At 34.4% G+C, this 47729-nt stretch carries 34 protein-coding genes, 2 tRNA genes and 3 rRNA genes (1 of these 39 running past the window's edge); 15 read left to right on the top strand and 24 right to left on the bottom strand.

What is annotated here, in order from left to right; all coding sequences use genetic code 11:
* The first annotated feature begins 247 nt into the window (after positions 1–247).
* The 5 genes from AB3G39_RS14005 to rrf all read left to right on the top strand — a co-directional run bounded on the left by AB3G39_RS14005 (position 248) and on the right by rrf (position 5471).
* Positions 248–1761 (top strand): 16S ribosomal RNA (locus AB3G39_RS14005).
* A 127-nt stretch (positions 1762–1888) separates the two neighbouring features.
* Positions 1889–1962, top strand: a tRNA-Ile gene (locus AB3G39_RS14000).
* A gap of 92 nt (positions 1963–2054) precedes the next feature.
* Positions 2055–2128, top strand: a tRNA-Ala gene (locus tag AB3G39_RS13995).
* 184 nt (positions 2129–2312) lie between these two features.
* Positions 2313–5198: ribosomal RNA gene (locus AB3G39_RS13990) — 23S ribosomal RNA — on the top strand.
* A 163-nt stretch (positions 5199–5361) separates the two neighbouring features.
* Positions 5362–5471: ribosomal RNA gene (gene rrf, locus AB3G39_RS13985) — 5S ribosomal RNA — on the top strand.
* Together the 16S, 23S and 5S rRNA genes with 2 tRNA genes alongside form the textbook arrangement of a ribosomal RNA operon.
* A gap of 154 nt (positions 5472–5625) precedes the next feature.
* Here rrf and AB3G39_RS13980 read toward each other — a convergent pair.
* A complete protein-coding gene (locus AB3G39_RS13980) occupies positions 5626–6402 on the bottom strand; it encodes a methyltransferase domain-containing protein (RefSeq protein ID WP_369769442.1) in 777 nt (258 codons plus the stop codon).
* A gap of 191 nt (positions 6403–6593) precedes the next feature.
* On the opposite strand from AB3G39_RS13980, the gene pafA reads away from it, so the two are divergent.
* Positions 6594–8207 carry an alkaline phosphatase PafA gene (pafA, locus tag AB3G39_RS13975; protein WP_367768216.1) on the top strand — a complete coding sequence of 538 codons (1614 nt, stop codon included), beginning with the start codon at positions 6594–6596 and terminating at the stop codon, positions 8205–8207.
* 59 nt (positions 8208–8266) lie between these two features.
* Here pafA and lysA read toward each other — a convergent pair whose 3' ends face one another.
* The 3 genes from lysA to gltB all read right to left on the bottom strand — a co-directional run bounded on the left by lysA (position 8267) and on the right by gltB (position 15772).
* The gene (lysA, locus tag AB3G39_RS13970; protein WP_369754073.1) at positions 8267–9490 is read right to left on the bottom strand and encodes a diaminopimelate decarboxylase; all 1224 of its coding nucleotides are present in this window, start codon (positions 9488–9490) and stop codon (positions 8267–8269) included.
* A 304-nt stretch (positions 9491–9794) separates the two neighbouring features.
* Positions 9795–11249 (bottom strand): glutamate synthase subunit beta, encoded by a 1455-nt coding sequence (locus tag AB3G39_RS13965; protein ID WP_367768222.1) that lies wholly within the window; start codon positions 11247–11249, stop codon positions 9795–9797.
* Positions 11250–11251: 2 nt separating this feature from the next.
* Positions 11252–15772: a glutamate synthase large subunit gene (gene gltB / locus AB3G39_RS13960; RefSeq protein ID WP_369765501.1), complete on the bottom strand. Its 4521-nt coding sequence runs from the start codon at positions 15770–15772 to the stop codon at positions 11252–11254.
* Between the two features lie 421 nt (positions 15773–16193).
* On the opposite strand from gltB, the gene sucC reads away from it, so the two are divergent.
* Positions 16194–17387 carry an ADP-forming succinate--CoA ligase subunit beta gene (gene sucC, locus AB3G39_RS13955; RefSeq protein WP_367768227.1) on the top strand — a complete coding sequence of 398 codons (1194 nt, stop codon included), beginning with the start codon at positions 16194–16196 and terminating at the stop codon, positions 17385–17387.
* An 85-nt stretch (positions 17388–17472) separates the two neighbouring features.
* On the opposite strand, the gene AB3G39_RS13950 is transcribed toward sucC, so the two are convergent.
* The 4 genes from AB3G39_RS13950 to AB3G39_RS13935 all read right to left on the bottom strand — a co-directional run bounded on the left by AB3G39_RS13950 (position 17473) and on the right by AB3G39_RS13935 (position 20929).
* A complete protein-coding gene (locus AB3G39_RS13950; protein ID WP_369754074.1) occupies positions 17473–17937 on the bottom strand; it encodes a DUF1456 family protein in 465 nt (154 codons plus the stop codon).
* 64 nt (positions 17938–18001) lie between these two features.
* Positions 18002–19027 carry an aminotransferase class I/II-fold pyridoxal phosphate-dependent enzyme gene (locus AB3G39_RS13945; protein WP_367768230.1) on the bottom strand — a complete coding sequence of 342 codons (1026 nt, stop codon included), beginning with the start codon at positions 19025–19027 and terminating at the stop codon, positions 18002–18004.
* A 3-nt stretch (positions 19028–19030) separates the two neighbouring features.
* Positions 19031–20044, bottom strand: coding sequence for a dipeptide epimerase (locus AB3G39_RS13940; protein ID WP_369753368.1), 1014 nt, complete (start codon positions 20042–20044; stop codon positions 19031–19033).
* 60 nt (positions 20045–20104) lie between these two features.
* Positions 20105–20929 (bottom strand): alpha/beta hydrolase, encoded by an 825-nt coding sequence (locus AB3G39_RS13935; RefSeq protein ID WP_369753369.1) that lies wholly within the window; start codon positions 20927–20929, stop codon positions 20105–20107.
* Positions 20930–20966: 37 nt separating this feature from the next.
* Here AB3G39_RS13935 and AB3G39_RS13930 point away from each other — a divergent pair, with 37 nt between their 5' ends.
* Positions 20967–21371 carry an excinuclease ABC subunit B gene (locus AB3G39_RS13930; protein WP_367751796.1) on the top strand — a complete coding sequence of 135 codons (405 nt, stop codon included), beginning with the start codon at positions 20967–20969 and terminating at the stop codon, positions 21369–21371.
* Here AB3G39_RS13930 and uvrB read toward each other — a convergent pair.
* The 11 genes from uvrB to trmD form a co-directional block, all read right to left on the bottom strand.
* Positions 21365–23356, bottom strand: a complete 1992-nt coding sequence (gene uvrB / locus AB3G39_RS13925) for an excinuclease ABC subunit UvrB (RefSeq protein WP_369765500.1) — start codon at positions 23354–23356, stop codon at positions 21365–21367. The two genes, AB3G39_RS13930 and uvrB, sit on opposite strands and share 7 nt — an antisense overlap.
* Before the next feature lie 127 nt (positions 23357–23483).
* Positions 23484–26825, bottom strand: coding sequence for a TonB-dependent receptor domain-containing protein (locus AB3G39_RS13920; protein WP_367768238.1), 3342 nt, complete (start codon positions 26823–26825; stop codon positions 23484–23486).
* 160 nt (positions 26826–26985) lie between these two features.
* Entirely contained in the window at positions 26986–28101 is a 1116-nt protein-coding gene (locus tag AB3G39_RS13915; RefSeq protein ID WP_369765499.1) for a FecR family protein, read from the bottom strand.
* Between the two features lie 84 nt (positions 28102–28185).
* The gene (locus tag AB3G39_RS13910) at positions 28186–28797 is read right to left on the bottom strand and encodes an RNA polymerase sigma factor (protein WP_369765498.1); all 612 of its coding nucleotides are present in this window, start codon (positions 28795–28797) and stop codon (positions 28186–28188) included.
* Between the two features lie 451 nt (positions 28798–29248).
* Positions 29249–30193 (bottom strand): 23S rRNA (adenine(1618)-N(6))-methyltransferase RlmF, encoded by a 945-nt coding sequence (gene rlmF / locus AB3G39_RS13905; protein ID WP_369765497.1) that lies wholly within the window; start codon positions 30191–30193, stop codon positions 29249–29251.
* A 115-nt stretch (positions 30194–30308) separates the two neighbouring features.
* Complete coding sequence (locus AB3G39_RS13900; protein WP_369765496.1) at positions 30309–30971, bottom strand: thiamine diphosphokinase; 663 nt, start codon at positions 30969–30971, stop codon at positions 30309–30311.
* A gap of 127 nt (positions 30972–31098) precedes the next feature.
* Positions 31099–31920 (bottom strand): DUF4249 domain-containing protein, encoded by an 822-nt coding sequence (locus AB3G39_RS13895; protein ID WP_369765495.1) that lies wholly within the window; start codon positions 31918–31920, stop codon positions 31099–31101.
* Between the two features lie 4 nt (positions 31921–31924).
* Positions 31925–34306, bottom strand: coding sequence for a carboxypeptidase-like regulatory domain-containing protein (locus tag AB3G39_RS13890; protein ID WP_369765494.1), 2382 nt, complete (start codon positions 34304–34306; stop codon positions 31925–31927).
* 134 nt (positions 34307–34440) lie between these two features.
* The gene (locus AB3G39_RS13885) at positions 34441–36663 is read right to left on the bottom strand and encodes an NADP-dependent isocitrate dehydrogenase (protein WP_367768256.1); all 2223 of its coding nucleotides are present in this window, start codon (positions 36661–36663) and stop codon (positions 34441–34443) included.
* A 249-nt stretch (positions 36664–36912) separates the two neighbouring features.
* Positions 36913–37263 (bottom strand): 50S ribosomal protein L19, encoded by a 351-nt coding sequence (rplS, locus tag AB3G39_RS13880; RefSeq protein ID WP_367751816.1) that lies wholly within the window; start codon positions 37261–37263, stop codon positions 36913–36915.
* A 169-nt stretch (positions 37264–37432) separates the two neighbouring features.
* Positions 37433–38113 carry a tRNA (guanosine(37)-N1)-methyltransferase TrmD gene (trmD, locus tag AB3G39_RS13875; RefSeq protein WP_367768259.1) on the bottom strand — a complete coding sequence of 227 codons (681 nt, stop codon included), beginning with the start codon at positions 38111–38113 and terminating at the stop codon, positions 37433–37435.
* Between the two features lie 338 nt (positions 38114–38451).
* On the opposite strand from trmD, the gene AB3G39_RS13870 reads away from it, so the two are divergent.
* The 4 genes from AB3G39_RS13870 to AB3G39_RS13855 all read left to right on the top strand — a co-directional run bounded on the left by AB3G39_RS13870 (position 38452) and on the right by AB3G39_RS13855 (position 41475).
* Positions 38452–38856: a cytochrome c gene (locus tag AB3G39_RS13870; RefSeq protein ID WP_369765493.1), complete on the top strand. Its 405-nt coding sequence runs from the start codon at positions 38452–38454 to the stop codon at positions 38854–38856.
* A 17-nt stretch (positions 38857–38873) separates the two neighbouring features.
* Entirely contained in the window at positions 38874–40010 is a 1137-nt protein-coding gene (locus AB3G39_RS13865) for a hypothetical protein (RefSeq protein ID WP_369769441.1), read from the top strand.
* A gap of 24 nt (positions 40011–40034) precedes the next feature.
* The gene (locus AB3G39_RS13860; protein WP_367768267.1) at positions 40035–40364 is read left to right on the top strand and encodes a hypothetical protein; all 330 of its coding nucleotides are present in this window, start codon (positions 40035–40037) and stop codon (positions 40362–40364) included.
* 178 nt (positions 40365–40542) lie between these two features.
* A complete protein-coding gene (locus AB3G39_RS13855; RefSeq protein WP_367768270.1) occupies positions 40543–41475 on the top strand; it encodes a peptidylprolyl isomerase in 933 nt (310 codons plus the stop codon).
* An 83-nt stretch (positions 41476–41558) separates the two neighbouring features.
* On the opposite strand, the gene AB3G39_RS13850 is transcribed toward AB3G39_RS13855, so the two are convergent.
* Positions 41559–42125, bottom strand: a complete 567-nt coding sequence (locus tag AB3G39_RS13850; protein WP_367768273.1) for a thioredoxin family protein — start codon at positions 42123–42125, stop codon at positions 41559–41561.
* A 111-nt stretch (positions 42126–42236) separates the two neighbouring features.
* Here AB3G39_RS13850 and AB3G39_RS13845 point away from each other — a divergent pair, with 111 nt between their 5' ends.
* The 3 genes from AB3G39_RS13845 to AB3G39_RS13835 all read left to right on the top strand — a co-directional run bounded on the left by AB3G39_RS13845 (position 42237) and on the right by AB3G39_RS13835 (position 43898).
* Positions 42237–42578: a tRNA-binding protein gene (locus AB3G39_RS13845; protein ID WP_369765492.1), complete on the top strand. Its 342-nt coding sequence runs from the start codon at positions 42237–42239 to the stop codon at positions 42576–42578.
* Between the two features lie 407 nt (positions 42579–42985).
* Positions 42986–43351, top strand: coding sequence for a four-helix bundle copper-binding protein (locus AB3G39_RS13840; protein WP_369765491.1), 366 nt, complete (start codon positions 42986–42988; stop codon positions 43349–43351).
* 79 nt (positions 43352–43430) lie between these two features.
* Positions 43431–43898 carry a YbhB/YbcL family Raf kinase inhibitor-like protein gene (locus AB3G39_RS13835; protein WP_367768281.1) on the top strand — a complete coding sequence of 156 codons (468 nt, stop codon included), beginning with the start codon at positions 43431–43433 and terminating at the stop codon, positions 43896–43898.
* A gap of 51 nt (positions 43899–43949) precedes the next feature.
* On the opposite strand, the gene AB3G39_RS13830 is transcribed toward AB3G39_RS13835, so the two are convergent.
* The 4 genes from AB3G39_RS13830 to AB3G39_RS13815 all read right to left on the bottom strand — a co-directional run.
* Positions 43950–44627 carry a GNAT family N-acetyltransferase gene (locus AB3G39_RS13830; RefSeq protein ID WP_369753381.1) on the bottom strand — a complete coding sequence of 226 codons (678 nt, stop codon included), beginning with the start codon at positions 44625–44627 and terminating at the stop codon, positions 43950–43952.
* A gap of 116 nt (positions 44628–44743) precedes the next feature.
* Entirely contained in the window at positions 44744–45565 is an 822-nt protein-coding gene (locus AB3G39_RS13825; protein ID WP_369765490.1) for a sulfurtransferase, read from the bottom strand.
* The gene (locus tag AB3G39_RS13820) at positions 45566–45931 is read right to left on the bottom strand and encodes a DoxX family protein (protein ID WP_367768289.1); all 366 of its coding nucleotides are present in this window, start codon (positions 45929–45931) and stop codon (positions 45566–45568) included.
* A gap of 56 nt (positions 45932–45987) precedes the next feature.
* Positions 45988–47729, bottom strand: the 3' portion of a protein-coding gene (locus AB3G39_RS13815) for a cation-translocating P-type ATPase (RefSeq protein ID WP_367768293.1). 769 nt of this gene lie beyond the right edge of the window; only the last 1742 of its 2511 coding nucleotides appear in the window; its start codon lies off the right edge, out of view — the gene reads right to left on this strand; it ends in the stop codon at positions 45988–45990.

Genomic DNA, 47729 nt, shown 5'->3' with positions numbered 1-47729 from the left:
GTTTCAAAAAAGCTTGTGAGGTTTAAAAGTAATATCTACTTTTGCACCCGCTTGGAGAAATACGTTAAGTGTTGCTACGAGTGAAAAACAAGATAAGACACGTTCCTAGACATATTGAATTGACAGCCGTTTTAAGAGAGATCTTAAGACAAAAGAATAAAGAGTAATAGAATCGAGAGATTTGAAAAAACCACTAGACCTTCAGTCAAAAATAAATAGAGAATCATTTATGGTTCTTGCATAATATACGATGAAGAGTTTGATCCTGGCTCAGGATGAACGCTAGCGGCAGGCTTAACACATGCAAGTCGAGGGGTATAGTTCTTCGGAATTAGAGACCGGCGCACGGGTGCGTAACGCGTATGCAATCTACCTTTCACAGAGGGATAGCCCAGAGAAATTTGGATTAATACCTCATAGTATAATTGAGTGGCATCATTTAATTATTAAAGATTTATCGGTGAAAGATGAGCATGCGTCCCATTAGCTAGTTGGTATGGTAACGGCATACCAAGGCTACGATGGGTAGGGGTCCTGAGAGGGAGATCCCCCACACTGGTACTGAGACACGGACCAGACTCCTACGGGAGGCAGCAGTGAGGAATATTGGACAATGGGCGCAAGCCTGATCCAGCCATGCCGCGTGCAGGATGACGGTCCTATGGATTGTAAACTGCTTTTATACGAGAAGAAACAACTCTACGTGTAGAGTCTTGACGGTATCGTAAGAATAAGGATCGGCTAACTCCGTGCCAGCAGCCGCGGTAATACGGAGGATCCAAGCGTTATCCGGAATCATTGGGTTTAAAGGGTCCGTAGGCGGTTTAGTAAGTCAGTGGTGAAAGCCCATCGCTCAACGGTGGAACGGCCATTGATACTGCTAGACTTGAATTATTAGGAAGTAACTAGAATATGTAGTGTAGCGGTGAAATGCTTAGAGATTACATGGAATACCAATTGCGAAGGCAGGTTACTACTAATATATTGACGCTGATGGACGAAAGCGTGGGTAGCGAACAGGATTAGATACCCTGGTAGTCCACGCCGTAAACGATGGATACTAGCTGTTGGGAGCAATCTCAGTGGCTAAGCGAAAGTGATAAGTATCCCACCTGGGGAGTACGAACGCAAGTTTGAAACTCAAAGGAATTGACGGGGGCCCGCACAAGCGGTGGAGCATGTGGTTTAATTCGATGATACGCGAGGAACCTTACCAAGGCTTAAATGTAGATTGACCGGTTTGGAAACAGACTTTTCGCAAGACAATTTACAAGGTGCTGCATGGTTGTCGTCAGCTCGTGCCGTGAGGTGTCAGGTTAAGTCCTATAACGAGCGCAACCCCTGTTGTTAGTTGCCAGCGAGTCATGTCGGGAACTCTAACGAGACTGCCAGTGCAAACTGTGAGGAAGGTGGGGATGACGTCAAATCATCACGGCCCTTACGCCTTGGGCTACACACGTGCTACAATGGCCGGTACAGAGAGCAGCCACTGGGCGACCAGGAGCGAATCTACAAAACCGGTCACAGTTCGGATCGGAGTCTGCAACTCGACTCCGTGAAGCTGGAATCGCTAGTAATCGGATATCAGCCATGATCCGGTGAATACGTTCCCGGGCCTTGTACACACCGCCCGTCAAGCCATGGAAGCTGGGGGTGCCTGAAGTCGGTGACCGCAAGGAGCTGCCTAGGGTAAAACTGGTAACTAGGGCTAAGTCGTAACAAGGTAGCCGTACCGGAAGGTGCGGCTGGAACACCTCCTTTCTAGAGCCTTAGTGTTAGTTGATTAATCAACACGGTAGGGAAAGAGACGAAAAGAGAAAGTGGAAACAAAGATTGAGAATTTATTACTCTTGCTGTTAGTTCAAATAATACCATTTAAGAATAAGAGTGTCTCGTAGCTCAGCTGGTTAGAGTACTACACTGATAATGTAGGGGTCGACAGTTCGAGTCTGTCCGAGACAACTATTTATACTTAAATAAAAAGAAGAAATCTGGAGTTGAGAAATCATGAATCATAGATTCATAATTGATAATTCACAATTCATAAATAGATTGGGGGATTAGCTCAGCTGGCTAGAGCGCCTGCCTTGCACGCAGGAGGTCAACGGTTCGACTCCGTTATTCTCCACAAATCAAAAGTTGATACGTTGATTTGTTAAATCGGTTAAACGATTAAACGAAAAAACGATTAAACTAGCGATAAAAGTTCATTGACATATTGAGATAAGAAAAATATAAAAAGTAGAAAGCGTTTTTTACTATTTATAGTAGAAAACAAACAAAAACGGTCTTAATTAAATTTAAGATTGGTACAATAAGCAAAATAAGGGCGTATGGGGGATGCCTTGGCTCTCAGAGGCGATGAAAGGCGTGATAAGCTGCGAAAAGCTACGGGGACGGGCACACACCGATTGATCCGTAGATACCTGAATGGGGCAACCCACTAGATTGAAGATCTAGTACACCGATAGGTGGGCAAACCCGCTGAACTGAAACATCTAAGTAGGCGGAGGAGAAGAAAACAAAAGTGATTCCGTAAGTAGTGGCGAGCGAACGCGGATTAGCCCAAACCAATGTTGTTACGGCAATGTTGGGGTTGTAGGACCACGATATTCAATGTAAAACGAACTAGAATCTACTGGAAAGTAGAACCAAAGAGGGTGATAGTCCTGTATAGGTAAGTGATATAATTGATAGTGGTATCCTGAGTAGGGCGGGACACGAGAAATCCTGTCTGAATTTGGCGGGACCATCCGCTAAGGCTAAATACTCCTGAGAGACCGATAGTGAACCAGTACCGTGAGGGAAAGGTGAAAAGAACCGTGAATAACGGAGTGAAATAGATCCTGAAACCATACGCTTACAAGCGGTCGGAGCCCCTTCGTGGGGTGACGGCGTGCCTTTTGCATAATGAGCCTACGAGTTAACGTTGCTGGCAAGGATAAGTGGTTAAGCCACGGATCCGTAGCGAAAGCGAGTCTGAATAGGGCGCTTTAGTCAGTAGTGTTAGACGCGAAACCGTGTGATCTACCCATGGACAGGTTGAAGCTGTGGTAACACATAGTGGAGGACCGAACCCGTTGACGTTGAAAAGTCTTGGGATGATCTGTGGGTAGGGGTGAAAGGCCAATCAAACTCGGAAATAGCTCGTACTCCCCGAAATGCATTTAGGTGCAGCGTTAGTTATAAAGTTATATAGAGGTAGAGCTACTGATTGGATGCGGGGGCTTCACCGCCTACCAATTCCTGACAAACTCCGAATGCTATATAATGTTCACTAACAGTGAGGGCTTGGGTGCTAAGGTCCAAGTCCGAGAGGGAAAGAACCCAGACCATCAGCTAAGGTCCCCAAATATATACTAAGTTGAAAGAACGAGGTTTGTCTGCATAGACAGCTAGGATGTTGGCTTGGAAGCAGCCATTCATTTAAAGAGTGCGTAACAGCTCACTAGTCGAGCGGACGAGCATGGATAATAATCGGGCATAAGTATATTACCGAAGCTATGGATTTACAATTTATTGTAAGTGGTAGGGGAGCATTCTCACAGGGTAGAAGGTGTATCGTAAGGTATGCTGGACCGGTGAGAAAAGAAAATGTAGGCATAAGTAACGATAATGCGGGCGAGAAACCCGCACACCGAAAGACTAAGGTTTCCACAGCTATGCTAATCAGCTGTGGGTTAGTCGGGACCTAAGGCGAACCCGAAAGGGACAGTCGATGGACAACGGGTTAATATTCCCGTACTACTGTTAACTGTGATGGGGTGACGGAGTGATGAAAGTGCCGCGAACTGACGGAATAGTTCGTTGAAGTACCTACCTATAAGACCCGCAGGCAAATCCACGGGTTTTGGGGAAATACGATAGTACTCGGCGTCTTCGGACAAAGAGATAGTGCACCTAAGGGCTTCCAAGAAAAACCTCTAAACTTCAGGTTAATAGTACCCGTACCGCAAACCGACACAGGTAGTCGAGATGAGAATTCTAAGGTGCTCGAGAGATTCATGGCTAAGGAATTAGGCAAAATAGACCCGTAACTTCGGGAGAAGGGTCGCCAGCAGCAATGCTGGCCGCAGTGAAGAGGTCCAGGCGACTGTTTATCAAAAACACAGGGCTCTGCAAAATCGTAAGATGAAGTATAGGGCCTGACACCTGCCCGGTGCTGGAAGGTTAAGTGGAGATGTTATGGGTAACCAGAAGCATTGAAATGAAGCCCCAGTAAACGGCGGCCGTAACTATAACGGTCCTAAGGTAGCGAAATTCCTTGTCGGGTAAGTTCCGACCTGCACGAATGGTGTAACGATCTGGACACTGTCTCAGCCATGAGCTCGGTGAAATTGTAGTAACGGTGAAGATGCCGTTTACCCGCAGTGGGACGAAAAGACCCTGTGCACCTTTACTATAGCTTAGTATTGACCTTGGATAAATGATGTGTAGGATAGGTTGGAGACTGTGAAGTGGCGTCGCTAGGCGTTGTGGAGTCATTGTTGAAATACAACCCTTTGTTTATCTGAGGCCTAACCCCGTTTTGCGGGGGACATTGCTTGGTGGGTAGTTTGACTGGGGTGGTCGCCTCCAAAAGAGTAACGGAGGCTTCTAAAGGTTCCCTCAGTACGCTTGGTAACCGTGCGTAGAGTGCAATGGCATAAGGGAGCTTGACTGAGAGACATACAGGTCGATCAGGTACGAAAGTAGAGCATAGTGATCCGGTGGTTCCGCATGGAAGGGCCATCGCTCAAAGGATAAAAGGTACGCCGGGGATAACAGGCTGATCTCCCCCAAGAGCTCATATCGACGGGGGGGTTTGGCACCTCGATGTCGGCTCGTCACATCCTGGGGCTGGAGAAGGTCCCAAGGGTTGGGCTGTTCGCCCATTAAAGTGGCACGCGAGCTGGGTTCAGAACGTCGTGAGACAGTTCGGTCTCTATCTACTGTGGGCGCAAGAAATTTGAGTGGATCTGATTCTAGTACGAGAGGACCGAATTGGACAAACCTCTAGTGTATCTGTTGTCACGCCAGTGGCATGGCAGAGTAGCTACGTTTGGAAGGGATAAGCGCTGAAAGCATATAAGCGCGAAACCCACCACAAGATGAGATTTCTTTTAAGGATCGTGGGAGATGACCACGTTGATAGGCTATAGATGTAAAGGCAGTAATGTCATAGTCGAGTAGTACTAATAATCCGTAAGCTTATGTACACCTTTCCAGCCTCGCAAGAGGCTGGGGAAACTTTCTAATTCCTAGATTCGTTCAGGAACTAATATTTTTTTCTTTATCTCAGTATGTTAAGATATTGTTCAATAGATTTTTATCATAAGATAAACAATCATTGAAAAATTGCCCAAAGCAATTATAACTTCTTAAGGTGGTTATTGCGGCGGGGCTCACCTCTTCCCATCCCGAACAGAGTAGTTAAGCCCGCCTGCGCAGATGGTACTGCAGTTATGTGGGAGAGTATGTCGTCGCCTTTCTTTAAAAACCCTATTCATTTATTTGGATAGGGTTTTTTTGTGCGCAAAAAAATCGATTTTTCTTCAAGGAATGGGTATTAGAGAAGAAATGGCAATCCTAATGATTTAATCGAAGGGGTTTTTATTCCGTTTTTAAAGTAACTGCATATTTTATTTATTTTTTAATTCTTACTTGCATCGCATAATCATAAGTATCAAGGGAATTGAATGATATTTTTTCGGTTTCAACAAAAGATAAATAGTTCCGTATTTTTTCTTCCGTAAAACGCTGAGACCAGAAACCTTCTTTTGTAGCGGTAAAACTATCTTTAGCATCTGTGATTATTGTCATTCCCATTTTTTTATAGGAATGTTCTTGTTTAAGTCTAGTTTTATCATTGTCAATGTAGCATGCACCTATTACTATTTCCCCTCCAGAGCGCAACAACTTGTATAAATTTGAAAATATAATTTCGAATTTTTCATTTTTTGTTAGATCCAGCCGCCTCTCTAAGGGGTTATACCTTTCAAAAGAAAAATTGCTAGGGTAAAAATTGCCAGCTGTGAACCATGTGATAATAATTAAATCATATTTTTTCTTCCATTTATCTAAGTTGATGGCGTCTTCAAGATAGATCGCTACTTTATCATCAATTTTTAATTCTTTTGCTGTCTGTCTTGACAGTATTACACAGGCTTCGGCATTATCTGTGCCGTCATATGAACCCACCATTTTCCACATTTCAGGAATTCCACTAAGATGCTTTGCTATTCTGCCATTTCCAATTCCGATATCAAGAATAGACAAAGGTGTTTTCTTTCTTTGATACAATTCTGTAATGACCTTTTTAAGTTCTACAAATTCTGCCCATTGTGCTTGAATTAATTCTTCTGACAAGTAATTTTTATCCCAAGATTTCTGAAAAATTTCTTTGTTATCATACATTTCCATTATTTGTGTTTTTAGAAGATAATTCACAATTTAAATTTAAACCATTTTGGATAGTGTGTAGAAATAATTGGATTGTTTTATAATTAAATATAATCATAAAAGTTATTATTATATTAATTCTTTCTCTTATTTGTTTCATATTTTCGGTTTCTGAAATCTATAATGTATTTTTGTTGTTATAAAATTTTATTATGAAGAAAATATTTTTGTTTTTGGCTGTTATTATCATGTCAAATTTACAAGCACAGGAGAGACCTAAATTGGTAGTAGGTATTGTTGTTGATCAAATGAAAATGGAATATTTATATCGTTTTTCGAATGATTTTTCAAATGATGGTTTCAAAAGATTAATGGGAAATGGATATACTTTTCAAAATATGCATTATAATTATATGCCCACTTATACTGCTCCTGGGCATGCCTCAATTTATACAGGTACAACTCCGGCAATTCATGGTATTGTAAGTAATGAGTGGTTTAGTAGAAAATTGGGTAAAGAGATGTATTGCACAGATGATGCAAGTGTGAACACTGTAGGGGATGGAACTAAAGAAGAAGGTGAGATGTCTCCTAAAAATCTTTTAACGACTACAATTACTGATGAGTTGAGAATGGGTACTAATTTTAAAGGTAAGGTAATCGGTTTGAGTCTTAAAGATCGTGGTGCTATATTACCTGCTGGTCATTTTGCAAATTGGGCTTTTTGGTACAGTAAAACAGGTTCTTTTATTTCTAGTTCTTTTTATGGTGAAAAATTACCTGATTGGGTTCAAAAATTCAATGATGAAAAGCATTATATGTCATATATCAATAAAGGATGGGATTTATTGAAACCAAAAGCTACTTATGATGAAAGTTTAGAGGATAATAATCCTTATGAAGGGAAGTTATATAATAGTGTGGCTCCCGTTTTTCCTTATAATTTAAAGGATATGTATGCTAAAAATGATGCTGGTGTATTGCGATCTACTCCCTTTGGAAATAATTTATTGGCAGAATTTGCAATGAAAGCTATTGAAAAAGAGGAATTAGGGAAAGATAATATTACTGATTTCCTTACAGTTAGTTTTTCTTCAACAGATTATGTAGGTCATTTATTAGGGCCAAGATCAATGGAACTACAAGATACTTATTTGCGATTAGATCAAACAATTGCTGAGTTTTTGAATTATTTAGATAAAACAGTTGGAAAAGATAATTACTTATTGTTTTTGACTGCTGATCATGCAGGTGCTGAAAATGTAAACTATCTTAAAGATCATAAATACAATGTAAGCAGTATAAGTCCTAAAGATATTAGAAATAATTTAAAGGATTTTTCTGTGAAAACTTTTGGAACGGACTTAGTTTTAAATTATTCAAATTTCAATTTATTTTTTAATGAAGAAATTATTAAAACTAAAAACCTTGATTTAAGTGTAGTAAAAGAGGCTTTTAAAGAATTTTTAATGACTCAGGATTATGTCAAAAGAGTGTATACTGAAGATGAAATTTTAAATTCAACAGGTAATGATTATTTCTTGAACTTTATCGCTAAGGGATATGATGTAACTCAAAATGGCGATTTAGTTATTTTAGATAAACCTGGTTATATCGAGTACCTTGGAACAGGAACTTCTCATGGAACTACTTATACTTATGATACTCACGTTCCCGCTATTTTTTACGGTTGGCATATTAAAAAGGGAGAATCATTTGATAAAAAAGTCATTACTCAAATTGCGCCCACAATCGCGCAGAAGATTAAGGTTTCTTTTCCGAATGGAACTGAAGCAAATGTTCTTGAGGAAGTTTTAAAGGACTAGGTTATGATAGAAACGAAAAAAGGTGTATTTGAAAATACACCTTTTTTTTGATTTTATTTTTAAACAGTAGCTTCTACTGGTAATGGAATTTGATTTTTTAATAAGTCTTCAAATGTTTCATGAGCACGTATTAAGTGACCTTGGCCATTCATCCATAATACTTCAGCTGGTTTGTATCGTGAATTATAATTGGATGCCATTGAATAACAATAAGCACCTGCATTTCTAAAACTTAATATGTCACCTTCTTTTATTTCAGGGATTCTTCTATTGCTTGCAAAAGTATCTGTTTCGCAAATATATCCTACAACGGAATAGAAACGTTCTTTTCCTTTTGGATTTGATATATTGTCAATATGATGTTGAGATCCGTATAACATTGGACGTATTAAATGGTTGAATCCACTATCAACTCCAGCAAATACGGTTGATGTTGTTTGTTTGATTACATTTACTTTTACTAAAAAAGACCCAGCTTCACTCACTAGAAATTTACCTGGTTCGAATATTAATGTCAATTCTTTTCCATACTCTGTACAGAAAGCATTGAATCTTTTAGTTAATTTCTTTCCTAATTCTTCAATATCTGTTTCGATATCGTCTTTTTTGTAAGGCACTTTGAATCCGCTTCCAAAATCTAAGAACTCTAAGTTTTTGAAGTTTTTTGCTGCATCAAATAAAATTTCGGCAGCGTATAAGAATACTTCAATATCTAAAATATCTGAACCAGTATGCATGTGAATACCAACAATGTTCATTTTAGTATTTTCAACAATACGAACTAAATGTGGTAATTGATGAACAGATATTCCGAATTTGCTATCAATATGACCTACTGAAATATTAGCATTTCCACCTGCCATTACGTGAGGATTGATTCGGATACAAACAGGAACATTTGGGTGTTTAGCACCGAATTGCTCCAATATAGATAAGTTATCAATATTGATTTGAACTCCTAAAGCATGTACTTCTTCAATTTCCTCAAGAGATACACCGTTTGGAGTATAAAATATTTTTTCTGGATCATATCCTGCATGAAGTCCTAATTGTACTTCTTGAATTGATACGGTATCAAGTCCCGATCCCATTTCTTTTAATAGTTGTAAAATAGCAACATTAGATAATGCTTTCATTGCATAATTGATGCGTAACTTCTCAACTTTAGAAAATGCTTTTGTTAATCTGTTGTATTGTGATTTTATTTTATCGGCATCATAAACGTATAATGGACTGCCAAATTGTTCTGCTAGCTGAAGTAAGTCTTTTGATTGCATTGTTATATTATTTTTAGCAAATTTATTATTCTTTATTTGTTCTCACAAGCGATTTTACAAATTCTAACAAATTGTAACAAAAAGTTACAAAATAAACAATATTGCTATTTATTTGTGTTATTTTAATTTTTCGGGTGAGGGATGGTAGCGTATAGCCCACAGTCGCTGTAGTTTTTACGAAAGCGACGAGGACTTGAAGCGTACAGCCCGACCATACAGTAACGATAGTGGATGTATGGACACCTCCTAAAACTAAAAAATGACTGCCCAAAAATAGATTTGGCAGTCATTTTATATTGTTTATTTGAAATTACAAACTTGGTAAATCTCCAGTACCTTTAGTAGGTAAGTTGGTAGACCCCATCAAGTAGAAGTCCACTTCACGTGCCGCTTCGCGACCTTCTGATATTGCCCAAACAATTAACGATTGTCCGCGACGCATATCTCCAGCAGTGAAAATATTAGGTACATTAGTTTGATAGTTAGTTGCTTTGTAATTACTTCTCATATCTGTTTCTAGCCCTAATTGCTCGCTTAAAGTTTTTTCAGGACCAGTAAATCCTAAAGCAAGTAATGCTAAATCACAAGGCCAAGTTTTTTCGGATCCTTCTTTTTCAATTAATTCTGGTCTTTGTCCTGGAGTTATTTTCCAAGCCACTTCAACAGTTTTTAATCCAACTAATTCACCTTTATCATTTGCGATAAATTCTTTAGTGTTTATTAACCAGTTTCTATCACATCCTTCTTCATGTGAAGATGAAGTTTTAAGTTGCAAAGGCCAAAATGGCCAAGGTGTAGTCTCGCTTCTTCCTACTGGAGGTTTTGGCATGATTTCAAAATTAGTAACCGATTTTGCACCGTGTCTGTTTGAAGTTCCAACACAGTCAGAACCAGTATCTCCACCACCAATCACGATAACATCTTTACCAGTAGCTTTGATTTGGTCAGCGATTTCCTCACCGTAAAGTACTTTAGTTTGTTGCGTTAAAAAATCCATTGCTTGAACGACTCCTTTTGTTTCAATTCCTTTTGTAGGCAAGCTTCTTCTTTCAGTAGCACCACCACATAAAACAATTGAATCAAATTCATTTAATTGATCAACGCTATAATTTACGCCAACATTTACGTTAGTTTTAAAAGTGATTCCTTCAAGTTCTAGAATTTTCACACGTCTGTCGATAATTCCTTTTTCTAATTTAAAATTTGGAATTCCATAACGTAATAAACCACCTATTGCATTGTCTCTTTCGAAAACAGTTACTGTGTGTCCAGCACGATTTAATTGTTGTGCTGCTGCTAATCCGGCTGGCCCAGACCCAATTACGGCTACTGTTTTTCCAGTTCTTGTTGCAGGAGTTTGTGGTTTTATCCATCCTTCAGCGAAACCTCTTTCGATAATGTTTTTCTCAATATTTTCAATAGCAACTGGCTCTTCAATAATTCCTAATACACATGATTTTTCACATGGAGCAGGGCATAAGCGACCTGTGAATTCTGGAAAGTTATTGGTAGATTGTAAAATCTCCAAGGCACTTTGCCATTCTTCTTGGTGCACCATGTCGTTAAAATCTGGAATTAAATTTCCTAATGGACATGAACTATGGCAAAATGGGATTCCGCAATCCATACATCTTGAACCTTGCTCTTTTATCTTTTCTTTTGATAACGGAATAGTAAATTCATTATAATTTACTACACGTTCTTGTACTGCTATATTACTTTCGTCTGTTCTATCGTATTCTTTAAATCCGCCTATCTTTCCCATAACTATGCTGTTGCTATTAGTTCTTCAATTTTCTTTTCTTCTGCTAATCGTTGTAATGCTATTTTATAATCTCTAGGCATTACTTTGATAAAGTGTTTTTGTTGGTTGTCCCAGTCTTCCAAAATTCTTTTTGCTAATGGACTATTGGTATACATGGAATGGTTTTTAATTAAACGTTTCAGTTTGCTTAAATCCTCATCTTCTAATGTTTCTAAGGCAACCATTTCCATATTGCATAAGCCATTTTCAAATTGTTTTTGCTCGTCAAAAACATAGGCAACACCACCACTCATTCCAGCAGCAAAATTTCTTCCTGTTCTTCCTAGCACAGCAACTGTACCTCCAGTCATGTATTCACAACCATGATCTCCAATTCCTTCAACAACTGCTGTTGCTCCAGAATTTCTAACGCAGAAACGTTCCCCTGCCATACCATTGATGTATGCTTCACCAGTTATAGCACCATAAAGGGCTACGTTACCGATGATGATGTTTTCCTCCGGTTTAAATGTAGCTGTAGGGGGTACTTTGATAATTAATTTACCTCCAGAAAGTCCTTTTCCTAAGTAGTCATTGCAGTTTCCATGAATTTTAAATGATAATCCATTGGTTGCAAATGCACCAAAACTTTGACCTGCAGAACCGGTGAAATCTACTAATATTGTGTCTTCAGGTAAACCTTGTGCACCATAAATTTTTGAAATTTCATTACTTAAAATTGCTCCAACAGAACGGTCCGTATTTTTGATATCAAAAGTAACTCTTGTTTTTTCTTTTCTATAAATAGAAGGAATAGCCGCTTTTATGATTTCAAAATCAAGTACATTATCAAGTCCGTGATCTTGAGTTGTTGTATTGTGATTAGGTACTGTCTTCGCTTTTTCTGGTTTGTATAAAATAGTAGATAGATCTAATCCGTTTGCTTTATAATGCTTAATTGCTTTATTAACATTCAGTTTTTGTGATTGTCCTACCATTTCTTTCAAGGTTCTGAAACCTAATTGAGCCATGATTTCTCTTAACTCTTCAGCAATGAAATACATGAAGTTAATGATATGCTCAGGTGTTCCCTTGAAATTTTTTCTTAATTCAGGATCTTGAGTAGCAATACCTACTGGGCAGGTATTTAAATGACAAGCTCTCATCATGATACAACCTGATGCAACTAGTGGTGCTGTAGCAAAACCAAATTCTTCTGCTCCAAGCAATGCTGCAATAGCGACATCACGTCCTGTTTTCAATTGTCCATCACATTCTAATACGACACGACTTCTTAAGTCATTTAAGATTAAAGTTTGTTGCGCTTCGGCTAAACCAAGTTCCCAAGGAATACCAGTATGTTGTAATGAAGTTAATGGAGCGGCTCCAGTTCCTCCATCGTATCCAGAAATTAAAATGACATCAGCTTTTGCTTTAGCAACTCCGGCTGCGATTGTTCCAACACCAACTTCAGATACTAATTTTACGTTTACACGTGCATCACGATTTGCATTTTTTAAATCGAATATTAATTGAGATAAATCTTCAATAGAGTAAATATCGTGATGTGGAGGAGGAGAAATTAATCCAACATAAGGAGTTGAATTTCTAACTTTAGCAATCCAAGGCACTACTTTTTCACCAGGTAATTGACCACCTTCGCCAGGTTTAGCACCTTGAGCCATTTTAATTTGAATCTCTTTGGCACTTGTCAAATAATTGATAGATACTCCAAAACGACCAGAAGCAACTTGCTTAATAGCACTGTTTTTAGAATCTCCATTTAATTCTTTTTGGAAACGTTTTGGATCTTCTCCACCTTCTCCAGAATTACTTTTTCCACCAATTCTATTCATGGCAATTGCCAAGTTTTCATGGGCTTCCTGGCTAATAGATCCATAAGACATCGCTCCAGTTTTGAATTTTTTTACAATTTCAGTCCAAGGTTCTACTTCATCAATAGAAATTGGATCTAAATTATTAAATTCAAATAAACCTCTAATAGTCATTAAATTTGAGCTTTGCTCGTTGACCATTGTAGAATATTCTTTATAACTTTCTGGACTGTTTAAACGTACTGCTTGCTGTAATTTAGCAATTGTAGTTGGATTGAACATGTGTTTTTCACCTGTTCTTCTCCATCTATATATTCCACCAATTTCTAAAGGTAATAAACTTGCAATTTTAGAATTTGGGAATGCTTTTTGGTGTCTTTTTTTAACTTCTTTTTCAATTTCATTTAACCCAATCCCTTCAATTCTAGAAGGAGTGTATGGGAAATATTTTGTAGAAAAGGTTTTATTAAGACCTAATATTTCAAAAATTTGGGCAGCTCTATACGAATGTAAAGTAGAGATACCAATTTTATTCATGATTTTCAAAATACCTTTAGCAATCGCTTTGTTGTAGTTTGAAATTGCGTAATCCGCTTTTACATTAGTAATAAAGCCTTTGTCAACTTGGTCACGTATAATTTCATTTACTAAATATGGATTGATAGCGCTTGCTCCATAACCAAATAATAAGGCGAAATGATGTGGTTCACGTGGTTCGGCAGATTCAATGATAATTCCAAATTTTGAACGAACTTGTAATTTATTCAATGAATGATGAATATAAGAACATGCTAATAGCATAGGTATTGGTGCCATTTTTTCAGTAACACCTCTATCAGAAAGTATGATTATATTATGTCCTTCGCTAACTGCTTTATAAGTTGCCTGAACACATTTTTCTAATGCACGCTCTAAACCATTAACTCCTTTTTCTATTTTGTATAGAGTAGAAATAGAAGCAGATTTAAAATCGGCATGGTCAATATTTTTTATTTTATCTAAATCCTCTTTAGAGATAACTGGATTTTGGATTTTTAATTTTTTACATTGTTTAGCTTCAATATCAAAAATATTATAATCACCGCCAATAGCTAAACTAATATCTGTAATTATTTCTTCACGAATACCATCCAAAGGTGGATTAGTAACTTGAGCAAATAATTGTTTAAAATAGTTGTATAATAGTTGTGGTTGTTCTGATAATACAGCCAATGGAGTATCATTACCCATTGAGCTAATTGCCTCAGCTCCATTAGCACCCATTGGGGTTATAATGGTTTTTACATCTTCTATTGAGTATCCAAATAAACGTAATCTCGTTTCAAAGTCAATATTCTCTGTCGGAGTTTCATTATTAGTATAAGGAACTTTAGCTAATGGAAGAAGATTTTCATTCAACCATTGTCTATAGGGACGTTTAGTAACAACTGCATTTTTTATCTCATCATCTTCAATGATACGACCTTCATTCATGTCCACAAGGAACATTTTTCCTGGCTCCAAACGACCGTGTTGAACAACATCTTCAGGATTTATATCAAGAACTCCAATTTCTGAAGCCATAATTACAAAACCAGTTTTTGTTAATGTATATCGAGAAGGACGAAGTCCATTTCTATCCAATAATGCACCAATCACATTTCCATCTGTAAATGGAATAGAAGCAGGACCATCCCATGGTTCCATGATACAAGAGTTGTATTCATAGAATGCTTTCTTTTCATCCGACATGGTTTGGTGTTTTTCCCAAGCTTCAGGAACTACCATCATCATTGCTTCTGGAAGTGTACGTCCAGTCATCAATAACAATTCTACAACCATATCCATAGAAGCTGAATCTGATTTTCCTTCTAATATAATAGGGAACATTTTTTTAATATCTTCTCCAAAAACCTCACTTTTCATCAATTCTTCACGAGCACGCATTCTACTTACGTTTCCACGAAGTGTATTGATTTCACCATTATGACACATGTATCTAAACGGTTGTGCTAATTCCCAAGAAGGGAATGTATTGGTAGAAAATCGCTGGTGTACTAATGCTAAACGTGTTACTAAATCAGTATCCGTTAAGTCCGTGTAATATCTACTGATATCTTCGGGCATTAATAATCCTTTATATATTATTGTTGTCGTTGATAAACTAGAGAAGTAAAACATGTGACTTTCTGAAGTTTTTGATTTCAGAATTAAATGTTCTCCTATTTTTCTGGCAGCAAATAATTTAGCATTGAATTGTTGTTCGGTCAATTCTAAACCATTTTTACCTATAAATACTTGTTTAACTGTAGGTTCTTTTTCGGCTGCGATTTGTCCTAGATTTGTAACATCAACAGGAACATCTCTCCAACCTAAAATTTTTAAATTTTGATCTTGTACCGTTTTTTCAAAAGTATCCATGCAAAATTTAGCTTGGTTTTTCTTTTTTGGTAAAAAAACCATTCCTACTGCATACTCTCTTGTTGCTGGGATTTCAAAGTCACATACTTTTTTAAAAAAATCATGAGGAATATCAAAAAGAATTCCTGCTCCATCTCCAGTTCTTCCGTCAGCACTTACAGCACCACGATGCTCTAATTTAATTAGAATATCAAGTGCCTTATGAATGATATCGTTAGATTTTATTCCGTTTAAATTACAAATAAATCCCGCGCCACAGTTGTCGTGTTCAAATTCAGGCAAATAAAGGCCTTGTTCTTTAACTTTCATGCTTTATAATTTTTTTCTACAAAAATAAAGATTTCATTGAATATAATGTATCCAAAACAAGCAATGCGTCTTATTTTTATAGTAATAATAGAAAAACGTTTAATTAATAATAATAATGGTGTTTAAGTACCTGTGTATTGTTAATTCGTCAATAGCGTTTGTTTTGAATTGTATTAGATAGGCAATTATTGTAGTTCTTATCAAATTTACAAATTATATTTCAAACGTTATAGCAATACCTTTCGCTTGTTTTTTATTTTTAATTTATGCGCTAATTATGTTTGTTTCTCTTGTTGTATTTTTTTGTGTAACATTTTTGAAATTTTAAATAGGAAAAAGATTTCTCTGTTTAGATGAATTTTGCTATTTTTGTGCCACTTATATTCTGAAATAACTTCAGGATCCAGACAAATTCTATATTATGAACATACACGAATATCAAGGAAAAGAGATTTTAGCTAGCTACGGAGTTCGCATTCAACGCGGAATCGTTGCTAATAGTCCAGTAGAAGCTGTTGCTGCTGCTAAACAATTAACTACTGAAACGGGAACGAGTTGGTATGTTGTAAAAGCACAAGTTCATGCAGGTGGACGTGGAAAAGGTGGTGGAGTTAAGCTTGCTAAAAATTTACAACAAGTTGAAGAAATTTCAGAACAAATTATTGGAATGCAATTAGTAACACCTCAAACATCTGCTGAAGGTAAAAAAGTGCATAAAGTTTTAATCGCTGAAGATGTTTATTATCCTGGTGAATCTGAAACTTCTGAGTTTTATGTTTCTGTTTTGTTGAATAGAGCGACTGGTCGTAACATGATTATGTATTCTACTGAAGGTGGAATGGATATTGAAGAAGTTGCTGAGCATACTCCACATTTAATTTTTACTGAAGAAGTTGATCCTTCTGTTGGATTACAAGGTTTTCAAGCAAGAAGAATTGCTTTTAATTTAGGTCTTTCTGGAAATGCTTTCAAAGAAATGGTGAAATTCATTGACTCTTTATATAATGCATATATTGGTTCTGATGCTTCAATGTTTGAAATCAATCCAGTTTTGAAAACATCTGATAATAAAATAATGGCTGTTGATGCTAAAGTAAATATCGATGATAATGCTTTATACAGACAAAAGAAATATGCTGACATGCGTGATATCCGTGAGGAGAATCCAATCGAAGTAGAAGCTAAAGAAGTAGGATTAAATTATGTTGATCTTGATGGTACAGTAGGATGTATGGTTAACGGAGCTGGATTAGCAATGGCAACTATGGATTTAATTAAGTATGCTGGTTTTGAACCTGCAAACTTTCTTGACGTAGGTGGAACTGCTGATGCAAAACGTGTTGAAACTGCTTTCCGTATTATCTTAAAAGATCCAAACGTAAAAGCAATTTTGATTAATATTTTTGGAGGTATTGTTCGTTGTGACCGTGTGGCACAAGGAGTTGTTGATGCTTACAAAAACATGGGTGATGCAATTAAAGTACCAATCATTGTTCGTTTACAAGGTACTAATGCAGCTATTGCAAAAGAATTAATTGATAATTCAGGAATGCCAATTTTATCTGCTGTTGAATTTCAAGAAGCAGCTGATCAAGTTAAAGCAGCACTTTCTTAAATAGAAAAAAGAGTATATATCAAAAAATCCTAAGTGAAAGCTTAGGATTTTTTTGTTATAATTATAAAGAGTGATTTGTCTTTATTTATGATTTTTTGTTCTTTCCGAAATTGTATTTTACTTTTTCTACGACCTGTACTTTTGCATTTCCTTTTGGATATTGTTTTTTGGAAGGTTTTTTAGCTGCGCTAGTTTTTGATGGCGCTTCATCACCTCTAGACTTTTCTTCGTCTCTTGGTTTAGCCTTGAATTCCTTTCTTTCTTTAGTTGCGTCCTTAACAGGAATTTGCGCTTTGTGTTTTGCTAAAACATCATTTGGATTTTTTGGATTTTCTTTTGTTCCGCGTAAATGTATAACTAATCCGTTTAGAAAATTACGCAATACTTGATCGCCACATTCCATATAGTTCTCGTGTTTTTCGTCACGGAAAAATGCACCTAATTCTGATTTAGTAATTCTAAAGTCTACCAATTCTAAAATTTCAACTATTTGGTCGTCACGTAGCATTAAGGCAACACGTAATTTTTTAAAGATATCGTTATTTGTCATCATATTCTATTTTTTTACAAAGGTACGTTTTAAAACGAATTGCGCATCAATTTTAATTTGAGAATTAGAATTGGTTTAAAACTTCAATTATTTTATCTAGATCTTCTTTTTTGTGGTTTGCAGTAATTACAATTCGATTCAAATCTTTAATTTCCGATGCATATTTGAAATTAGCAATTATTATTTTATTTTCTATTAAAATGGGATTAATTGCATCATTTTCGAGGTAAATTAAAGGGTAATCACCGTTAAAATTGAACGCTTCGTTTTTATTCAAGTTTTTTTTAAGGTACGATAAGTTGTCTTTTAGTTTTTGATGTTGTTTGATGTATATTTTTTCAGCATTAGCTATTGTTTGGACAAATGCTGGATTCATTCCTGCACTAGAAACAAAACTGTCGTTTTTTCTTATTTGTTGAATAAATTCAGCATCACTAGCAATTACGCCTCCTGTTAATCCAAAGGCTTTTCCTAAAGAGGATAACATAATTTTTCGCTTAACATTTGGATGGGCTATAGATGAAAAAATACCACAACCATTAGTTCCCAAAATACCAAGAGAATGGGATTCGTCTAGCACTAAAGTAATCTCTTTATTAGCGGGTATAAAATTTAGAAATGAAAAATCAATTGGTTCTGTATTAAAAGAAGGAACAGCATCAGTAAGAATTGTAATTCTTTCTTTTAAATTGTCTAATAGTCTTGGATTCATTTCGTTTTGAACGAAAAACGGAATACTATTTGCACTTTTTATTGCAGTATGTATGTTGGGATAATGAAAAAATTGATCTGTTTGAGATTGCAATACATCAATAGTAATTTTACCTGCTAACATGCCCGAAGAAACAGTAATTGTTGCTTCGGCTTTGATAAATCTAGCTAGAAATTTTTCGCCTTTTTCGTATGCAGTTAATTTTACATTTGCACTTCTTGAGCTGCCATATGCAGTTCCCCATTGTAAAATATTACTGATAAGTATTTTTTGAAATTTTTTATTTGTTGGTAACCCCAAGTAGGCAGTTCCTCCAAAATATAAATAATTTTCATTTTCAACTTTAAGGATTCTATTAGGAAACGAATTAACTTTCATTTTTTATTGTTTTAAAATAACTCCGGTACCATTAAGTTTAGAATAACTAATTTCACCCTCTTTTATAGTAACACCATCTGCAATGTCTTCTGCCAGGAGTAAGGCACCATCCATGTCTACATAATCTAATTGTGGTAATAAATGAGCAATGGCTGAAATTCCTACTGATGATTCAGTCATGCAACCCACCATTGTTTTTAACCCTAATTTTTTTGCTTGCTCGATCATCCTTTTTCCAGGAGTTAACCCACCGCATTTTACAAGTTTAATATTCACCCCATGAAAATGATTGTAACATTTAGCAACATCTTCTTCTATAATGCAGCTTTCATCTGCAATTATTGGTAAAACCGAATATTTGAAAACTTCTTTATGTGCGTCCCAATTGTCTGCTTTCATAGGTTGTTCTAGAAATTCTACACCTAATTTTTTTAATTCAACTGCGTTGTTGATGGTTTCTTCAATTCCCCAACCACAATTTGCATCTATTCTAAAAATGGCATCTGTATGTTTTCTAAGTTCTTTTACTATGGCAATATCTTCGTGTGTTCCTAATTTTATTTTATAAATAGGCCATGGAAGTTCTTTCATTTTTGAGACCATTTTGTCTATTGATGCAATTCCAATTGTATAGTCGGTTAATGGATTGTTTTCAATTGTGTAGTTCCAATATTCATATAGTTTTTTTCCTTTTTTACGAGCGTATAAATCAGTATATGCCATATCTAAAGCGCATAAAGCGAACATATTTTCTTTTAAATAGGGGTGCATCATTTGCCAAAATTCTTCTGGTGTTTGATTTTCAGATTCTTCGATAATGGGACGAATTTTATTTAAATCGGCAATCATCATTGGAACTGTAATGTTATAATATGGATTTGAAGTTGCTTCTCCGTAGCCAGAAAATCCTTCGCTTTCTAATTCAACAATTAAAGAGGGTTGTACATCAATGGATTCTCTTGATATTGTAAATGTATGTTTTAGTTTTAGGATGTATTCTTTTACTATTAATTTCATTTATTTTGGATTTAATACTTTAAAAGTAATGTAATTATATTAAAATTTCACACAAAAGCTTTAGTAACCAAGCCATAGTAATGCTTTTATAAAACCATCACGCCATAATTTTTCATTGTGTTGTCCCCCTTTAACTATTTTTTTTTCATTTAAATGGAGGCAATAACATCTATTTGTATTTAGTAAATATTCCATTCTGTTGAGATCAGAAACCATCTCTTCACTTTCATTATCACCACAAAGAAAGTAGATTTTGGAGTTTATTTTTTTTGAATTTTCGGTAAGACTATATATGTCTTTACTAAACCAAAATGAAGGGGAAAAAACACCCGCTTTTCCAAATACTTTTGGGTATTTTAAAACTGCATAATAGGAGGTAAGACCACCTAAAGAGCTTCCCATAATAATTGTATTTCTAAATTTCGTTTTGGTCCTATAAGTGCTGTCTACTTTTGGTTTCAAAGTTTCAACAATAAACTTTAGATAGGCATCCGCATTTCCTCCTCCATATTTTTCATTTTTATAGGGAGTCAATTCATCGATTCGTTTTTCATTACCATGTTCAATTCCAATAACAATTATTTGGGCATTAATACTATCTAATTTTTCGTCCACATTCCATTCTCCTGCATAAGATGTTTTGGAGTCAAATAGATTTTGAGCATCATGCATATATAAAACAGAAAATTTTTTATTAGTGTCGTAATAATCCTTTGGAAGATAGACCCATATTTTTTTTGTTGTATTTAATTGTGGTGCATTAATGGTAAAAGTAGACACTTGTTTTGTCGCTGTACTTTGTTGTGCAAATAAACCTATAGATGTTAAAAAAAATAGGAATAATAGATTAAATTGTTGAATCACTGTTTGGTCTTTGTTTTTCATTTTAAAAACGATATTTTAGCTAAAAAAAATTATATTAATGGATACTTACGAAGAAAAAAAGAGCTTACTTTTAGATATGATTACTTTTTCTACTGAGAATGGTGTTTTACCTAAAAAAGACTATGACTTTTTATTTGTTATTGCGAATGCTTTAGATTTAGAAAAAGGTGATTTTAATAATTTATTCCTTTTAGAATTACCTAAAATGGCTGCTAAAACAGGATTTAGACGTATGCAGCAGTTTTATCGTTTAGCATTTTTAATGCATAAAGGACGTATTTTAAATGCAAATGAGTCTAATACGATTCATCAAATTTCTATTAGCATGGGAATAAATCCGGATGCTACAAAACGAGTACTTAAAAAGATGGAAAAATCACCTAATACTGTTATCTCACCAGAAGCATTATTGAAAATTTATAAGGAATTTCATGATCAATGAAGTTGCTCTTGAAGCATTTTAATTTCATCACGTAATTTTGCTGCTTGCATAAAATCCAGTTCTTTAGCTGCTTTCTCCATAGATTTGCGTTTTTCTCGAATGCGTTTTTCTATTTGATCTTTTGATAAATATTCAGTTACTGTTTCTGCTGCGGTATTTAATGTATGTCCTAATTCATATTCTACCAAGGGATTTTTAGTAAAAGCACTATCGATTTTCTTGTTTAATGCTTGAGGTATTTGATTGTTTTCGGTATTAAAGTTTATTTGTTTCGTTCTGCGATAGTTTGTTTCGTCAATCGTTTTTTGCATGCTGGCAGTAATTTTATCCGCGTACATTATCGCTTTACCGTTTAGATTTCTGGCTGCTCTACCAATGGTTTGAGTCAATGATCGATGGCTTCTTAAGAAACCTTCTTTATCAGCATCTAAAATTGCAACGAGTGATACTTCGGGTAAATCTAGACCTTCACGTAGTAGGTTTACCCCAATTAATACATCAAAGATACCTTTTCGCAAATCTTGCATGATTTCAATTCGTTCTAAGGTATCAACATCCGAATGTATATAGCGACAACGAATATTAACCTTTGTTAAGTATTTGGCTAATTCTTCTGCCATTCTTTTGGTTAATGTTGTTACAAGAACGCGTTCGTCTAATTCGCATCTCACTTGAATTTCTTCTATTAAATCGTCAATTTGGTTTAAACTAGGTCGGATTTCTATAATAGGATCTAATAATCCAGTAGGTCGAATTACTTGTTCAACAACCACGCCATCCGTTTTTTGTAATTCATAATCGGCTGGAGTAGCTGAAACATAGATTACTTGGTTTTGCATGGCTTCAAATTCCTCAAATTTCAAAGGGCGATTATCCATTGCGGCAGGCAGTCTAAATCCATACTCGACTAAATTTTCTTTTCGAGAACGGTCACCTCCATACATGGCATGTACTTGTGATAAGGTTACGTGACTTTCGTCTACAACCATTAAAAAATCTTTTGGAAAATAATCTAATAAACAGAATGGTCTAGTTCCAGCTAGTCTACCATCGAGGTAGCGGGAGTAATTTTCTATTCCAGAGCAATATCCCAATTCTTTAATCATTTCTAAATCAAAATTGGTACGTTCTTCCAAACGTTTTGCTTCAAGGTGTTTTCCTATTTCTTTAAAATAATCGACTTGTTTGACTAAGTCTTGTTGGATTTCCCAAATTGCACCTTGTAGTACATCTGGTGAAGTCACAAACATATTTGCTGGGTAAATTGTTAGTTTTTCGAATTTTTCAATTACTGCAGCTGTTTTTATATCAAAAGATTCAATTTCTTCAATTTCATCACCAAAGAAATGGATTCGAAAAGCATCATCTGCATAACTTGGATAGACTTCTACAGTATCTCCTTTTATCCTAAAATTTCCGGGAGTAAAATCAGCTTCAGTTCTGGAATATAAGCTCTGAACTAAGCTGTGTAATAATTTGGTTCGTGAAATCGTTTGATCTCTTTCAATTTCAATTACATTTTTTTGAAATTCCACAGGATTTCCAATACCATATAAGCAAGAAACAGATGCAACTACCAATATATCTCTTCTGCCAGAAAGGAGTGAAGAGGTGGTGCTTAAACGCATTTTTTCTAGTTCTTCATTGATTGATAAATCTTTTTCAATAAAGACCCCAGAAACGGGCATAAATGCTTCTGGCTGATAGTAATCATAGTAAGAAACAAAATATTCTACAGCATTATTTGGGAAAAACTGCTTGAACTCTGAATATAATTGTGCGGCCAAAGTTTTATTGTGTGCTAAAACTAATGTGGGTCTTTGTACTTCCTGAATGACGTTAGCAACCGTAAAAGTTTTACCAGAACCGGTTACTCCTAATAATGTTTGGAATTTTTCACCATCAACAATTCCTTGAGTTAATTTTTCAATAGCTTGTGGCTGGTCGCCTTTGGGTAGGTAATCTGATACGACTTGAAAATTCATTGGTATTTTGGGGCAAAGTTTTTAGAATTACAAAGTTACGAAGTTTATAACTATTTTGGACGGAAGTTAATTCTAAAAAAAAAACCATCATGCGAACATGATGGTTTCTATGTAAAAAAAAGTTTATTTAGAAGCTTAAACTTAACCTAGCAAAAACGAATCTTCCGTTTTGTCCAAATTGAGATACATTTCTTGAATAAGTAAATTGATTAGAACTTTTTAATGATTCTAAATTTTCGTCTGGATACACATCAAAAATATTGTTTGCACCTACTACAACTTTAACATTATCAGTAAATTTATATCCTACAGATAGATCAGTTATTACTCTTGCTCCCCAAACCGGATGTTCAACAGCAACGGTTTGCCCATTTACTACAGCAGTGTCAATAGTTCCATCTCCATTTGCATCAGCAGTATTTGGATCTGTAACTTGACCGAAGTACACATTTCTCAAGAAGAAATCGAATTTTTTCACTGACAATGAGTTTGTTAAATTAGCTTTAACTCTTGGCACAGCTTCTTGAAGATATACTCTACTTGATTCAGAATAGTAACGGTTAATTTGCCCGTTATCTGTTAAAATTTGTGAAGCGTGAATATTACCAACTCTTTTTGTACTTGATAATGTTCCTGATAAATCAGTTTTTAATGTTAAACCATTTCCAACATTTGCTTTATGGCTTATAACAACATCGATTCCTCTTGACTCAGTATCAATTGCATTTGCAAAGAAAGTTGCAGCAGTAGCATTTGCATTATCAAACAAAGTGTTTAATTGTGCTGCAGGAGTTCCAGCTGCAGGAGTTCCTCCAGGTCTAGAAAATTGATCTGTAAGTACTACTCTGTCATTAATTTTAACAATATAGGCATCAGCAGTCAAAGTAAGTTTAGCTTCAGGTATTTTTGCAGTAAAACCAACACTTGCACTTTGAGATTCTTCTTGTTTTAATTGTGGAATTCCTAATAATTTAGCAGCTTGCGAATCATTACTGAATGTTCCTACTTCAAATGGTACACCACCTACGAATTGTGTAGCTGTTGAATTAAAATAAATTTGGTGTAATGAAGGAGCTCTAAATCCAGTAGAAACAGCACCACGTAAGTTAATGTTATCTGTTAATTTATAACGAGTCGCTAATTTATAATTTGTAGTGTTACCAAAATCAGAATAATTTTCGAAACGAAGTGCTCCGTTTACTAACCATTTTTCTGTAACATCATATTCTAAATCAGTATATAAAGCTACACTGTTACGACCTTTATCAACTGTATTTGATGGTTTGAAACCAGGAAAAACTTGTGATCCTCCAGGTCTTGCAGAACCATAAAAGTCAGTTACTTTTAATTCAGAAGCTGTAGTTCCTGTTACAATACCACCGTTGATGTCATATTGATTATAAGAATCTGGTACTCCAGCATTAATTTGAAAATTCTCATGTCTGTATTCAGCACCAAAAGCAACGTTTAATTTGTCAAATTTTCTAGACGTATCAAAGTTAGTTGTATTTTGAGAAAAAGCCAATCCACCAGCATCAAATTCAGTAGGAGAATTTTCTCTTAAAGTTGCATTTAATGTGTTTTCAATATTATAATCAAAAGAGTTTCTACCAAAAGTATTACTTAAATCAAAATTCCAAGTTTTGAAGATCATACCTCTAATTCCTGCAGCAGCCGAGATATCATTAATTGTAGAATGAATTTCAGGTAAAAAACCATTAGGAAACAAAGCAGTATAAGCTCTAGATTGATTTGGTCTTCTGTAAAAACCTTCTGCTTGACCTGTTCTATGACTAGTACCACCAAAAGCGTATACTTCAAGATTTTCATTGATTGGGTAAGCAGCATTCAAGAAAAACTGTGCACTTTCCAATGAAGATTGTCCTACTTTCATGTTGAAATCTTTTCTTTCCAGTTTTCTGTAAGCCAATTCACCATCTGTTGCATCAAAATTTAATACCGATTGTAATCCTGTTGCACCATATAATGAAGTTGCATTAGCAATAGAAGATTGTTGAGCTGTTGTAAAATATCCTACTTGAGGAGCATATGTTTTAATAGCAGAAACAATTCCAGCTTCATTAGCTGTTGGGGCAGCTTGAGTTCCAATATTTCCCCATAAAGTATTAATATTTGTTCCAGCTTCTGCAGCTCTTTGTTCAATCGCATTAAAAGCACTGAATAAGGTTCCAGTTGCATCTTTAGCTCTACTCGTTTGTCCTCTTAATTGAAAACTTCCTGTAGCATTGATGAAACTTTTTTCTTTACCTAGACTAGTACCGTAGTTTAAGTCAATTTGTAGATTGTTTCCATCACTACCACCTCTATGATCATTAGCTCCTCTAGATACATTGCTTCCACCTAAAATATTGATGTCTAATTTGTTTGTAGCTTTCTTAACATTGATGTTAATTACACCAGCGATAGCATCAGAACCATATTGAGCAGATGCACCATCTCTTAAAACTTCAATACGATCAATTGCAAAAGCAGGAATAGCATTTAAATCGGTTCCTACTGATCCTCTACCTGGAGATCCATTGATGTTTACTAATGATGAAGTATGTCTTCTTTTTCCATTAACCAAAACTAAAACTTGGTCCGGTCCTAGACCTCTTAATTGAGCTGGGTCAATGTGATCCGTTCCATCCGCTACTGTAGTAGTATTAGAAGTAAACGATGGAGCAACCATGTTTAAAATCTGATTTAAGTTGGCTTGTGGTCCTTGAGAAGATATATCTTTCATACTAATAACATCAATTGGAACAGCAGATTCAGTCACTGTTCTTGCACTGCTACGAGAACCTAATACAACAACATCTTGCAATGTTTCACCATTTCCTACTAATGTAACATTAACGGTTGTACCTGTTACTGTAATTTCTACAGTTTTTAAACCTACATAAGAGAATTGTAAAACAGCACCAATTTCAGCTGTTATACTGTAATTTCCATCTATATCAGTTGTAGTTCCTTTTTTTGTTCCTTTTACAAGGACTGTAACACCAGGTAATGCTTCTCCACTTTCGTCTACTACATGTCCCTTAATGATTTCAGCTACAGCATCAAATGTAGAAAATATCCCTGCATTAAAACCCACTTTAGCACCTTCCTTTTGTAAAACAATTTGGTTGCTTACTTCAGAATAATTAATTTTTAATGGTTTTAAAATGCGATTAAGTACACTTGATAATGCTTCGTTTTCAGCATATACATTTACTTTTTGGTTTAATTGTGACATTCTCGAATTGTACGAAAATTTCACATTTGACAATTTTTCAATTTTTGTTAAAACAACATCTAAGTTCAAATCAGTTACAGAGATTGAAATCTTTGTATCTAGTTTTTTTTGACCTCTGATTGTATTTGCAAATGTCACACTGGAGAAGACAAATGCTAAGACTAATTGTAATAAGGTTATTTTCATAATTCGAATAAATAGTCGTTGGTTGAGGACGTTTTTTTTCATAGTTTTGGTCTGTTTTTATTAATACTCGTTAGTTGGGTTATTTTTAGAACATAACAATTACTCTTTACAGAGAGCTAATTGTTTTAATTCAAGGCGTCGAGAATGTTACAGCATTTTCGGCGTTTTTTTTTTAGTCTATTTATTCATAGGCAATATTATGTTAGTTGCATCCATTTGATATAATAATAATTTGGTTTCCATTCATTTCGTAGCTAGTATTGTTTCCAAGACTTTTGCAAATAATTTTAAGTTTTTCAGGTAAAGGTTGGTCACTTAATGATGTAGTAAGATAACAGTCTTTTAACTTGGCTTTTGGAAAATCAATATTCACTAAATAAGCTTGTTCTATCGTTTTTAAAATTTGAGCAACAGGAATATCTGAGAATTCAAATCCTAATTGCTCAATATTACTTGTTGAATTAATTAATACTTTATCCTGTGTAATGTCAGTTATTTTATTAAAAGTGGCGCTTTTTCGAATAAATCGTAGGGCTTGATTGGGTAATAAAACAATCAAATTGTCTTTTTTATTTGTGATTTGTTGATTTGACAAAACTTTTACTTTTCCTGTTCTAACAACAACTTCAACATTAGGTTGGTCTGCGTATGCTTTTATTTTAAAACTAGTTCCTACAACTTTAGTAACAATTTCATTAGCATATACAAAAAAAGGTTTTTTCGGATTTTTGCTAATTTCAAAAAAACCTTCACCAGAAAGATACACTTTTCTCTCATTTCCCACAAATATTTTGGGATAACTTAGTTTACTTTTAGGTTGTAATAATACAGAACTGCCATCTGATAATGTAATGGTTTGCGGTTTGTTTGAGTTATTAGTTTGCTCCACTAAACCTTCATTATTATCATCTATAAGCTTATTGTAGACTAATGAGTTGTTGTTGTCTGAATTTGTATAGTTGTATAAAAAACCAGTTAATAAACTTATTAGTACTACTGCTGCAACGCGATTTAACCATTTTTGCCCCCAAAGTTTAATTATAGGCTTGTTAATTTTATTTTGATTTTTTTCTTTTATTTCAATTTTATTCCAAGTTGCTTCTAATGCATTCTGGATTTGATCTGAAGATAGATTAGAACTAGGAACTTTCAAAGCTAAAAGCCATAACCGTGCTTCTTCAACTAGTTTAGCCCGACTTGAGTTTTCTAATGTCCATTCTTCCCAATAGTATTGGTCGTCATTGGAGCACACCCATAATTGGAATGAATTGTCAGCTAAAAAGTGCTTTATATCTGTATATTTGTTGCGATCTTGCATTAAAAAAATAGTATTACAATTATATAGAGGACCCTTTTCTAAAAGGATACTCACTAAAAGCGATTTTTTTTTAATTTTATTTTTTTACTTGAAAAAAAATGAAAATAGAAGTGTAATTAGGGGAACGTTTGTTCTCCATTCTCTTCGAATGCTTAATAAAGCGCGATGTAAAAGGTTGTTGGCTGACTGATAATTGATGTCAAGTGTATCTGCAATTTGGTCTACAGATAATTCTTGAGTGTAACGCAAATATAAAGCCTCTTTTTGTCGAGAAGGTAAATCGTTAATTAATTGATTAAGATGTGAAACTTTTATGGTAGTAGTTTCATCAGCTATTAAATTATGTTCTATTGAAAAATCAAATAAAAACGGAAGTGTTTCTATAGGGCTACTAAGTGAAAAAATGCGATCTCGAACTTGCAATCTCCTAATTCGCTTGCGAACGCAAGATAATAAATACGCTTTTACGACAACATTATCAGATAATTTTTCTCTATAAATCCAAATATCAGTAAATACATCTTGAATACAGTCTTGTACTTTTTCAGGAAAGGGAATAAACGAATTTCCATAACGTACTAAATGCGGGTAATGCTTTTTAAAGAGTATTGAAAAAGCATTTTCGTCGCCTTCTTTTAGACTTTTCCAAATTTTGGAGTCATCTAGAGTTTCGGTATGTAGTTTTAACTTTTCCACAATTTGATCAAGATTAATTCATTTCTAAATAATAAATTAAAACAAACATTTTGGTGTTTGATACCAATAGATTCAAATAAAAAAGCAACAATAAATGGGGCGGATATTGTTCAATTTATAGTTAGTTTGTTTTTTTATTACAGCTCTCTAGGGAACGTAATTAGTAATTTTGGTAATTATTTATATGATTACTTTTTCAAACTTACATAAAATTAAGTTAAAACATGTTTTTATTATTAAAAAATAGGGAGAAATACAACAATCGATAATTAGTTGCGTGTTTTTTTGGGTAAAATAATTTTTTTACACTTTCATTATTAAATTAATAATGAAGGCTTTTTTTTAACTTCATTTTAGATTTATTATTGAAGTATTATTAATGCTATAAGTTATAATTCAGTTCTTTTGATCTTCAAAAAGTGAGTTTGTAATAACTTACATTCTTATGATTTTAGAACTTCCATTCTTTTTGCTGTTTTTCACTTAAAAATGTCCAAGCAACAATACGGCTAATTTTTTGGCCTTGAGCCATGTCAATTGTCTTTATTTCAACAACGTTTGCTTTATTCAGTGTTTTGTAAATACTGGTAAGATGAGATTGTTTTGATACTAATGTAGTAAACCAAAGGCATTGCATAGGATATTTAGCACTTTCATAAATCATTTGAGTGATAAAACCAAGTTCTCCACCTTCACACCACAATTCGGCATTTTGTCCACCAAAATTCAAAACCGCTTTTGTGGTTTTTCTGGTATTTTCTAGATTTTTTACTTTTCTTAAAGCACTTTTTGAAGCTTCTTCTGGAGAAGAATGAAATGGAGGGTTGCAAATAGTAAATGCAAACTTGTCTTCGGGTGTAATGATGTTTTTAAATATAAAACGAGATTCATTCTGTTGCTGTAGACTTATAGAATCTATCATCTTTGGGTTTCCTTCAATTATTTTCCTACAATTTTCAATTGCTTTCTCGTCAATGTCGGTACCTACAAAACTCCAACCGTAAACTGAATTTCCTATTATTGGATAGATACAATTAGCTCCAATTCCAACATCTAAACCTTCAACTGTATTGCCTTGGGGGATCACACCGTTATTGCTTGAAGCTAATAAATCAGCGAGATAGTGTATGTAATCCGCTCTACCGGGAATGGGTGGGCAAAGATAATTTTTCGGAATATCCCAGTATTTTATATTGTAGTATGTAATTAATAAGGCTTTGTTTAAAGTCTTAACAGCTTCAGGTTCGCTAAAATCTATTGTTTCAATACCGTGTTCATTGATAGAAACATGTTGTTGTAATTCAGGAAGTCTTTCTGTTAAAAGGCTAAAATCGTATCGGAATCGGTGTGGATTTCTTGGATGTAAATTTGTTTTCTCAGTAATCGTCTTAGACATGATTTTATTATTTCAGGACAAAGATAAAATTTATTATTTCATCAAAGTCGACAGCAAGTTATATAAAAAAGAATAGGTACAATGTTTTATTACAGATTAGTTTTTTATTTAAAAATCAATCGGAACATTCCATCATCAATAAATCCCCTTCAGCATGCTCAATTATTACAATTCCATCTTTAGTAACATGATTACTGCTTCCGGTTCTATAGCCAATTGTTAAGCTGTCATTTTGCAATGGATAAAATAAATTTTCTGAATGAATTCCTGTCACATGTCCTATCGGGATTAATGAAATCACAGTATTTGCTGTGTACCATTTTTCAAATTTTTTTGGTAAAAGAAATACTTTTGAGTGGTCGTCTAAAATTACAATTTTCAATTTTTCTCTATAACGAACTATGTTTGTCAAATTGGTTATAGTATGATCGGTGCGTCTTCCTGTTGCCCAGATTACATTTACAGCGGGTATTTTTCTTTCATAGAGGTAGTCAAAAGCTTTTTCTAAATCGGTTTTGTTTTGATCAGGAGTATGTACTATCTCAATTGGATATTGTTTTTCTTTATAGTAATTAGCATCAAAATCGCGATCAAAATCACCGAGTAATACATCCACTTTTATATCTAATTCCATTACTCTTTCCATGGCAGAGTCTAATACAATTACTAATGGAGACCATTCTAATAATTGACCTAATAATTCAGGATTGCATGACGCACCGTTTGCTATTATTAATGCTGGTTCTTGGTCATCGCGGACGATATGATGTGAGGACATTTTCTTGGGTAAAGATTAGGAAGTGGTCATTGTTAATTTAAAAAACAGGGTAAAGATAGAAAATAGTTTTTAATTCTATAATGTGCCTTTTTAAGACAATTATATTGGTTTTAAGTATATAATTTTTTTATTGTATTGTATACGTTTTGGTATCCACTTCACTTAATGAAAAATAACCAAGAGGGTAGTCTTCTTTATTTGTTGTATTGATTATGTTTCCTCTTACAGTTGCGGGGGGAGATTGGAAAGGCCCGCCACCATTGCCTCCTGCGATGCTAACTAGTACATTCATGTAGTTGTAATATTGTTTAGAGATGCCATAATGAGTGACTATGACTTCATCGCCTACTTTTAAATTATCAGATTGTGAAATACTAAAAAAAGGATTCCCTTGAAAAAAAGTATCTTCATCAGTATAAAAATTTTGAGTTACTTGATTGGAATAACTGTATTTGTATAAATAATAATTCGTTTCAATAGCAGGGTCTGTATAATATGTCTTTATTTCTATATTGTTTCCTGTAAAGCCGCCTTCATTATTTTGAATAATTTCGCTTATGGGTGCAATAGATTTCATGGTTTCGGTTGCATGGTAGGTTTGACCGCCGTTTAGGATTGTTAGCGTGTACGTTTCGTCTATTTTTGGTATAAAATTAGTGCAAATATATTCTCCTGTTTGTTGTGCTTCTGTAAAAATAAAAGTAGCATTTGTCGCATTTGTTATATAAACTGTGGCTCCAGAAACTACAGGTATCAAATTGTCATAATAATTTGTAGTTGTTGTTAACTTTATGCTTTGTCTATTTCCTATGGTGTTTTTGTACCAATTAATAGATGCTTCTATAACAAGTTTTGGTGAATCCGTTTTTAAATTAACTTGAACCACTTCCTCGCAACTGCATAATAAAAGAGTAGTTAGCACTGCTATTAAGAAATTTATATGTTTCATTAGATTAAAATTTAAAGTTATAACTTACTGCAGGAACAATTCCGAAAATAGATGTTTTTACAGCTTCATTGTTACCTGTTTCATTGTTTTGTCGAAAGTTGATTGAAGCAGCATTTTTGCGATTATAAATATTGTAAATACTAAAAACCCATTCTCCTTTCCAGTTGCGATTGTTGTTTTTGACAGGAGTTAATGTAGCTGAAAGATCTAAATGATGATAAGTAGGTAATCGATTTTCATTTCGTAATCCATAACTAGGAACGGTAATTCCTAAGTATTGGTATTGCCCTTTTGGGTAGCTAGCTGGTTGACCAGTTTGCAAGGCAAAATTGGCTCCAAAAGACCATTTTTGATTTAACGTATAGGTACTCGTAATAGCAAGATTGTGTGTTTTGTCATAAACGGAATTGTACCATTTGCCATTATTTATTCCTAATTCTCCTTCTGATCTTCCTTGAGTTTGTTGTTCTGATTTGGATAGGGTGTAGGAAATCCACCCATTCAATTTGCCTTCGTTTTTTCGAATCATTATCTCTAATCCATAGGATCTCAATTGTCCATTTAGAATAATTTGTTCGATGGACTTATTTGCAATCAAATCAGCTCCGTCAATATAGTCTAATCTGTTTTGTACTTCCTTATAATACGTTTCCAATTCTAGAGAATACTGCCCATCCTTGAAATTTTTAAAATATCCTAAAGCAACTTGATCAGCAATTTGTGGTTTGATAAAGTTGTCACTTGGCGTCCAGACGTCCAGTGGAGTAGGTGAGGATGTATTAGAAATCAATTGTAAATACTGCACCATTCTATTATAACTAGCTTTGATGGACTGTTCGTCATTAATTTTATAGGCTAACGAAAAACGAGGTTCTAAATTATTATAGCTTTTAATTGTTTTATTTTTATCGTAGAATTGGGTGCTTATTGGAGTCGCTTTTTCATAGATCTGTAAATCTGTATTGAAGACAACAGGGTTATTATTGGCATAAATATTTACGGTTGATTTTCCTAATCTATAAAACTGACTGTATCGTAAACCATAAGATAAAGATATTTTTTTAGAAATATTCTGGTCGGCGCTAATGTATAGAGAAGGTTCGAAGGCGTATTTTTTGTCTAGTTGATCAAAATTTATTCCTGAATTAGCATCAGATGGAGTTATAGTACCTGGATTGAACTCGTAATAGATGGCATTCATCCCGTAATTCAATTTGAAATTATCAGAAATGTAATTCTTGAAATCATATTTGATATTGTAATTCTTAATGCCAGAATCCCATTTGAATCCTACAAAATCAAGATCTAGCCCATAGTAATAATCACTGTATATAAGAGATAAATTCGAAAATAATTTATCTGTAAATAAATGATTCCACCTTAAATTTAAAATAGAGTTTCCATACGTATTGCTGAAACTTTTACTTAAAGAAAATACGTCTCTTCCAAAATATCCAGATAAATATAAATTGTTATTAGGGTTTAATTTATAACTTAATTTGGTGTTCAGGTCATAGAAGTAGGCGGTGTTTTTCTTTTGCTTTTCGGATAATTTCAAAAATAGATGGGCATACGAACTTCGGCCTCCAATAAGGAATGAACCTTTGTTTTTCACCAATGGTCCTTCGGCCAAAATGCGGCTTGAGATTAATCCTATTCCGCCATTCATATGAAACCCTTTGCTGCTACCATCTTTTTGATAAATATCTAAAACCGATGAGGCTCTTCCTCCAAAACGGGCTGGAATTCCTCCTTTGTATAATTTTAAATCTTTAATCGCATCTGGATTAAATACAGAAAAGAAGCCAAAGACATGTGAGGAATTAAATATGGTTGCTTCGTCTAGTAAAATTAAATTTTGGTCGGCTCCACCACCTCGTACATTGAAGCCAGATGCTCCTTCACCAGCATTTGTAACTCCAGGAAGTAATAATAGTGATTTAAGGACATCAACTTCACCCAGCACAACAGGCATTTTTTTAATCGTGGAAATGGAGAGTTTATTTACACTCATCTCGGGAGATTTTATATTGGCTTCTCCCTTATTATTAGTGATAATTACTTCTTTCAATTCTTCACCGCTTTCAGTCAAGCTACTATTTATTTTTTTATTTTCAGAAAGTGTTATGTTTTGTGAAAATGTATTAAAACCGATATGACTTATTAAAATGGTGTAGTTGCCTTTTGGAAGCGTAATGGAATAGAAACCGTACTCATTAGTAAAGGCTGTTGATTTTGTTTCGGGAATATACACATTAACACCAATAAGAGTTTCGTTGTTTTTTATATCTGTAATTATTCCACTAAGTGTAAATTTATCTTGAGAAAAGGAAGAAATAGTAATTAATAGAAAAATAAAAAGGAAGCTGTATTTTTTCGAAATCATTTCTTAGTTTTTGAATTACAAATTTGGTTAAAAGATAAGTAAATTGTAGCTAAACAAAGATTAAAATTTTATTAATAAAAAAAGGCAACTATTTCCAGTTGCCTTTTTTAGGTATAATTTACGGTAAAATAGATTTACGCGATTTTTGCTAATATTGCATTAAATGTTGCGCTAGGACGCATTGCTTTGCTTGTTAATTCTGGATTTGGTTGGTAATAGCCACCAATTTCTTGTGGTTTTCCTTGTGCTCCAATTAATTCAGTATTTATCTTAGCTTCGTTTTCTTCAAATTCTTTTGCGATTGGCGCAAAAATAGCACGCAATTCAGCATCTTTACCTTGGTTAGCAAGTGCTTCAGCCCAATACATTGCTAAATAAAAATGAGAACCACGATTATCAATTTGGCCTATTTTTCTTGAAGGAGATTTATCATTTTTCAGGAAAGCATCATTGGCTTCATCTAAAGTTTCTGATAAAATAATTGCTTTTGAGTTGTTTAGGGATTGTCCTAAATGTTCTAAAGAAGCTCCTAATGCTAAAAACTCACCTAATGAGTCCCAACGTAAGTATCCTTCTTTAGTGAATTGTTCTACGTGTTTTGGAGCTGATCCACCTGCACCAGTTTCAAACAATCCACCACCATTCATTAATGGAACGATAGATAACATTTTTGCTGAGGTTCCTACTTCTAAAATAGGGAATAAGTCAGTTAAGTAATCACGTAATACATTTCCTGTTACAGAGATTGTGTCTAATCCGTCTTTGATTCTTACTAATGTGAAATTAGTTGCTTCAATTGGGTTTAAAATACGAATATCAAGTCCAGTTGTGTCGTAATCTTTTAAGTATGTTTTTACTTTTTCAATTAATTGTCTGTCATGCGCTCTGTTTTCATCTAACCAGAAAACAGCAGGAGTGTTTGATAAACGTGCTCTATTTACAGCTAGTTTTACCCAGTCTTGTATTGGAGCATCTTTGGCTTGACACATTCTAAAAATGTCTTTAGCTTCAACTGCCTGTTCCATTAATACAGTTCCTTTTGTGTCAACAACACGTACAACACCATTTCCAGTCATTTGGAACGTTTTGTCATGAGAACCATATTCTTCTGCTTTTTGTGCCATCAAACCTACGTTTGGTACACTTCCCATTGTTGTAGGGTCAAAAGCACCATTCTTTTTACAGAAATCGATTGTTGCAGTATAGATACCTGAGTAACATCTATCAGGAATGATAGCTAAAGTATCTTGTTGTTTTCCATCTTTATTGAACATTTGTCCTGAAGTACGAATCATTGCTGGCATAGATGCATCAACAATAACGTCAGAAGGCACGTGAAGATTTGTAATTCCTTTGTCCGAATTAACCATCGCTAATGCAGGACCGTTTTCGATTGCTTTATTTATGGCAGCTTCCACTTCAGCTTGCTCTGGGCGTCCAGCGATTTTTGCATAAACATCACCTAAACCATTTCTAGTGTCAACGTTTAATTCATCAAATAATTTAGCATATTTTTCGAAAACAGCTGCGAAGTATACTTCTACAATTGCACCAAAAATAATAGGATCAGAAACTTTCATCATAGTTGCTTTCAAGTGAACTGAAAGTAATATGTTGTTTTTCTTAGCTTCGGCAATTGCTTTGGTAACAAATGCTTTTAAAGCTTTTAAATGCATTACAGAGCTGTCTATGATTTCACCCACTTTTAGAGGAGTACTTTCTTTAAGAACAGTTGTTTTTCCATCTTCGGAAACAAATTCAATTTTAACATCCGTGGCTTCTTTTAGTGTAATTGATTTTTCACTTCCGTAAAAATCACCAGTTTCCATTGAGGCTACTTCTGTTTTAGAATCTGCTGACCATGCTCCCATTGAATGTGGGTTTACTTTTGCGTAATTCTTAACTGCTTTTGGTGCTCTACGGTCTGAATTTCCTTCACGTAAAACAGGATTTACTGCAGAACCTAATATTTTAGAATACTTTTTCTTGATTTCATTTTCCTCTTTATTTTGAGGTTCTTCAGGAAAATTTGGAATTTTATACCCATGAGCTTGAAGTTCAGCAATTGCTTCTTTTAATTGAGGAACAGATGCAGAAATATTTGGTAATTTGATAATGTTTGCTTCTGGATCATTAGCTAGTTTTCCAAGTTCAGCTAAAGCATCTTTTACTTTTTGATCTTCATTTAAAAATTCTGGAAAGTTTGCTAGTATTCTTGCTGCTAACGAAATGTCTTCCGTTTCAATTTCAATTCCTGCAGTTGCAGTAAATGCTTTAACAATTGGTAAAAAAGAATAAGTTGCCAATAAAGGCGCCTCATCTGTCAAAGTGTAAACAATTTTTGATTTTTCAGTCATTATTTTTATTTTTATAATCGTATCCTTAAATATGCTAGGATGTGGAATGTATGTTTTGCTTAAAATTAAGCGAAGCAAATATATGAAAATCAGAGTATAATTGGATAGGATTTTGTATAGAAAAATACGAATTATAGTATAACTAACGAGTTAACCTCAAATTGTGATTTTTATTTTTAGTTTATACTCTGAATAATGCAAAAAAAAGCCCCGACAATGTCGAGGCTTTTATGATAAAGAGACAGTTGACTATCTTCTTTTGTCTTTAATTTTTGCTTTTTTACCAGTAAGTTCTCTGAAGTAGAAAATTCTAGCTCTACGAACTGCACCTTTTTTGTTGATTTCAACTTTTTGTAAAGCTGGCAAGTTTACAGGGAAGATACGCTCAACTCCTACTGCACCTGACATTTTACGAATAGTAAAAGTTTCTGTGTTACCAGAACCTCTTCTTTGGATAACAACTCCTTTAAAAAACTGTGTTCTAGTTTTTTCACCCTCTTTAATTTCGTAGTAAACTGTGATTGTGTCTCCAGCTCCGAATACAGGGAAATCTTTTCTTGCAACTAATTCGTCTTGAACGAATTTCATTAAATCTGCCATGATAATTTTAATTATGGTTTTTTATCAAATCAACATTCACGGATCTCGCCAGAGGTTAATCTAAAGTGGGTGCAAAAGTAAATAATTATTTTGAATTATAAATTATAAATTTTGAATTATTTAAACACTTATTTAGAGTCATTTATAATTTAAAATGCAACATTTAAAATTATTCTTCATCAAGTAAATCTGGGCGTCTTGTTTTAGTATGTTCATACGCCTTATCTTCTCGCCATTTATCTATTTTGGCAAAATTACCGCTTGTCAAAACATCAGGAACTTTCCAGCCTTTGTAATCAGCAGGTCTTGTATATATAGGTCCTGACAATAAACCATCCTGAAAACTATCGGTCAACGCTGAGGTTTCATCACTCAAAACACCTGGAATCAATCGAATCAACGCATCCGATAAAACCAATGCGCCCAATTCTCCACCACTCAATACATAATCGCCAATAGATATTTCTTTGGTAATAAAATGATCTCGAACTCTTTGATCTACTCCTTTATAATGTCCACATAGAATAATAATATTCTCATACATCGACATGGTATTGGCCATTTTTTGGTTCAATGTTTCTCCGTCAGGTGACATATAGATGATTTCATCGTAGGCTCTTTCACTTTTTAAATGAGTAATGCAGGCATCAATCGGCTGTACGGTCATCACCATACCAGCACCACCACCATAAGGATAGTCATCTACACTTTTCTGTCTGTTGGTAGTGTAGTCGCGCAAATTATGAAAATGTACTTCTACTAATCCTTTGTCAATAGCGCGTTTCATAATAGAAGCTTCAAACGGACTCCTTAATAGTTCTGGTAAAACGGTAACAATATCAATGCGCATAATTTCTTTTCTAAGTTATGAAGCCGCAAAGGTACAAAGTTTTTAAGATTCAAAAATTCACTTCTGCTATAAGTTATTTAGGAAGCAATTTCCAGCTGTCCACTTTATCTATTGTGCCAAACCCTGGCACAATAGGATGCCGTTTCCATCTGGGCTAGGGGTAAGTGGAATTTGGGGTCTTATAAAATATTAACTTTAAATAACTACTTCCTTTAAAAACGATATGAAAACAGTGAAGCTGACTATCCTTGAAATGATTAATAAAAGTATGATATATATCATGTTTAATAGGAGTATATATCTGTAAATTAGGTCCTTGTAACTTACACTTCAATATTATGAAAAATAAATATTTGTTTTTGATAGTACTAACATTGATTTTATTTCAATTCGATAAAATTAATGCCCAAAGTCAAACTTGGGTTGCTCCTAAATCTGCATATGATCTCATAAATCCGTTTAAAGGCAACGAAAAAGCAACTGCTGAAGGAAAGAAATTATACAATCAAATGTGTGTGATTTGTCATGGAATACAAGGCAAAGGAAATGGAAGTGCTGGTGTAGCTCTAAGTCCTAAGCCATCAAATTTTTTGACAATAAACGTTGTCAATGAAACAGATGGTGCGATTTTTTGGAAATTAACTGAAGGGAAATCACCAATGGCTTCATATAAGGACGCATTAAGTGAAAATCAACGATGGCAGTTGGTAAACTACATTAGATATTTAGAGAAAAATAAATAATATTAAATTAAAAAAAGATGAATAAGACAAAATGGTTATTTGTGTTTTTGTGCTTGAATGTTTTTCTTTTTAAAAGTGTTGCACAAGATACTAAATCTTTAAATAAATCGATTTTTGGCCAGACTAAACTCGTAATTGTAGGAAATGCACAGGCAGATTATATGTACAATAAGGAAGAGAATGGTTTTGGGAATGTGGATTTTAAACCCATTTTTCTGTGGAGCCTGTCAGATAAGTTATTTATTGAATCAGAGATAGAGATTGCTACTGGTGATGGTGCAGTTGAAGTTGTTTTAGAATATGTAAATATGGTTTATTTTTTAAACAATAATTTAGCAATACACTTTGGTCGTTTTTTACCGAAATTTGGTAGTTATAGAGGGAAGTACATGGAAGGTTATTTGAATCGGTTTCCTAATAATCCAGTGGGTTTTGGGGATGGTGGTATAGGTCCAATGGTTGAAACAGGGATTGGACTTCAAGGTGGTGCCGAAATTGGTAAAGCCACTATAAATTATGATTTTTATATTTCCAATGGACCTCAATTGCTCCCTGGTAATGCAGATGCTCCAGATGAAGCAGGACAGTTTGAATACGAAGCCTATAAAGAAAATAATAAGGATAAAGCAATCGGTGGAAGAGTAGGGATTCTTCCGTTATATGATTCTAGCTTAGAATTAGGGTTTTCATTTCAACATGCAGCTAAAACGGGTGATTCTGGAACTAGTTTAGAAAATGTAAAAGTAGATATGTATGCAGTAGATGTTAGTTATTTTAAAAGTATCGAAGTCATAAGTTCTAATTTGAAAATCCTTGGGGAATGGAAAAGTTTAAATGCTGGTGATGCTTACTATCAGGATTTTGAATCAGAAACTGGAAATTATACATTTAAAAATAAAAGTACAGCTTATTATGTGCAAGCTTCAATAAGACCTTCAGGAGCAACTTCTGATTTTGTCAACAATTTAGAATTTGCAGGAAGATATTCAGAATTTGATACACCTAAAGAAGCACTTTGGGGTGGAGGTTTAAAAAAACAGACTGCATTTTCGCTTAATTATTGGCTGGGTTGGAATCGAGTTTTTAAAGTGTCTTATCAAGTGCAGGACAATCAGCCCAATTCACTTATTGCTCAATTGGTTTATGGCTTTTAAAATTAAATCTAAAAATAGTTAAAAATGAAAAATATAAAAATAATCTATTTTATGCTGCTCTTTTTTTCTTTTATAGTTTTCGAAGGCTGTAAAACATCAGAATCAAATTTGTATACAAATATGCCTTCAAGCGAAGAAGTAAACAGGAGTACTACTAAAAGAGCAGAAGTGTTAGTAGAAAAAAGTGGTGCCCAGCTTTGGGGTGAAAATTGCGTTAGATGTCATAATGCACCTCCACCACAAGCTTATTCAAATGAGCAATGGGATGTAATTGGTCAGCATATGAGAGTACGTGCTAATATATCTAAAGATAAAACGGAAAAGATAATCGCTTTTATAAAATCCGCTAATTAGAAATCTTGTTTAAAGTTGTAACACATTTTATAAAAGTAGTATTAGATTCTTTAGAAGAAATATATAACAAGTATAGCGCTTTAAAGTTTCAAAAGAACAGTTTACTTTTTCTAAATATTGAAATTTTCAAATTGGCTATTAAATTCGTAAATTTGCAATTCTATAAAAAACAAATACAATGGAAAACGGAATATACGCTAAATTCAACACCGCAAAAGGAGCGATTTTAGTAAAACTAACACACGATTTAACACCAGGAACAGTAGGAAACTTTGTAGCTCTTGCTGAAGGAAATATGGAAAACAAAATAAAACCTCAAGGACAAAAATTCTATGATGGTTTAAACTTTCATAGAGTTATTCCTGATTTTATGGTTCAAGGGGGTTGTCCTCAAGGAACAGGAACTGGAGATCCTGGGTACAAATTTGACGATGAATTTCACAAAGATTTGCGTCACAATGCACCAGGAGTTTTAGCAATGGCAAATTCAGGCCCAGGTTCTAATGGTTCTCAATTTTATATTACACACGTTGCAACACCTTGGTTAGATGATAAACATACCGTTTTTGGAAATGTTGTCGAAGGACAAGATGTTGTTGATGCTATTGCTCAAGGAGATGCTTTAGAGTCAGTTGAAATTATCAGAGTAGGTGATGAGGCTAAAAACTGGAATGCTATCGAAGCATTTGTTGGTTTAAAAGGGGCTCGTTTGAAAAAACAAGCAGCTTTGAAAGCAGAATCAGAAGCCAAAATGGAACAATTAGCTGCAGGTTTTGAAAAAACAGAAAGCGGATTGCGTTACCAATTTATCCAAAGAGGTTCTGGTAAAAAAGCAGAAGCTGGTAAAACAGTTGCTGTACATTATGAAGGTTCATTAGAGAGCGGAAAAGTTTTTGATTCTTCTTATCCAAGAAAAAAACCAATCGAATTTAGATTAGGTCAAGGTCAAGTTATCGAAGGTTGGGACGAAGGTATTGCTTTGTTACAAGTAGGAGATAAAGCACGTTTCGTGATTCCTTCTGATTTAGGATACGGACCAAATGGTGCTGGAGGAGTAATTCCACCAAACGCTACTTTGATTTTTGACGTAGAATTAATGGACGTTAAATAATAATAATCAGTGATTATTGAAATAAATAGAAAACGCCTCAAAATATATTTTTGAGGCGTTTTTTTATCTAGGAAGTTTAAATCTTACGCTTCTTTTTTCCACTTAATATTACAACCAATGCTTGGTTTTTGTTCGGCATTTATGGTTCTGTTATAAATCACGCCATCAATTGCACCACGTAAATCGCTTCCGCTAAGGGGAATCCCGTTGCCAGGGCGGCTGTCATCTAGTTGTCCTCGGTAAACGAGTTTGTCTTGATTGTCAAACAAAAAGAAATCTGGCGTACACGCTGCATCATACGCTTTTGCAACTTCTTGGTTTTCGTCATATAAATAAGGAAATTCAAAATTATTTTCGAATGCAAATTCGGTCATTAACTTTGGAGCATCCTGCGGGTAATTTGTAACATCATTACTCGAAATAGCTACAATGCCAAGTCCTTGTACCCTATAATCATTTGCAATCATTATAATTTCCTCAATTACATGAAGTACAAACGGACAATGATTGCATATAAATACGACCAAAGTACCTTTCTCCCCTTTTACATCAGCGAAAGAAAACCATTCTGTTCCAGATTTCATGTCTTTCAAGTAAAATTCGGGAGCTTTTGTCCCAAGAGCAAGCATGTTTGATGGAGTTCTTGACATTGTTGTTTTAATTTTTAATTCAGGTTTAAAGTTATGAAAAAAGGATTGCTTTTAGCCTAAAATGATTATTTTTAGATTTTATAAGTCATTTGAACAAAATCAAAATTAAAGATGGAAAATAATTTAAGTTGGCAAGAATTCGAAAAAACAGAGATGCGAGTAGGAACAATACTTGCGGTCAATGATTTTCCTGAAGCTAGAAAACCAGCCTACCAACTAACTATTGATTTTGGTGAAATTATTGGAATCCGAAAAACTTCGGCACAAATTACTAAACGATATTCGAAAGACGATTTATTGCATCGTCAAATTGTAGCGGTAGTTAATTTTCCTAAAAAACAAATTGGAAAATTCATGAGCGAATGTTTGGTTTTAGGAGCAGTTGGAGCCGAAGGGGATGTTATTTTGTTAGCCCCTGATTTCAAAATTGATAATGGACTGCGAATTGGGTAGTTTTCTTAGTTTAAAAAATAATATAATTTTCTTATAAACCAGCTAATTTTAATGTAACTATCTGTTTTTTAGTTGTTTATTTAAAAAAATAAGATTAAATTTACTTCCCGATTTAAGTAAGTGTCACTAATGCACTTACTTTTATTGCTTCAAATAATTTTTGTTAATGAATGTATACAAACCCTTGCTTTCTAGGTGTTTTTTATACCATGATTGTATTATGCAAAATGCAATTGGCTAAACCCCAAAGTCAATTTTAATATCCAAATAAAAATAGTGCTATATATAATAGTTAAAATCAGGCAGGAAGTTTTACGCAACCTATGCAAATTTTAGAATACTATTGAATTAGAATAATTGAATTCAACTATTTGTGGTTCCTAGTGAATCGCTATTGTGAGTTTTGGATGAAAATAAGTATCAATTTAAAAGTTAATAAAATGGAAAATCAAAAAATGATTGAATTATTACAGTACTGTGCGGCGCAATGTACCCATTGTTATGATGCCTGTCAATTAGAAAAAGAAATGGATATGAGTATTTGTAAGATGAATGACTTAGACTGTGCCGATATTTGTCGGTTGACAGCACAAATACTAGAAAGGAAATCGGATAATTCAGCAGTATTTTTAAAAGCCAGTGAAGAGATGTGTGATTTATGTGCAACGGAATGTGAAAAGCATGCCCAAATGGAAAACTGTAAAAAATGTGCGGAAGCTTGCCGTAAATGCGCTAATCAAATTCAAGAGTTTAAAGTGGAGCATCACGTATGATTTTTTTAGTTACAGTATAGGAAGAAGCATATTTTATTGAGATCAAATAATTAATTAGAAACCTTAAATACTATTTATTATGTCAACAACTATAAACACAAGCTTGAGAATAAAAAGCAGTTCATTTAAAAACAACAGTGCTATTCCATCAAAATATTGTTGTGATGGATTAAATATTAACCCAGAACTTTCTATTGACGATCTTCCAGAAAATGCAAAAAGTCTGGCTATTATCGTTAAAGATCCTGATGCAAAAAATGGGGATTATTGCCATTGGATTGTTTGGGATGTTGATCCAAAAACTAGCATCAAAGAAAATAGCTCACCTGGAATTGAAGGCAGAAATAGTAAGGGAATGAATAAATATGCAGGGCCTTGTCCACCGATGGGTATTCACCATTATCACTTTCAAGTATATGCATTAGATACAAAACTAAGTTACTTGCCTCCTAGTAGTAATGAAAAGGAACTAAAAGCAGCAATGAAGAGCCATATAATTGCCAAGGGTGAATTAATTGGACTTTATAAAAAAATGGATGCTCATTAAACTATTTTTGCTTTCAATACCTTATGCGTTCTTATAATTTTGGAATTGGGATTAGTTTTTGGCAATTTGCCAGATACTTATTTTAGTTCGGGTTATAAATCCTAATTTTTCATATAATTTGATGGCTCCTACATTAGCCTCTGCTACATGCAGGAAGGGTATTTTGTTTTGATCAAAAATAGCATTTGCGGTATGTGCGACTAATTGTTTTGCATAACCTTTTCCTGTGTGTTCTGGATGCGTAATAACGGCGCTTACTTCTACAAAATCATCCATTTGCATGCGCTCGCCTGTTATGGCTACGAGTTGGTTGTCTTTAAGAATACCGTAATAATTGCCTAAGTCAGCTGTTTTTGATTTGAAATATTCCGGATAAACAATTTTTACTAATGCCAAAAGTGCTGCTCTATGACTTTCGTCTAGTTTTACGATTTCATTAGTATATGTTAAGTTGATTTTTTCGCGAACAATCATTTGTAAGCACAGCAATTCGTCTTTTAATTGTAAAGATTGAGGAAGGTTTGGTTTTGCACCAAAGATGAAAAAGGAAGGAACTAATTTGGCGTAAGCCACTAAATCTTCGCTATTATTTGGGATTTCATTAAATGCACCAAAAGAACAATAATCTGGATTGTAGAAGCGTGTTTTATTGTAAGTAAGCGCAAGTTTTTTATGGCTTTCTGCCAAGGAATACCAAACAGGATTGTCTAGTTTATATTCTTTGTTCATGATTGAAATTTATTATTAATCTAATCAGCAATTTCAAGAGCTGATTTTTTTGAGATTATTACTAATTTATAAATATGCTTGACTTAAATTTATTCTCATAAATGCAACTAAAAAAATCACTCAATAGGTAAGCTCTCTATCTGTCCCCATTCCGTCCAAGAACCATCGTAAACTGCTTTTATGTTACTATTTCCAATGAGTTCGTAAGCAATTAAATCAATACAAGCCGTAACGCCAGAACCACAACTAAAGGTTAAAGGGCGATCCAGTTTTGGAAGTATTTTAACTAATTCTTCTTTGGGAAGAAATTTCCCGTCCTGTAAAAGATTAGTATATGGAATATTAATCGAGCCAGGAATATGTCCGCTTCTAAGCCCAGCTCTTGGTTCTTTGGTTTCACCCAAGAATCGATCACTAGAACGCGCATCAATCAAAACCGCTTCTTTAGAGTCAATGTTTTCTAGAATTTGTTCTTTGGTTTTAACCAAATCAGGATTGAAATTAGATTCGAAATTACCCAAAGGATATTCTCTTTTGACAGACTTCTCTACGGGAAGATTTTCTTTTGCGTAAGCGGGAAGACCTCCATCCAAAACCCAAACTGCTTCATGTCCCATAATCGTAAACAACCACCACGCTCTTGGACTGGTATAAATTCCTATACTGTCATAAACCACAATTTTACTGTCTTTGTTTATACCCAGTTTTCTAGCTGCTTTAGTAAAAGCAGCTGGATCTGGGAGAGTATTTGGTAATGGATTGGTTGTGTCGCTAAAATCATTTTTAATATCAAAAATGCGAGCTCCTTTGATTTGCAGTTCCTCAAATTGTAATTCTTCTTTAGTTTGATTTACTTTTTGAGAGGCATCGAGTAAAATTAAGTCAGCATCTTCAAAATGTTCTTTGAGCCAACTTACAGAAACTATTGGGTTTTTCATTTATGTGGTTTTAAAAACTTTTTTATCGTAAAAGTAGGAAATAATAAGTAAAATTAGGGCAATTATAGAAGGCACATATCCACCATCTCCAGCATTAATATGCGCGCTGAAGGCCAGCAGGAAATCATAGAAAAAACCAGCATAAGCCAATTCTTTTAGGAAAGTGGATTTTTTAGTTAGGATTACCAGTATTCCTAAAAACTTGGCTGTAGCCAAAGGATAAATAATATAGATAGGATAGCCTAAACTTTGAAATAATTCCTCAACCATGGCATGGTTGAAAACAAACATTCCAGCAGACATAAGCATCATTACAGATAATAATCCAGTGGCAACCCAATACACAATTTTGTCTTTCTTTTTCATTTTATTACATTTAAATAATTGATAATAAGCAAATTGAATTAATGTAGTAAAGGTAATTATATTTTTTTAATGCGTTTAATCCACTTCCATATTTCAATCCAAAGAACTGAAACGCCACTTACTGTGATGCAAATTCCAATTTGACGAAGTTGAAGTGGGAGCACGTCAAAAAAGTCGGCAATGGGACTGATGTATAAAATCATTCCAAGCATCAATAGAGTGATGGAATTTACAAAAACCATCATGTTATTTTTGTTTTTTAAAGATAAAAAAACCGAATAATAAAAGGAACGATTAACGAGCGATAAAATGATATTGGAGAAAACTAAGGTGGTAAAAACCATCGTTCTGGTTAAATTTTCGTTTCCTCCATTTTGAACTGTTAATTGGTATACAAATAATATCCCAAGTGTGATTGCTATTCCTTGTATAATACTTATTCCCATTTCTTTTAGTGATAAAAAAGTGCTTCCCAATTGTCGAGGCATTTGTTTCATACTATTTTTTTCAGCAGGTTCGTTTTCATACACAATAGAACACATAGGGCCCATTACTAATTCTAAGAAAATAACGTGAACTGGGGTGAAAATATTGGGGTAAATCCAACCTAAAAATAAGGGTAATGAAACCGTTAGGATTATGGGGATATGTATGGAAACAATATACTGTACTGCTTTTTTGAGATTGGTATAAATGCGACGACCTGCCGCTACAGCCACAATCATTTTGGATAAATCATCATCTACTAGAATTAAATCGGCGGCAGTTTTTGCAATTTCAGTTCCTTTTTTTCCCATGGCAATACCTATGTGAGACGCTTTTAATGCAGGTCCATCATTGACACCATCGCCAATCATCGCAACCACTTGATTGTCGTTTTTTAGTGCATTGACAACGGCTAATTTTGCTTCGGGAAACATACGAGTCATAAGCGTACTGTTGTGAATACTTTGTAATCTTTTTACTTCGTCCAGCTTCATGATTTCTTCCCCTTCCATTACAATGTCAGGATTTTTTATCCCAGCCATTTCTGCAATGGCTTTAGTGGTCACACTATTGTCACCTGTAATTACTTTTACTTGAATACCTGCTTCATAGAATTGTTTAATTACCTGGTGAATATTGGTTTTAGGAGGATCATAAAAAATGACCAATCCAACAAAATGAAAGGGAAGCTCTTCTTGGTTTATTGGAAAGCTTTTTTCGGTATAATCAGAGTAGGCAACACCAAGAATACGATAGCCTTTGGAAGCCAAGAGTTCTATCGTTTTATAAATTGTATTTTTTTCCTCGGTATTGAGGTTGGATACTTTTAGTATAGTTTCGGGAGCACCTTTTGCGGCAATTATTCGCTTTCCTTCTTGATTTTGAAAAACGTGTGTCATCATGGGTGGTTTTCCATCAAGGGGATATTCATGAACCATCAAGAAATCTCGGCGGTTATCATTAGTGGTAGTAGCCTCATATTCTTGATGCACTGTTTTTTCCATTGGGTCAAAAGGAACGGGCTCACTGGCCCACATTGCTGTTTCAATAACTTTTTTGGCTTCAGGATTATTCCAATTTTCCTTTTCAAATAATTGATTGGTATCAAAAGTATAAACCGATTGTAAACTCATTTTATTCTTAGTAATAGTACCAGTTTTATCCGTACAAATTACTGTAGCACTCCCTAAGGTTTCTACCGTTCTTATTTTTTTAACAATGACTCCTTCTTTCATTAATCGCCAGGAGCCCAATGCCATAAAAGTCGTGAAAGCCACAGGAATTTCTTCTGGTAAAATCGACATAGCTAAGG

This window comes from Flavobacterium sp. WC2416, assembly GCF_041200095.1.
Lineage (GTDB): Bacteria > Bacteroidota > Bacteroidia > Flavobacteriales > Flavobacteriaceae > Flavobacterium.
This window is presented reverse-complemented; position numbering and strand designations above follow the sequence as displayed.

Bases quoted from the DNA above. Each gene is read 5' to 3' on its own strand.
- trmD (WP_367768259.1), bottom strand. From the start codon at position 38,113: ATGCGCATTGATATTGTTACCGTTTTACCAGAACTATTAAGGAGTCCG.
- AB3G39_RS13865 (WP_369769441.1), top strand. From the start codon at position 38,874: ATGAATAAGACAAAATGGTTATTTGTGTTTTTGTGCTTGAATGTTTTT.
- AB3G39_RS13935 (WP_369753369.1), bottom strand. From the start codon at position 20,929: ATGAAAAACAAAGACCAAACAGTGATTCAACAATTTAATCTATTATTC.
- AB3G39_RS13870 (WP_369765493.1), top strand. From the start codon at position 38,452: ATGAAAAATAAATATTTGTTTTTGATAGTACTAACATTGATTTTATTT.
- AB3G39_RS13965 (WP_367768222.1), bottom strand. From the start codon at position 11,249: ATGGGAAAGATAGGCGGATTTAAAGAATACGATAGAACAGACGAAAGT.
- AB3G39_RS13920 (WP_367768238.1), bottom strand. From the start codon at position 26,825: ATGAAAAAAAACGTCCTCAACCAACGACTATTTATTCGAATTATGAAA.
- uvrB (WP_369765500.1), bottom strand. From the start codon at position 23,356: ATGAATTTTCAAGTCGTATCAGATTACCTACCCAAAGGCGACCAGCCA.
- AB3G39_RS13895 (WP_369765495.1), bottom strand. From the start codon at position 31,920: ATGAAACATATAAATTTCTTAATAGCAGTGCTAACTACTCTTTTATTA.
- sucC (WP_367768227.1), top strand. From the start codon at position 16,194: ATGAACATACACGAATATCAAGGAAAAGAGATTTTAGCTAGCTACGGA.
- AB3G39_RS13820 (WP_367768289.1), bottom strand. From the start codon at position 45,931: ATGAAAAAGAAAGACAAAATTGTGTATTGGGTTGCCACTGGATTATTA.
- rplS (WP_367751816.1), bottom strand. From the start codon at position 37,263: ATGGCAGATTTAATGAAATTCGTTCAAGACGAATTAGTTGCAAGAAAA.
- AB3G39_RS13840 (WP_369765491.1), top strand. From the start codon at position 42,986: ATGAAAATAAGTATCAATTTAAAAGTTAATAAAATGGAAAATCAAAAA.
- AB3G39_RS13900 (WP_369765496.1), bottom strand. From the start codon at position 30,971: ATGTCCTCACATCATATCGTCCGCGATGACCAAGAACCAGCATTAATA.
- gltB (WP_369765501.1), bottom strand. From the start codon at position 15,772: ATGAAAGTTAAAGAACAAGGCCTTTATTTGCCTGAATTTGAACACGAC.
- AB3G39_RS13860 (WP_367768267.1), top strand. From the start codon at position 40,035: ATGAAAAATATAAAAATAATCTATTTTATGCTGCTCTTTTTTTCTTTT.
- rlmF (WP_369765497.1), bottom strand. From the start codon at position 30,193: ATGTCTAAGACGATTACTGAGAAAACAAATTTACATCCAAGAAATCCA.
- pafA (WP_367768216.1), top strand. From the start codon at position 6,594: ATGAAGAAAATATTTTTGTTTTTGGCTGTTATTATCATGTCAAATTTA.
- AB3G39_RS13945 (WP_367768230.1), bottom strand. From the start codon at position 19,027: ATGAAAGTTAATTCGTTTCCTAATAGAATCCTTAAAGTTGAAAATGAA.
- AB3G39_RS13930 (WP_367751796.1), top strand. From the start codon at position 20,967: ATGGATACTTACGAAGAAAAAAAGAGCTTACTTTTAGATATGATTACT.
- AB3G39_RS13835 (WP_367768281.1), top strand. From the start codon at position 43,431: ATGTCAACAACTATAAACACAAGCTTGAGAATAAAAAGCAGTTCATTT.
- AB3G39_RS13950 (WP_369754074.1), bottom strand. From the start codon at position 17,937: ATGACAAATAACGATATCTTTAAAAAATTACGTGTTGCCTTAATGCTA.
- AB3G39_RS13845 (WP_369765492.1), top strand. From the start codon at position 42,237: ATGGAAAATAATTTAAGTTGGCAAGAATTCGAAAAAACAGAGATGCGA.
- AB3G39_RS13825 (WP_369765490.1), bottom strand. From the start codon at position 45,565: ATGAAAAACCCAATAGTTTCTGTAAGTTGGCTCAAAGAACATTTTGAA.
- AB3G39_RS13915 (WP_369765499.1), bottom strand. From the start codon at position 28,101: ATGCAAGATCGCAACAAATATACAGATATAAAGCACTTTTTAGCTGAC.
- AB3G39_RS13890 (WP_369765494.1), bottom strand. From the start codon at position 34,306: ATGATTTCGAAAAAATACAGCTTCCTTTTTATTTTTCTATTAATTACT.
- AB3G39_RS13980 (WP_369769442.1), bottom strand. From the start codon at position 6,402: ATGGAAATGTATGATAACAAAGAAATTTTTCAGAAATCTTGGGATAAA.
- AB3G39_RS13940 (WP_369753368.1), bottom strand. From the start codon at position 20,044: ATGAAATTAATAGTAAAAGAATACATCCTAAAACTAAAACATACATTT.
- AB3G39_RS13850 (WP_367768273.1), bottom strand. From the start codon at position 42,125: ATGTCAAGAACTCCATCAAACATGCTTGCTCTTGGGACAAAAGCTCCC.
- AB3G39_RS13830 (WP_369753381.1), bottom strand. From the start codon at position 44,627: ATGAACAAAGAATATAAACTAGACAATCCTGTTTGGTATTCCTTGGCA.
- AB3G39_RS13855 (WP_367768270.1), top strand. From the start codon at position 40,543: ATGGAAAACGGAATATACGCTAAATTCAACACCGCAAAAGGAGCGATT.
- AB3G39_RS13885 (WP_367768256.1), bottom strand. From the start codon at position 36,663: ATGACTGAAAAATCAAAAATTGTTTACACTTTGACAGATGAGGCGCCT.